The following is a 57,671-nucleotide window of genomic DNA, read 5'->3' as shown; positions in this document are numbered from 1 at the left end:
CCGGGCTGGTCGCGTTCACCGTCGCGTCGGCGTGGAGCGGGCTCGCCTCCTCCGCAGGCGAGCTGATCGCCGCCCGCGCGCTACAGGGCCTCGGCGCGGCGCTCATGACACCGCAGACGCTGTCGTTCATCACCCGCCTGTTCCCGCCGGAGAAGCGCGGTGTCCCGATCTCCGTGTGGGGCGCGGTCGCCGGTGTCGCGACGCTCGCGGGTCCCGTGCTCGGCGGCCTGCTGGTCGAGCACGTCGGCTGGCAGTGGATCTTCCTGATCAACCTGCCGATCGGCGTGGTGAGCCTGGTGATCGCGCTGGTCGCCCTGCCGAACTGGCAGCCGCGCCGAGGGCTGCGCTTCGACCCGATCGGCACATTGCTGTGCGCGGCCGGGCTCCTCGCGCTGGTGTACGGCGTGCAGAATGCCCAGCACTACCACTGGGGCACGGTCGCGGGCCCGGTCACGATCGTCCACATCCTCATCGCGGGTGTGGCGCTGCTCGCCGCGTTCGTCTACCGGCAGGTCACGGTCCGCACCCGCGAACCGCTGGTGCCCAACGAGCTGTTCCGCAACTCGACGTTCACCTACGCCAACCTCGCGCACGCGGCCATGGGGTTCGCGATGACCGGCATGTTCCTGCCGCTCGTCCTCTTCCTGCAGACGGTCCTCGGCCTGACCGCGCTCGAGTCCAGCGCGCTCGCCCTGCCCATGGCGCTGACCGCGGCATGCGCTGCCGGGCTGTCCGGCGCGCTGTGGCACCGCATCGGCGCCCGCAACCTGATCATCGCGGGGTTCGGCACGCTCGCCGTGGCCGTCGGCGCCCTCGTCTACCAGGCGGCACCGGACACCGACCCGGCCACGCTCATCCCCGGTCTCGCGCTCGCGGGCCTCGGCATCGGTTTCGTGTTCTCGCCGCTGACGACCGTCGCGACCACGGGCATGCCGCCAGAGCTGGCCGGCGCCGCGTCCGGTGTGTTCAACACGGCACGCCAGGTCGGCGGCGTGCTGGGCAGCGCGGCGACCGGCCTGGTGTTGCAGCTCGGGGTGGCGTTCGCCGTGCCGGACGCGGCCCGCCGGTACTCGGAACGACTGCCCGTGCGGTACCGGGAGGAGTTCGTCGACCGGATCACCGAGGCCGCGAACACGGCGAGCCAGTTCGACTCGTCACGCCCGCCCGTGCCCGACGACCTGGACCCGGCCGTGGCCGACATCGTGCGCCGCATCGTCACCGGCGTGTTCCACGACGGCTTCACGGTCGCCACGAAGGCGAGCCTGATGCTGCCGATCGCGGTGCTGCTGCTGGGCATCGTGGCCGCGACGGGCATCAGACCGCCGCGCAGGAACCCGGAAGTGCCGATCCCGGCCCAGCCACAGTCCGGGCAGCGGGCGGATGGTGCCTGAGCACCATCACGTTCCCCTGAGGTTCCGTTGGTGAGCACGCGCCCTAGTGTCCCGAACCGGAAATCTGGCACGTAATTCGGCGGCCCAGCTTCCTTCTGGCGGCGTTGCCGATCCACCCAAATACAACCCGGTACGAGAGAGGATCGGCGCCTTGCCAGCAGAAACCTGGATCCACCGACTCACGCACCGCATTCCCGGTTCGGAACACTAGTGTTCCCGGCGTGCAGTTCGTTCTCGCATCCCAGTCGCCCGCCCGCCTGATGGTCCTGCGTGCCGCGGGCATCGAACCCGTCGTCCAGGTCTCCGGGGTCGACGAAGACGCCATCGCCGCCGCACTGCCACCGGACGCGCCGCACGAACACGTGGTCGTCACCCTCGCCGAGGCCAAGGCCCGCGAGGTCGCGCAGGGGCACACCGACGCGGTGATCATCGGCTGCGACTCGATGCTGTCCCACGACGGCGAGCTGGTCGGCAAACCGGGCACGCCAGAACGCGCCCGTGAGCGGTGGAAGCGCATGGCGGGCGGCGAGGGCAGGCTGATGACCGGCCACGCCGTGCTGCGCGTCCGCGACGGCGTGGTCGACGCGGTCGCCACGGGCACCGTCGCCACCACGATCCGGTTCGGTTCGCCTGCCGAGGACGAGATCGAGGCGTACATCGGGACAGGAGAGCCACTGTCGGTCGCGGGTGGGTTCACACTCGACGGGTTCGGCGGCTGGTTCGTCGACGGCGTCGACGGCGACCCGTCCAGCGTGATCGGCATCAGCCTGCCGCTGACCCGCAGGCTCCTTGGCGAGGTGGGTGTGCGGGTGGTCGACCTGTGGGCTACGGGCAGGCCCTGAGCGTCTGGGACAGGTCCACAGGGATCGACTCGAGCCGCGCGTAGTTGCGGGTACAGCCGAGCAGTTCGCTCTTCATCGTGAAGACCTGCACATAGACCGGGGTGCCGGAGCAGTCCGTCGTCGTCGCGGGGTCGCACCGGTGCTGTGCGACGAGCACCTCCGGCCCGATCTGCAGCCCGGAGATGTCCTGGACCGCGACGAACCCCGCGCCGGACGCGAACGGCCTGTCCACCGAGGCCCACTTCTCGGACCGGCCGACCACGACCTGACCAAGCATCCCGTCCGCGTTGGGGCCGCGCACCACACAGGCGGACAGCGGGCCGCCCGAGCACTGCAGCGCGTCGGGCCCGAGTACCGCGCCGTGCCGGGTGATGGTCACCTCGATCACATAGCTCGCGCCACCGCCACCGATCTGTAATCGGCCGGACCGCCCTTCCGCGTCCGCCACCAGCTGCACCTTGGTGTCGCCGATCACGACCGGCCCGTGCACCACGCACGGCCTGGCCAGACACCCGTCGGCGCCCACCCCCGACGAGGTCGTCGTCGGTGTCGTGGTCTCGCGCGGGGCGGCCGAACTCTCCCGCCCGTGCCGCACAACACCGGCCGTGACCACCGCGCCGACCGCGACCAGCGCGCACACCACGATGGTGACGACCACAGCCCACGGCTTGTCCGAGCGTGTCACCCGTCACCTCACCCTCGTGACCTTGCTCTCGCCCCATGCCCGCACAAGGTCCGTAAACTCCCCCACCAGTAACAAGTGTGCCGCCTCGTCGATGAGGGAGTAAGGGCGTGCCCCAGCTCAGCAAGATCCTGATCGCCAACCGCGGTGAGATCGCCGTCCGAGTCATCCGCGCGTGCAGGGATGCTGACCTGCCGAGTGTTGCGGTGTACGCCGACCCCGACCGGGACGCGATGTTCGTCCGGTTGGCGGACGAGGCGTTCGCCCTCGGGGGCGCGACGGCGGCCGACAGCTACCTGAACATCGACAAGCTGCTGGACGTGGCCGCCCGGTCCGGCGCGGACGCGGTGCATCCCGGCTACGGGTTCCTGTCGGAGAACGCGGAGTTCGCACAGGCCGTGATCGACGCGGGTCTGACCTGGATCGGCCCGGCTCCGCAGGCCATCCGCGACCTCGGTGACAAGGTGACCGCCCGGCACATCGCGACCAGGGCGGGCGCGCCGCTGGTGCCGGGCACGAAGGAGCCGGTCGGCGGGCCGGAGGAGATCGTGGCGTTCGCCGAGGAACACGGGCTGCCGGTGGCGATCAAGGCCGCGTTCGGCGGCGGCGGGCGCGGGTTGAAGGTGGCGCGGACGCTGGAGGAGATCCCCGAGCTGTTCGACTCGGCGGTGCGGGAGGCGGTCGCGGCGTTCGGGCGTGGCGAGTGTTTCGTTGAGCGCTACCTCGACCAGCCACGGCACGTCGAGGCGCAGGTCATCGCCGACCAGCACGGCAACGTGGTCGTGGTCGGCACCCGGGACTGCTCGTTGCAGCGGCGGCACCAGAAGCTGGTGGAGGAGGCGCCTGCCCCGTTCCTCACCGACGCCCAGCGGGCGGAGATCCACTCGTCGGCGAAGGCGATCTGCCGGGAAGCGGGCTACTCCGGGGCGGGCACGGTCGAGTATCTGGTCGGCAAGGACGGCACGATCTCGTTCCTGGAGGTCAACACCCGCCTGCAGGTCGAGCACCCGGTGTCCGAGGAGACCGCCGGGGTCGACCTGGTGCGTGAGCAGTTCCGCATCGCGGCGGGCGAGAAGCTGCGGTTCACCGAGGATCCCGAGCCGCGCGGCCACTCCATCGAGTTCCGCATCAACGGCGAGGACGCGGGCCGCAACTTCCTGCCCGCGCCGGGCGTGGTGACCAGGTTCGTGCCGCCGGACGGCCCCGGGGTGCGGGTGGACACCGGCGTGGAGTCCGGGACGGTGATCGGCGGCCAGTTCGACTCGCTGCTGGCGAAGGTGATCGTGACGGGCGCGACCCGCGACGAGGCCCTGGAGCGGTCGCGGCGCGCACTGGACGAGATGGTCGTCGAGGGCATGGCGACGGTGCTGCCGTTCCACCGGGTGATCGTCCGCGACCCGGCGTACGTGGGTGACGGGAAGTCGTTCTCGGTGCACACCCGCTGGATCGAGACGGAGTTCGACAACAGGATCGAACCGTTCGTGGCCACCGAGGAGCTGCCGGAGCAGGGTGAGCGGCAGACGGTGGTGGTCGAGGTCGGCGGCCGCCGCCTCGAGGTGTCCCTGCCGGAAGGTTTCGCCACCACCACCGCGGCAGCGGGCCAGAAGGCCGCGAAGCCCCGCAAGCGCGCGGGCGCGAAGACCGCGGCGGCCTCAGGGGACTCGGTGGCGGCACCGATGCAGGGCACGATCGTGAAGATCGCGGTCGAGGACGGCCAGACCGTCGAGTCCGGCGACCTGATCGTGGTGCTGGAGGCCATGAAGATGGAAAACCCGGTCACCGCCCACAAGGCAGGCACGGTGACGGGCCTGTCCGTGTCGACGGGCGAGACGGTCACGCAGGGCAGCGTGCTCTGCGAGCTGACGGACTGACGGACGGACTGCGGCCCTCGGCCCCCCGAACACCAGCGTACCGACGAGGACCGACAGGCCGGGCCCGCGAACACCGAGTTGTCCACAGCCGCACCAGTTGTCCACAAGTAGGCCGTCAACCCCCTGAACTGTCGGTATACCCCGGTAGACTGGCAAGGCGGGATGCCCCCGGGACAGGGTGGGGGTTGGGCACGGTTGGGGTTGGGCACCGGCCGGTTGGCTGAGAGGACCCTCAGGTCACGGCAATCGTCACGGCTGATTACTCGATTACAGACGTACGATCGAGGAGTGAGCGAGTTCGAGCCGTCGGACATCCGGGTGAGTGACGCCGAGCGCGAGGAGGCCCTCGCGAAGCTTGGCGAGCACATGACCGCTGGCCGGCTGGACATCGACGAGTACGGGGACCGGTCCGCGCGGGTCGCGACCGCCAAGACCCGTGGTGAGCTGCTCGACCTCTTCGGGGACCTGCCAGAACCCAAGCCCGCCTTCGGCCGGCCGAAGGGCACCGTCGCGCCGCGTGAGCGCGGGTTCGTCGAGAAACTGGCTCCCGTCGCGATCCCCGTGGCGGCGATCCTCGCCGTCGGCGCGGTCTTGGTCGTGCTCAAGATCGGGTTTTTCCTCCCCCTGCTGTTCTTCTTTCTTTTTGTGAACGGTCGCTGGCAGGGCCAAGGCCGGGGACGTGACCAGCGGCGCAGGATGCGGCACAGGCGCGGCTACTGACACCCGCCGAAGGTCGCGAGCCAATCGGCGGATTGCCGGAGGCCGACCGGATTGCCAGACTCCTGAAAAAGATCTGACTAATTACGGATGAACCGTCGAATCCGATCATCCGTGTTGGATAGGGTTGATCGACCACAGGGGATCTGGGTTGGGAGGGCAACCGAGTGCCAGGTAAGCACGGGGGTGGGGGCACCCAGAACGAAGACGTCGTCAAGGTCGACCCGGACGCGGTGCCAGGACTGCGTTCGGCGTTCGCCGATGCGCTCGACAGGGTCGATCGGCAACTCGAGCTGGCGGAGGCCGAGTTGCGGGTCACCTCATGGGCGAAAGACCCGGTCAGCCAGGGCGCGACCGTTCTCTTCAACGACCGGTCCGTCGAGTCGGACCGGTCAGCGGTGGACACACTGCGGTCCTACCGCGAGCAGCTGGACGCGGCGATCCAGAACCTGGACAAGACCGCTCAGCAGTACGAGAAGACGGACGGCGAGAACGTCCGCGGCGCCGGCAATAACGAGGGCTGAGGGCGACATGACCGACACCGTCACGCCGCCGGAGGGCACTCCGGCGGCCAGTACCCCACCCGTGACCACCCCGACCACCACACCGCCCGCCGAGGAGACCCCCGCAGGCAGCGACCCCGGCGAGGGCGCACGCTGGCGCGGGTACACCCACAAGGAGCTGTACCTGATGCTCCACGACGGGCCGGGCGCTGGCGCGTCCGCGTCACCGTCGCGTCGCTGGGCCGAGATCTCCACGACCCTCACCGAGATCGGCCAGGACCTGCAGAAGGCCCTCGAACTGACCAGCTCCGGCTGGCAGGGCAGGGCCGCCGGTGCCGCCTACGAACGGCTGGCGACCACGGCGACGTGGGCAAACGAAACGGGCGCCGGCGCGGGGATCATGCGCACGGCCGTCGAGGACCAGGGCGACCACATCGCCAAGGCACGGGCCGACATGCCCGCGCCGGAAGATGTGACGCCCGCGCAGGCCGACCCGACGGTCGCGCCCGCCGTGCAGGTGCTCCAGACCCAGGTCGACGCCGAGCCCGCCGAGGCGGCCGCGTCGTCGGCGGAGGAGCGCGCCGTCGAGGTGATGGTCGTGTACGAGACCAACACCAAGACGACCACGTCCGCGCTCGCCAGCTTCGACGTGCCGCAGAAGGTGCTGCCGAACACCGACATGCACCAGGGGCAAGGTGGCGGGCTGAACGGCATCCTGCCGACGAACTCCGCGGGGCTGGCAGGCCCCGGTCCCTCTGGGCACCACGACCACCACCACAACGACTGGCGTGGTAACCGCGACAGCTGGCACTCGCCGTCGACGGGTGGCTCGTCGTCGCACTGGGAGGACTCGCGGCGGCCGGGAGGTCCGAGCATGCCGGCACCCGGCAAGACGATGGGTGTGTCCGGCGACCCGCTCCTCGCCGGATCTCGCATGTCGGGCGGGGGTTCGCAGGAACGGGCGTCGGGCCGCGGCAGCAACGGCGGCAACGCGGGTAGCGGTGGCAGCGGTGGCAACGCCGGAAGCGGTGGAAGCGGTGGCGGCAACGCGCCCGCGGCTGGTTCGAGCAGCGGGAACGGTGCCGTGTCGCCGAAGTCGGGTCCGTCGAACATGGGCCTGCCGCCGAGCGAACTGCAGCACGCCGCGGCAGCGAGCCAGGCCGCGGCCAGCGCTCACCCGGCCGCGGGTGCGCCCATCGCGCCGGCGACCGGTCCGGTGAACGGCGGCCAGGAGAAGATCCCGCTGCGCCGGTTCGGCATGGACGCGATCGGTTCCAGCCAGTGGTTCGGCGACAACGACGATCCCGTGGTCGGCGAGAGCCCGAGGCGCCGGTTCGACCTGCGGGAGTCCGCCGAGGTCACCGAGGCGGTCTCGATCCTGGACGAGGAACACAAGCTGCCGCCTACGGTGATCGGCGAGGGCGGCCGATAATCACGGCATGACGATCGGCGCTGTCGAGACCGACCCGGTGGAGATCAGCACGCTCGAGTTCGACGTGCTGTGGGAGCACTACCACGGTGTGGACCAGATGCCGCTGGTTCTGCGGGTCCCGTCGCCCGGCCGCACGGACGAGGAGCGCAAGCACATCGTCCGTGGGGTCTGGGACGGGCTCGCGAGCCGCGGCCTCGGCTCGCCCGTCGACGCGCACCCGAGGCTCACTCACCTGTTATCGCTGCTGCGCAAACCGGACCGGGAGATCGACGGCAGGCTATGGCTGGGCAGTGAGGTCCGGCTGCTGGCGGCGACGACCGGGGACGCGGCCGTACTGGCGGTGCTGGCGAACGGGCGGCTGACGCTGCGTCCCGCGGACGTGACCGGTCTCCCACGCTTCGCGCTGTCCGTGCTGCCGGACACGCAGGCCGGGCCGGGTCAGTCGATCACGCTGCCGACGGCCGACTTCGAGGCGGCGGCCAAGGAGGCCACCAAGCAGGAGGAGCTGGCGGGCGCGCTGCGCGAGCGAGGGGTGCGCGCGGCCGACGCACAGACGCTGGCCGACATGATCGGCGACGTCGTCAACCGAGGCCAGTACGGCAGCGCGTCCCGCGACCGCTGGGGCCGTCGCGTCCGCGCGGGCCGGGTGATCAGCTTCTTCGACACGGCGGACGGCCGCTACCTGCAGATACGCCGCGAGTCCCCGGAAAACGAACCGTGGACGACGATCTCCCCGGCCAACCCCCGCCGCCTACTGCAACACCTGACCGAACTACACGAAGAACCCCCCGACGGTTAGTCGAGGTCGTCGTGGCGGATCAGGCGGCGGGCCGCTTCGGTGATCGAGCCGGACAGCGACGGGTAGACCGAGAACGTGTGGGTCAGGTGTTCGACCGTCAGCTGGTTCTGGACGGCCAGGGCGATCGGGAGGATCAGTTCGCTCGCTGCCGGGGCCACCACCACCCCGCCAACGACCACCCCTGTCGCGGGGCGGCAGAACAGCTTCACGAAGCCCCTGTGCAGGCCCTCCATCTTCGCGCGGGCGTTCGTCGCCAGCGGGAGCATGATCGTGCGGGCCGGGACCTCGCCGGAGTCGATCGACTGCTGGGAGATGCCCACCGTCGCGATCTCCGGGTGCGTGAACACGTTCGCGGCCACGGTCTTGAGCTTGATCGGCGCCACGCCCTCGCCCAGCGCGTGCCACATCGCGATCCGGCCCTGCATCGCCGCCACCGACGCGAGCATCAGCAGCCCGGTGCAGTCACCGGCCGCGTACACCCCCGGCACGCTGGTCCGCGACACCCGGTCCACGGACACGAACCCACCCGGCCCCGTCGCCAGACCGACCTTCTCCAGCCCGAGGTTCTCTGTGTTGGGCACCGACCCGACCGTCATCAGCGCGTGGGAGGCCTCGACCGTCCCGCCCGACTCCAGGTGCACCACCACACCCTTGGCGGTCCGCTCCACCCGCGACGCCCGCGCGTGCTTGACCACCTCGGTGCCCCGCGCGGCGTACACGTCCTCCAGCACGGCGGCCGCGTCGGCGTCCTCGTGCGGCAGCACCCGGTCACGGCTGGAGATCAGCGTGACCCGCACCCCCATCTCGGTGTACGCGGACACGAACTCGGCACCCGTGACCCCGGACCCGACCACCACGAGGTGCTCCGGCAGCTCCGGCAGGTCGTAGATCTGCCGCCAGTCGAGGATCCGCTCCCCGTCCGGCTCCGCGCCGGGCAACACGCGCGGGGTGGCACCGGTCGCGATGAGCACGACATCCGCGTCGAGCACCTCCGTCGTGCCGTCGGATGACTCCGCCACGACCCGGTGCGCGGCGAGCCCCAGCTCGTCGTCGCAGAAGCGGGCGATGCCGTTGATGACCCGCACGCCCTCGCGCTGCACGCGGTTGCGCACGTCAGCGGACTGGGCGAGCGCGAGCCCCCTGACGCGCCCGTGCACGACCGGCAGCTCGACACCAGGCAGCTCGCTGTCGACGCGAATGCCCAGCTCATCGGCGTTGTGGAAGGCCGACCGGGCACCCGCGGACGCGATGAAGGTCTTGGATGGCACGCAGTCGTACAGCACGCACGCGCCGCCGAGCCCGTCCCGTTCGACGATCGTGACGTCGGCGCCGTGCTGGGCGGCGACGAGCGCCGCCTCGTACCCCGCCGGGCCGCCGCCCATGATCACGATCCGCGTCACCCGCGGCTCCCCTCTGCTCATGTGAGGCCTTCCGGGACAAACGGTACGCGGCGCGGCGCGGCCAGGTGACAGCGCATGATCCGGGGTATCGCTACGCTGTCGTCGTGCCGCTCTACGCCGCGTACGGGTCCAACATGGATCCCGCCCAGATGATGGAGCGAGCGCCGCATTCGCCGATGGCGGGTACCGGCTGGCTCGTTGGTTGGCGTTTGACCTTTGGCGGGGAGGACATCGGCTGGGAGGGCGCGCTCGCAACGATCGTCGAGGACCCGACGTCGCAGGTGTTCGTGGTGCTCTACGACGTGACCCAGGAGGACGAGACACGCCTCGACCGGTGGGAGGGCTCCGAACTGGGCCTGCACTCGAAGATCAGGCTGAGAGTGCAGACGCTCGAGGGTTCGGTGCTCGCCTGGCTGTATGTCCTGGACGCCTACGAGGGCGGCCTGCCGTCGGCGCGCTACCTCGGGGTGGTGTCCGACGCGGCCGAGTCCGCGGGCGCACCCGCGGACTACGTGTCCGACCTGCGCACCAGACCGTGCCGGGGCATCGGCCCGTAGGCCCTCACATCTGATTCACAGCGTCGCCGCAGCGACCGCACAGCCGCTGCCCCGAGGCTCTCCGACGTGCCCGAGGGGCGGCCCCGCAGGGTGGGATGCCCCTGCTCACCTCGCGTGGTGAGCAGGGGCGGGGGCTCAGTCGTCCGCGTCCACCCAGTCGAAGGTCCTCGTCACGGCCTTCTTCCACTGTCCGAAGGTCTTCTCGCGGGCCGCGTCGTCCATCGACGGGGTCCACTCCTTGTCCTTCGCCCAGTTGTTGCGGATGTCGTCCTCGGTCTCCCAGAACCCGACCGCGAGTCCCGCCGCGTACGCCGCGCCGAGCGCGGTCGTCTCCGCGACCACGGGCCGGATCACCGGCACGCCGAGGATGTCGGCCTGGAACTGCATCAGCAGCTCGTTCTGGACCATCCCGCCGTCGACCTTCAGCGCCGTCAGCGGCACCCCGGAGTCCGCGTTCATCGCGTCGATCACCTCGCGCGACTGGAACGCCGTCGCCTCCAGCACGGCCCGCGCCAGGTGTCCCTTGTTGACAAACCGGGTCAGGCCGACGATCGCACCACGCGCGTCCGACCGCCAGTACGGCGCGAACAGGCCCGAGAACGCGGGCACGAAGTAGCAGCCGCCGTTGTCGTCGACCGCCGTGGCCATGCTCTCGATCTCCGACGCCGACCCGATGATGCCCAGGTTGTCCCGCAGCCACTGCACGAGCGACCCGGTCACCGCGATCGAACCCTCGAGCGCGTAGATCGGGTCGTTCGAACCGATCTTGTAGCAGACCGTCGTGAGCAGCCCGTTCTGCGACATCACCTTCTCCGTGCCGGTGTTGAGCAGCACGAAGTTGCCGGTGCCGTAGGTGTTCTTGGCCTCGCCGGGCGACAGGCACGCCTGCCCGAAGGTCGCCGCCTGCTGGTCACCGAGGATGCCGGCGATCGGCACCCCGGACAGCGCGCCGCGTTCCCTGACCTTGCCGTACTCCTCCGACGACGACCTGATCTCGGGCAGCATCGACAGCGGCACCTTCATGTCCGCCGCGATCGACTCGTCCCAGGCCAAGGTGGACAGATCCATGAGCAGCGTGCGGGACGCGTTCGTCGGGTCGGTGACATGAACGCCGCCGTCCGGGCCCCCGGTCATGTTCCACAGGACCCAGGTGTCCATGTTGCCGAACAGCAGGTCGCCAGCCTCGGCCCGTTCCCGCGCACCGTCGACGTTGTCGAGGATCCAGCGGATCTTCGGCCCGGAGAAGTACGTCGCGAGCGGCAGCCCGGTCTTCGCCTTGTACCGGTCCTGCCCGCCGCCGAGTCCCTCGAGCGCAGCGCAGATCTTGTCCGTCCTGGTGTCCTGCCAGACGATCGCGTTGTACACCGGCTTGCCGGTCGACCTGTCCCACACCACCGCGGTCTCGCGCTGGTTGGTGATGCCGACCGCGACGATGTCCTTCGACTGCAGGTCCGCCTTCGCCAGCGCACCCGCCGCCACCTCACGCGCGTTGAGCCAGATCTCCTCCGGGTCGTGCTCGACCCAGCCTGCCTTCGGGAAGATCTGCTCGTGCTCCTTCTGGGCCACCGCCACGACCTCACCCGCGTGGCTGAAGATCATGCAGCGGGTGGACGTGGTGCCCTGGTCGATCGCGGCCACATAGCTCGTCATTGCAAAAGCCTCTCTGGGTCAGGCGGTCGCCGGCAGGATCTGGTACAGGAGGCCTGCGAGGACACCACCGACGATGGGGCCGACCACCGGCACCCACGAGTAGTTCCACTCCGCGCTGCCCTTGCCCTTGATGGGCAGCACCGCGTACGCGATGCGCGGCGCGAGGTCACGCGCCGGGTTGATGGCGTACCCCGTCGGGCCACCGAGCGAGGCACCGACCGAGATGACGACGAACGCGACGGCCGCGTAACCGAGCGCCCCGTTGCCGAACACCGGCACCCCGTCGTCGCCGACCGACGCGCCGGGGCTGAGCAGGATCCAGAAGACCAGCACGAAGGTGCCGATGACCTCGGTGACGACGTTCCACGCGTAGCTCGGCACGGTCGGACCGGTGCAGAAGATGCCTCGGGTGTTCTCCGGCTCGTCGTGGGTGTCGAACTGAAGCTTGTAGGTCAGCCAGGCGAGGACCGCACCGATGAAGGCGCCGACCATCTGACCGGCGAGATATGCGGGCACGTCGGACCATTCGGTCTTGTCCGCGGCGGCCAGCCCCAGCGTGACCGCCGGGTTGAGGTGCGCGCCGCTCGGGTTGGCGATGCTCGCGCCGACGAACACCGCGAAACCCCAGCCGATGTTGATGAGGAGCCAGCCGCCACCCGTGCCGAGTGTCTTTTTGAGCACGACATTCGCGACCACGCCGGCGCCGAGCAGAATCAGCCCGGCCGTACCCAGCATTTCCCAGAGGAATATCTCGCCGAAGTTCAGATCCACGACCACTCCTTCGCACTGAGTGGTAGGCGTCCGTCGGCCTGAAGGGTGGGGCGCCGGTGCCTACCCTGAGCCAGCCCGACGCTAGGCCCACAAGGTCAACTTGTCCAGATATCGGGAGGCTCGTTAGGCCGGTAGCGTGGTTCTCGTCCGGAACGTATAGGACGAGGAGGCGCCGTGACAGCGGATACCACGGGCGGTCAGCTGGGTACAGCTGAGCGTGAGGAAACCTGGCGGCGGCTGGGTTCGGAGACGTTCGATCTGGTCGTCATCGGCGGTGGCGTGGTCGGCGCCGGCACGGCGCTGGACGCCGCGACCCGTGGCCTGCGTGTCGCGCTCGTGGAGGCGCGTGACCTCGCGTCCGGCACCTCCAGCAGGTCCTCGAAGCTGTTTCACGGCGGTTTGCGGTACCTGGAGCAGCTCGAGTTCGGGCTCGTGCGGGAGGCGCTGCGCGAACGCGAGTTGATGCTCACCCGCTTGGCGCCCCATCTGGTGAAGCCGGTGAGTTTCCTTTACCCGCTGACACATCGCATCTGGGAACGCCCGTACACGGCGGCAGGCCTGTTCTTATACGACTCGATGGGCGGCGCGCGGTCCGTGCCGGGCCAGAAACACCTGAGCCGTGCCGGTGCGCTGCGGCTGGTGCCCGCGCTGAAGCGGTCGGCGCTGATCGGCGGCATCCGGTACTTCGACGCGCAGGCCGACGACGCGCGGCACACGATGACCGTCGCGAGGACCGCTGCGCACTACGGTGCCGTGATCCGGACGTCCACACAGGTCGTGGGCGTCATCCGGGAAGCGGACCGGGTGTCGGGTGTGCGGATCCACGACGTCGAGGACGGCCGAGGCCTCGAGGTGCAGGCGAACGCGGTGATCAACTGCACCGGCGTGTGGACCGACGACCTGCAACGGCTTTCCGGCTCGCGCGGCCGGTTCCGGGTGCGCGCGTCGAAGGGCGTGCACATCGTCGTGCCACGCGACCGGATCGTGGCCGAATCCGGACTGATTCTGCGGACAGAGAAATCGGTGCTTTTCGTCATTCCGTGGAGAAACCACTGGATCGTGGGGACCACCGATACGGACTGGAACCTCGACCTGGCCCACCCGGCTGCGACGAAGCACGACATCGACTACATCCTGGAGCACGTGAACTCGGTGCTCGCGACGCCGTTGACACACGACGACATCGAGGGCGTGTACGCGGGGCTGCGGCCGCTGCTGGCCGGGGAGAGCGAAGAGACCTCGAAGCTGACGCGTGAGCACGCGGTCGCACGGGTGGCACCGGGCCTGGTCGCGATCGCGGGCGGCAAGTACACCACCTATCGGGTGATGGCCGCTGACGCGGTGAACGCGGCGTCGGCCGACCTGCCGGGCAGGCTCCAGCCGTCGATCACGGACAAGGTGCCGCTCCTGGGCGCCGACGGATACCACGCGCTCGTGAACCAGGTGGACCAGCTTGGCGCACGGCACGGCCTGCACCCGTACCGCGTGCGGCACCTGCTGGACCGGTACGGGTCGCTGGTGCACGAGGTGCTGACGCTGGCGGAAGGCAGGCCGGAACTGCTGAAGCCGCTGACCGCCGCGCCGGACTACCTGCAGGTGGAGATCGTGTACGCGGCGTCGCACGAGGGCGCGCTGCACCTGGACGACACCCTCGCGCGGCGGACCCGCATCTCGATCGAGTACCCGCACCGGGGCGTCGACTGCGCGCAGCAGGTGGCGGAACTGATGGCCGGCGTGCTCGGCTGGCCGGAGGAGACGACGAGCCGCGAGGTCAAGATCTACAAGGCCCGAGTGCAAGCCGAACGAGACAGCCAGGACCAACCGGACGACCAGGCCGCGGACGCCATCCGGGCGGCGGCCCCGGAAGCCCGGCCGGAACTGGAACAAGAACCGGAACCGGCCTGACGGTCCCGGACTCGCGAGCCCGGCATCGCCGGCGTCGCGAGTCCGGCTCGATGCCCGAAACCGGGATCAGACCAGGATCAGCTCGACACGCCTGCCTCGTCGTGGTCCTCGTTCGTCGGGTTGTTCTTCTGCGGCTTGCCGTTGCGGCGGCGCGCGGTCTGGCGCGGCAGCGTGGCGGGCGGGCGCGGTGGCTGGGCGCCGCCACCCATCATCAGCTCCGCGAACGTGGCCATGGCCTCGTCCAGGTGCCCGCCGATGCGGCGCTCCGACTCCTCGTTGCTCTTCTTCACCAGCGACACGACCGACTCGGTGTCCGGCTGCTTGGTGACCACGCCCTCGACCGTCGAAAGGCTCTTGGCCAGCGTCTTGCCCATGTCGGCGATCTTGTCGGTGAAGCCGTCCTCGACCGCGTCGAGTCTGGTGGTCATGCTGTCCAGGCGGCCGGTCACCTGCTCGAGGCGCACCGCCAGCTCCTCGAGCCGCTCGGTGCCGTCGACCGTCGTCTTCGTCTCGTCGATCGAGTCCTGCAGCGTCTTGCGGGACGCCTCGACCTTGGCCGACAGCGAGGTCGACTTCTGGTCGACGTTCGCGTGCAGGCCCTCGACCGCCTCGGCCAGCTTGCCCTGCACCGTCTCCGACGCGTCGACGACCGACTGGCGGACGGTGTCGCGGGTCGAGTCGAGCTGGCCGCGCAGGGCGCCGTCGACCTCGTCGATCCGCACGCGCAGAGTGTTCTCGGCGCCTTCCACGCGCTCGCGCAGCGTGTTCGTGGCCGCGTCGACGCGCTCGCGCACCGGGCCGGTCACGTTGCCAGGCAGCGCGTCGAGCTTCGCGTCCTGCTTGTCCAGGTGCTTGTCGATGTTCGCGTCGAGCTCGTCGATGCGGCGGTGGATGTTCGCGAGCTTGTCCTCAAGCCCGTCCATCCGGCCGGCGACACCCTCGAAGCGCCCCGCCACCCCGTCGAGACGGCCGTCCAGCTGCGCGAACGGCGTGGCCAGCTTGTCCACGATGCCCTCGACGGCACGGGTCAGCGCGGCCAGCGCGGTGTTCTGGGACTCGAGCTTGGCCATCGCGTCGTCGACCCGCGACGTCAACGCCGTGACATCCGTGCGGTCCGGGAGCTCGGACAGCCGCTTGCGCACCGCCCCGATGGACTCCAGCGGCGAGAGCCTGGCGTGGATCTCGTCCAGCGTGTCGAAGATCTGCTGCTGTTCGCTCTCACGGATCTCGGCCGCGCGCACCAACATGTTGCGCATCCGGTCGAACGGCACCGTCGAGTTGTTGTTCTCGTTCACGGAGGTGACCTTCGTCGTGGGGATGGGGCAGGGCCGACGTTGAAAGCCTAGCCACTCCTGGAACGCGCCAATACACCACCCGTTAGTTGCTTGCAGGCTCAAACACGCATAGTTACGCCGATCGGAGCTTGACCGTGGCGCGAATGCCACCGTCGAACATCACCTTGCGTGGTGCTACGATTACCGGATCGGATGACGGCGCCCTCCGAGTACCGTTGCACCATGTCGAGCATGAACCTCGTTCCGGTGACCCCGGAGGCTGTCAGAACCGCACCCAAAGTTCTCCTTCACGACCACCTGGATGGTGGCCTCCGGCCCGCCACGGTGATCGAACTGGCCGACGCGTGCGGCTACCGCGAACTCCCCACCAGCGACGTCGACGAACTCGGCCACTGGTTCACGGAGTCGGCCGACTCGGGCTCGCTCGTGCGGTACCTCGAGACGTTCGCGCACACGTGCGGTGTCATGCAGACGACCGACGCGCTGGTGCGGGTCGCAGCCGAGTGCGCGGAGGACCTCGCCGCTGACGGTGTCGTGTACGCGGAGGTGCGTTACGCACCGGAGCTGTTCTGTGAGAACGGGCTCGATCTCGACACGATCGTGGAAGCGGTGCAGGAAGGTTTCCGCGTCGGCACCGCACGCGCGCTGGAGGCGGGCCACCGGATCCGGATCGGCACGCTCCTGTGCGCCATGCGGCAGAACGCGCGTTCGCTGGAGATCGCCGAACTGGCGGTGCGGCACCGCGACACCGGCGTGGTCGGCTTCGACATCGCGGGCCCGGAGGCGGGTTTCCCTCCCACGCGCAACCTGGACGCGTTCGAGTACCTGCGGCAGCAGAACGCGCACTTCACGATCCACGCCGGTGAGGCGTTCGGTCTCCCGTCGATCTGGGAGGCCCTCCAGCACTGCGGAGCGGAGCGGCTGGGGCACGGTGTGCGGATCGTCGACGACATCAAGGTCGACGACGACGGCACCGTGCAGCTGGGCAGGCTCGCGAGCTATGTCCGCGACCGCCGCATCCCGCTCGAGATGTGCCCGTCGTCCAACGTGCAGACCGGTGCGGCGACGTCGATCGCCGACCACCCGATCGGACTACTCACCAAGCTGCGCTTCCGGGTGACCGTCAACACCGACAACCGGCTGATGTCGGGTTGTTCGATGTCGTCGGAGATGTCCACGCTGGTGGACCAGTTCGGCTACGACTGGGCGGACCTGCGGTGGTTCACGATCAACGCGATGAAGTCCGCGTTCATCGGGTTCGACGAGCGCCTCGCCATCATCGACACGGTGATCAAGCCGGGTTACGCCGCGCTGACGGGCTGACACGGGAAAGGGCCCCGTCGAAGGACGGGGCCCTTTCCGCTGGTCACTTGATGTCGAGGCGTTCCTCGAAGTCGCTCACCAGGGCGCGCCACGACTCGACCTCCGCGTCGAACGGCGCGCTCGGCGCCAGGCGCGTCGGGTCGGGTCGCAGCACGAACGAGACCAGCCAGCCAAGGCTCTCGGACTGGGCCAGCCCCTCGGACACGCTCTTGTCGCCCGCCCAGTCGGCGGCGTCGTTCAGCAACTCCACTGCCAGGTCGAGCTGGACCGGGTCGACCGCGTCCGGGCCTTCCTCGATGTCGTCGGCGAGCCCGTTCAGCACGTAGGTGTTGTCGGTCTCGACCTCGATCTCGAGGCTGCCGTCGGTCGCCTTGGTCGCGACGTCGTCCCACGTGGAGACCTCGGACAGGTCGTTGTCCTCGTTCACGGACTGCGCGATGTGCTTGGCCAGCGCCCGAGGGGACTTGGTGACCGCGATCTTGCCCTTCGAGCCGAGGAAGATCGGCTCGTCATCGAGGTAGCAGCGGAGGGTGTAGTACTCCGCCTCCGCCGTGATGATCTTGATGGGGTCGATGCCCACCTCGGCCCAGAAGCCGACCGGCTCCGGCTCGGCCTCTTCTTCCTCTTCTTCCTCGTCGTCGGCGTCCTCGTCCGCGTCCTCCGCGTCGTCCTTTTTGGACTCGTCCTCGACGACGTCGTCGGCGTCCTCGGTGTCCAGCGCGCTCTCCGCCTCCGCGGACTCGGCCTGGAACGCCGCCAGCTCGTCAGTGGTCTCGTCCAGCGTCGCCTTGTCGACATCCGGGACCACGACGACGTCATCGATCGCGTCGAGGATCTCGTCCCACCGCTCTGCGATGGTCTCGGCGAGGTCGGTCCAGAGCTTCTCGCCCTCGCGGCCGGTGAACGGGAACGTGCCCTGCTCCAGCACGGAGAACCCGGCGGCCGAGTTCAGCACCTCGTGCACCTCGTCCAGCTCGCACACGTCGGCGAGCGACCGGACGATCGTGATGATGTCGGCGAGCTCGCCGATCGTCCACGTGTCCGGTTCCTCGGCTGCCAGCTCGGGCACGCCGACGAGGTCGTAGGTATGCGCCTCGTCGGGCAGCAGCTCCGGCACGGACAGCTCGGGCACGACATCCCATGCCGGGTGGTCGGCGAGGTCGTGCTCGTCGACGGTGCGGACGAACGCGGCGAGGTGGGCGGCGTCCGGGAACGCGTACAGGTCGTCCTCGTGGCCGAGGAAGGCCTCCCACTCCTCGCCGTCCTCCCGCCAGCGCGGCGCCCACAGTGTGACGACATCGCCCTGGGGCAGGCCGAGCTCGATCGAGACGATGTCCTGGGACATTGCTGGACCTCCAGGTCAGGCAATCCGTCGGGCACTCAGAACGACGGGAAGCCTACGTGGTCGGGGAAACATGGTGGATCACCGGTCGGACCGTAGCGATGACGGGTCGAACGAGTCGAGTTCATCGGATGAATCGGGGGACTCTCCCGTGACCCGTTTGTCGCGCCGCGCCTGGAACTCCTCGGCCGTGATGCCGTCGCCGCCGGGCGTCCGAGCAGGGGCCGACCGGCCGGACAGCTGCTCCAAAGCGTAGGTCAGGTTGTCACCGAGCAGTAGCGCGACCTTGTTGTAGCCGGTCTGGGTCGCGTCGTCCATGGCGACCTCGGCGACCTTCACGATCAGCCGCGCGAGCCCGTCGGGCCCGTAGCGCGCGGCCTCCTGCGCCAGCCGCAGGCGCACGAGCTTCCCCCGGCCGTCGACGGTCACCTCGATGGTGCTGTTGCGATCGTGCGCGGTGCCGGTGACCGTGGCCAGGATTTCGTCCACTTTGGACAATGCCTCCTGGCGGGCCCTGCCGTCCTCGATCATCTGCCGCGTGCTGCGGTTGATCGGCTCGCGTTCGATCACCGACGGCCACCGCGGTGCTTGAGCGGGTCGGAGAAGTCGACGTCCGCGGCGTCCTCCTCGTCGTCCACCGGCACGTAACCCAGCGACTCCAGGTGTTTCTCGCCGCGCTCACCGAGGACCGGCGACAGCGTCTTGTACATGTTGCTGCCCGCCCGGCGCGTCGCCCGGTCGGCGAGCGAGGTGATGTTGCGGGCCAGCGTCTCCATGTCACCCGACACCGCGGCAGGCGAGAGCCGCAGCGCGGTCAGCAGCCCGCCCGGCGCCACCACGACCTCGATGCCACCGTCCGGCGACCTGGCCTTGCCGGTGACCCGGCCGACGCGCGCGACCTGCGCCTGCGCCTGTTCGTCGGCGTGGGCGACCTTGCGGTCCAATGCCGCCATCTCGTGGTCGATGTCGATCTCCACGACCCCTCCTGATCCCCGGTACCGCACAAGTGTGCCCGAAAGGTCCGACAAGCGCGCCAGTCCGCCGCAAGTCGTGACCCGTGCCGTCCGTTGGGAGGGTGGGGCGGTCATCCAGTCGGACGGTAGAAGCCAACGAACGGCATCCCCGAGTTCGTCGTGCGTAGTGGACCGACCTGGACCGGATCGCCGGCCTCGACGATCTGGCCGTTGCCGATGTACATGGCCACGTGGCCCTCCCAGCAGACCAGGTCGCCGGGCAGCAGCTGGTCCGCCGACGGGACCTCCGCGCCGATGTCCTGTTCGCGGGAGGTGCGCGGGATGTCCAGGCCGCCCTCGCCGTACGCGTACTGGGTCAGGCCGCTGCAGTCGAGACCGACACCGGGTGCGGTGCCGCCCCACACATACGGGACGCCAAGCTGGCCGAGCGCGGCGCGGACAGCCTTCGCCGCGGTCTCGTTCGGGGCCATGACCGTGCTGCCGTCGGGCAGGTTCACCGCGACGCCCGTGCCAGGCTGCGGCGGGATCGCGACCGGGAGGCGTTTCTTGGTGACGACACCGCCGCCTCCCCCGCCGCCACCGCCGCCGTCTCCACCACCGCCGCCGCCGCCGCCACCGCTGTTGTAGGCGGCGGGCGGGCTGTTGGACTCGGCGCTGGACGGGGTCGTGGCGCCGCCGCCGTTGAGGCGGTCGACCACGCCCGTCAGCTGCGTCATGACCGCTTCGAGGTTCGTGCTGCTCTCGCCGCTGACCTGTGCGCCGAGGCGGATCAGCTCGGAGATCTTGGCCTGCGCGCCTGCGTGGTCACCAGCCGCACGCAGCGCAGCCGCGGCCGACAGCAGCTCGGCCGCCTTGTCCATGAAGTTGTCGATGAGCTGCTGGTTGGTGCCCTGACCGACCTTGAGGACGCCCGCCGCGTCGCGCACCGCGGACTGGACCTCGGCGCTGTACTCGCTGATGTCCTTGGTCGCGGTGCTCATCGTGGTGGCGTCGGCGGCCTGGCGGTCGGCGGAGCCACCCTCCCAGCCGCTCTGCAGCGTGCGGACCTGGCTGCCCGCGTCCGTGTCGTAGGTGTACAGCGCGTTCTGGACGTCGCCGTGCGCCTGGCCGACGCCCTCGATCGCGCCGTCGTCGGTCGCCAGCTGGCGCTGCGCGTCGGCGGCGGGCTGGACGAGCGGCATGACAAGGGGAACCGTTGTCGGACTCACGAAATCTCCCCGATCGCCCGCCGCATCCGCTGGTCACCCTCGTCCTCGATGTCGACGTAGTTCGTCCACGTCCTGCCGACCGCGTCCGCCATCGAGGTGGTGTTGCCCGACAGCCCGTTCACGCGATCGAGCTGGCTCCGCGTCGCGTTGCGGATGGCGTCGGCGAGCCCCACCTCGTTGCCGACCCGTGAGAACGCGTTGCCGTCCATTGCCGCGTGCGCGCCGAGGTTGTTGCCCGTCGCCCGGTTCAGGTCGTCGGCCAGCGGCCGGTACCCACTGGCGAAGCTCGCGAAGGCACCCTCCTCCGCGTCGTAACCAGGCGGCGGTGGCAACGGCTCGTCGTGGTTCGTCATCTGTCCCCTCCTGACGGGTCTGACGCACACCAGCCCCCGGTGGCTCCCCGTCCCAAGATTAGGTCAACTCGGCCACGACATATGGGTGAATCCGCCGATCAGACTCCCATCGGATGCCACACCGTCTTCGTCTCGACGAACGAGCGCAGCCGGGCGATGTCCGGTTGCGCGGTCCAGTCCGGCTCGGTGGCCTTGGCCCGCAGCACCCGCTTGACCGTATCGGCCGCGGCGCCCTCCAGCTCGGCCCGCATCGACTCCGGCGCGCCCGCCAGGTCCAGCGCGTTGACATCGGCGTGCGAGGCGAGCCACGGCGCCAGCTCCGCGGTCCGGCCGGTGACGATGTTGACCACCCCGCCCGGCACGTCGGACGTGGCGAGCACCTCGGACAGGGTGATCGCGGGCAGCGGCCGGTCCTGCGAGGTGACCACGACGGCGGTGTTGCCGGTGGCGATCACCGGCGCGACCACACTGATGAGCCCCAGCAGCGACGAGGACTGCGGCGCGAGCACGCCGACGACCCCCGTCGGCTCCGGCACGGAGAACGAGAAGTACGGCCCCGCGACCGGGTTCGACGCGCCGAGGACGGTCGCGATCTTGTCGGTCCAGCCCGCGTACCAGACCCACCTGTCGATCGCGGCGTCCACAGTGGACTGTGCCTTCTTGGTGGCGACGCCTTCGCTGGCGGCGGTTTCGGCGATGAACTGCTCCCGCCTGCCCTCCAGCAGCTCCGCCACCCGGTACAGCACCTGGCCCCGGTTGTAGGCGGTGGCACCGGACCAGCCGCCGAACGCCTTGCGGGCGGCCACCACCGCTTCGCGGACGTCCTTGCGGGAGCCCTGGGCGGCGTTCGCGAGGAACCCGCCCTTGCTGTCCCGCACCGGGTAGGAGCGGCCGGACTCGGAACGCGGGAACGCGCCGCCGATGTAGAGCTTGTACGTCTTGGCGACAGACAGACGGTCAGACATCGAGATATGCCTCCAGTCCCGTGCGGCCACCCTCGCGGCCGAACCCGGACTCCTGGTAGCCGCCGAACGGCGCGGTCGGGTCGAAGCGGTTGAACGTGTTGGCCCACACCACACCGGCACGGAGCTTGTTCGCCATCCAGAGGATGCGCGAGCCCTTGTCCGTCCAGATGCCCGCGGACAGCCCGTATGGCGTGTTGTTGGCCTTCGCGACGGCCTCGTCCGGGGTGCGGAACGTCAGCACCGAAAGCACGGGGCCGAAGATCTCCTCGCGGGCGATCCGCATGGCCTGGCTGACACCGGAGAACACGGTCGGCGCGAAGAAGAAACCCTTCTCCGGCAACGGACACGGGCTCACCCACTTGTCCGCGCCCTCGCTCTCGCCGGACTCGACCAGCTCGGTGATCCTCGTGAGCTGTTCGCGTGAGTTGATCGCGCCGACGTCGGTGTTCTTGTCGAGCGGGTCGCCGATCCGCAACGTCGAGACCCTGGCGTGCAGCTTCTCGATCAGCTCGTCGGCGACCGACTCCTGCACCAGCAGCCGCGAGCCCGCGCAGCAGACGTGGCCCTGGTTGAAGAAGATGCCGTTGACGATGCCCTCGACGGCCTGGTCGAGCGGCGCGTCGTCGAACACCACGTTGGCCGCCTTGCCGCCCAGCTCGAGCGTGACCTTCTTGCCCTTGCCCGCGAGCGAGCGCTGGATGAGCTTGCCGACGTCGGTGGAGCCGGTGAACGCGACCTTGTCGACCCCGGCGTGGGTGACCAGCTCGGCGCCGACGTCACCGGCGCCGGGCAGAATGTTGACCACGCCAGGCGGCAGCTCCGCCTGCTGGATGATCTCGGCGAGCACGAGCGCGGTCAGCGGCGTGGTCTCCGCGGGCTTGAGCACGACGGTGTTGCCGCAGGCCAGCGCGGGTGCGATCTTCCACGCGGCCATCAGCAGCGGGAAGTTCCACGGGATGACCTGCCCCGCGACGCCCAGCGGCTTCGGGTCGGGCCCCAGCCCCGCGTAGCCGAGCTTGTCCGCCCAGCCCGCGTGGTAGAAGAAGTGCGCGGACGCGGTCGGCACGTCGACGTCCCGCGACTCCTTGATCGGCTTGCCGTTGTCGAGGCTCTCCAGCACGGCCAGCTCACGCGCGCGCTCCGCGATCATGCGGGCGATCCGGTAGATGTACTTGGCGCGCTCGGCGCCCGGCATCTTCCCCCACACGCGGTCGTAGGCGCGGCGGGCGGCCTTGACCGCGCGGTCCACGTCGTTCTTGTCGGCGGTGCCGACCTCGGCCAGCACCTCCTCGGTGGCCGGGTTGATCGTCTTCAGCGGCTCACCGGCGCCGTCGACGAACTCGCCGTCGAGGAACATCCGGTAGCTGGGCTTGAGGTTCGCGATGTCCCGGTTCTCGGGAGCCGGCGCGTATTCCCACATGTCAGTCCACCGTCACGTAGTCAGGGCCGCTGTAGTGGCCTTCGAGCTGGGCACGCCGCTGCATCAGCAGGTCGTTGAGCAGGCTGGACGCACCGAAGCGGAACAGCTTCGAGGTGAGCCAGTCCGGGCCGGCGACCTCGTTGACCGCGACCAGGTAGCGGATCGCGTCCTTGGTGTTGCGGATGCCGCCCGCCGGTTTCACGCCGCGGTGCTCGCCGGTCTGGGTGTGCCAGTCGCGGACGGCCTGCAGCATCACGTGAGTGACGGGCAGCGTCGCGGCGGGGCTGACCTTGCCGGTGGAGGTCTTGATGAAGTCGCCGCCCGCCAGCATGGCCAGCCAGGAGGCACGGCGCACGTTGTCGTAGGTGACGAGCTCACCGGTCTCGAGGATGACCTTGAGGTGCGCGGGGCCCGCCGCGTCCTTGACGGCGACGATCTCGTCGAACACGCGGCCGTACTGCCCGGACAGGAACGCGCCCCGGTCGATCACCATGTCGACCTCGGTGGCACCGCACTCGACCGCGAACCGGGTATCGGCGAGCTTGATGTCCAGCGTCGACCGCCCGGAGGGAAACGCGGTCGCGACGCTGGCGACGTCGACACCCGTGCCCCGGGTCTCCTTCGCCGCGGTCGCCACCATGTCGGGGTAGACACACACCGCCGCGACTCTGGGCACGTCAGGACGGTCCGGGTCGGGCCTGCGTGCCTTCGCACACAGCGAGCGAACCTTGCCCACCGTGTCGGCGCCTTCGAGGGTGGTCAGGTCGACCATGCCGATCGCGGTGTCGATGGCCTGCAGTTTCGAGGCCTTCTTGATGCTGCGGGTGGCGAGCCCCGCCGCCCGCTGCTCGACGCCGACCTGGTCCACACCGGGTAGCCCGTGGAGGAACCGCCGCAGGGACATCTCGTCCCGAGTCGCGTCGGCAAGTGCGGGCGGTAACCCGGTGCTCGCCGTTGAGGGTGCTGCCATGGGCCCGAGTCTAGGCGGCACACCCGACCCCGCCCGCCCGGTCGGGCCAGGTTGTCCACAGGTCGATGAGTTGTCCACAGGAGACCCGCGAACCCCCGGTCCTGTCACCCCCAACCGGTAAACTGGCATGGCGGGACGCCCCCGGGAACGGGTGGGGGTTGGCATTCGGCGGCCGCGCGTCTTTGCCCAGGTCAGGCCGACGCGGCGTTACTCCTCGAGCTGGCGCTGGTCCTTCTTGTCGCGCTTCTTGCGCTTGACCTCGACGCCACCCCAGAAGGCGAGGCCGTTGATCTTCACGAGCGGTGCGCCAGGGCGGGGCTGCCCGGGCTCCTGAACGCTGTTCTCGAACGCGCCCATGAACCCGACGCCGTTGACCTGCACCACGACGTCCTCCGGCACGAAGATCTCGATGCCGCCCATGAGCGCGAACGCCTGGATCGTGGTCTCCGCGTCCTCGAACCGCGCGTCGGTCAGGTCGATCTGGACGCCGCCCATCAGCGCGAACGACGTGAAGGTCGGCGGCACCGTCCACGCGCCCTTGCGCACCGTGCCGGACATGATCGCGACCGCCGCGCTCGACGTGCCGCAGCCGCCGACCCGGTTGGACGCCACCGGCGGGGATGCCGCGGCGGCGGGCACCGGCAGCTGCGGCGACTGGCCGCTGACCGGCAGGTCCCGGACCAGCGGTTCCAGGTCGCGGAAGATCTTCGCCGCGTAGACCTTGTCGAGCCGCTCCTCGAGTTCCCCGACGGTCAGCCTGCCCTCGGCCATGGCATCGTGCAGCACCCGGGCTATGCGCTCGCGGTCGTCGTTGGACACCCGCATCTCCCGCGGGTCCGGCACGGCTGGCGGTTCACTCACGCGGGTGAGGTTATCGTGCGCACATGCCCGATGGTGCCCGGCGCGGTCTTTTCCACGCCGACGAGATCTCGCCCACTGACCTGGCAAAGCAGATCGCCGCACTGGATCAGCAGTCACGGCTGCCCGGAATCCCCCGCCTGCGAGCCTGGACCATCTCGGCACTCGGCCTGAAGCCCGGTGACCGGGTGGTCGACATCGGGTCCGGCACCGGTGAGGAGGCCCGCCTCCTCGCGGAGACCGTCGGCGAGGGCGGCGAGGTCATCGGCGTCGACCCGAACCCCGGCATGCGCACGGAGGCGGAGCGGCGCGCGCCCCGCGCACGGTTCGTCGACGGCAACGCCTACGCGCTGCCGTTGCCCGGCGAGTCAGTGGACGCGGTCACCTGCGAGCGCGTGTTCCAGCACCTCGACCACCCTGAGCAGGCGGCGGCGGAGATCGCCCGCGTGCTGCGGCCCGGCGGACGCGTCGTGGTCACCGACGTCGACTGGGCGACAGCTGTCATCCATCCCGGTGAGCCCGGCATCGTCCGGGTGATGACGGAGTCGATGCACGGCGGCGTCGTGAACCCCTACGCGGCGCGGCGGCTGCCCGGCCAGCTCGCCGGCGCGGGCCTGACCGTCGACGACACCGGTTCGCAGGCGCTCGTGCAGTCTCCCGCCGCGGCGACCGGGCCGCTGGTGGCGATGATCGCCAGGATGGCCGTCGACCGCGGCGTCCTCGACGCCGCGCAGAGCGAGCGGTTCCTCGCCGACCTCGCGGCAGGCGCGCAGAACGGCGACTTCCACATGTCGGTGACCATGTTCGCCGTGCTGGCGCACCGATGACCTCGGTCATACTCAGCGGGGCGAACCCCGGAGTGCGGCTCACCGACGGTGATGTCGTGACGGCGTTCGCGTCGGTGTGGACGGTGGACTGGTCGGTGCGTGGTGCCGGTGCCGCTCTGGTGCTGTGGCACGGCGACCGGGTGCGTGCCGTGGGCAGCGACCCGGTGCTCGCGGAGTGGCTCGCGCAGTACTTCGTGCGGCACTTCCCCGAGGTGGACGGGCTGCCGTGGACCACACCGGAGGTCGAGACCGCGCCGGTGACGGTCGACCTGGACCTGGCAGAGGGACTGACGGCGCGCGGCGCGGGCATCGAGGTGACCATGTCGGAGGTGCTGGGGCGCCGCACGTTCACCACGGACAGCTTCGCGCTCGACGGTGTCCCGCACTCGTTGCAACTGCTGCTCGCGCCGGTCGCGGACGCGGCGATCACGGTCGACGGGCTCCTGGTGCCCGGCGAGGTGACCGTCGGCGGCACCGAGCTACGGCCGTCGTCGTCGGCTTTTCTCGCCACCGCCGAGGTGTGGTCGGTCTGAGCTAACGTGTCGCGTCATGGATGTGCTCACCGTCGATCACCCGCTGGCCAAGGCGCGGTTGACCGTCATGCGGGACGCCCGCACCGACAACGCCGTGTTCCGCTCGGCGCTGCACGAGCTGACCGTCATGCTGATCTACGAGGCGATGCGCGAGGCGCCGGTGCGGACCGAGCGCATCCACACCCCGGTCGCCCGCACCGAAGGTGTCTGGCTCGCGAACCCGCCGCTCCTGGTGCCGGTGCTGCGCGCCGGGCTCGGCATGGCCGACCAGGCGCACAAGCTGATCCCCGAGGCGCAGATGGGTTTCGTCGGCCTCGCACGCAACGAGGAGACGCTCGAGCCGACCCCGTACATGGAGTCGCTGCCCGCGAACCTCGCGGGACGGCCGGTGTTCGTGCTCGACCCGATGCTCGCGACCGGCGGTTCCATGGAGTACACGATCCGGCTGCTGACCGACCGCGGCGCCACCGACGTCACGGCCGTCTGCGCGCTGGCCGCGCCGGAGGGCATCAAGCACCTGTCCGAGGCGAAGCTGCCGGTGCGGCTGGTCACGGCGAGTATCGACGAGCGGCTCAACGACTCCGGCTACATCGTGCCAGGGCTCGGCGACGCCGGGGACCGGCAGTACGGCACGGTCTAGCGCGATTTTGGTATCACGGTGGTACCGTCGAAAGCATGGCGATGACTGTGAGGCTGACGGACGAGGAGAACGCCCACCTCGCCCAGCTTGCCGAAGCCGAGGGGCGGTCGAAGCAGGACATACTGCGGTTGGCGCTGGCCGACCGCTGGTCACGGCTGCAGAAGGAACAGCAGCTTGGCGAGGTCCTGAGTCGCGTCCTGCCGCGCTACAAGGGTTTGCTGGACCGCATCGGAACAGCCTAAAACTGTCGGTGGTCTCTGACATGATCGTTAGGTGATCATGTACTTGGACGCCAGCGACCTGCTCGTGCTGGCCGCCGCCGTCACCGGTGGTGATCTGGTCGTGCGCGACCTCGGGCTGCTCGACGCCGCCGCGCACCGGCCCCGCGCCACCGTGCTCGGCGTGCAGGCGTACGACACGCTGTGGCTCAAGGCAGCCGCCCTGCTCGACTCGGTCGTGTGCACGCGTCCCCTGGTCGAGGGCAACTGGCGGCTCGGCTGGGTCGCGGCCGTGACCATCTGCGACATGAACGGCTGGTGGATCGACGCCGACGAGGACGAGGCACTCGACCTGGTCCGCGAGGTCGGCCGAGGGAACGTCTCCGTACAGCAGATGGCGGCGCGGCTCGAGGAGTGGGCCCACCCGAAGGAAAGCGACTTATGAGCTTGACCTGGAGCGCACTCCAGCTCTTACGGTCGAAGCCGTGACTTACGCGATCGCCGAGGCGGCCCACCGCAGTGGGTTGTCGATCGACACACTTCGTTACTACGAACGCATCCAACTGATCGACCCGCCCGCCCGCGACTCGGGTGGCCGCCGGGCCTACAACGACGACGACCTGGTGTGGCTCGAGTTCCTGACCAAACTGCGCACGACCGGCATGCCGATCCGGATGATGCGCGAGTACGCGAAGCTGCGGCACCAGGGCATGTCCAGCGCGGGGCGGCGCAAGCAGATCCTCGTCGAGCAGCGGACCGAGGTGCTGAGCCGGATCGCCGAGCTCAACCTGTGCCTGGACGTGCTCAACTACAAGATCGCCAACTACGAGAAGTGCGAGAGCGCGGTGGTGACCGAGCCGCACGCCGCCTCGGCCTAGACCTAGGCCATCAGCCCGGCCGCGACCGTGGCGCCCAGTTCCCAGCAGGCCTGGAGGTCGGCCTTGCCGGGTTCTCCGGTGACGCTGACCACGGGTGCGACCTTCTCCCAGCCGAGGCCCGTGGTGATCGACTCGATGCCGAGGACGGCGCCGGTGGTGTCGTTGTTGCCGTGCACGTACAGGCCGAACGGCCGGCCTCGGGTCGCGTCGAGGCACGGGTAGTAGGCGAGGTCGAAGAACACCTTGAGGGCGCCGGACATCATGCCGAGGTTCGCTGGCGTGCCGAGGAGGTAGCCGTCGGCCTCGAGTGCGTCGGGCACGGTCGCCGCGAGCGCGGGCCGCCGAACGACCTCGACCCCCTCGATCTCGTCGGTGCTCGCCCCGGCCACCACGGCCTCGAACATCGCCTGCATGGACGGCGACGGCGTGTGATGCACGATCAACAACCTGGCCATGTCAGTCCTTCAGCAGTGCCGTCACCTCGTCGCGCAGTGTGGCGAGGCGGGTGGTCGCCTTGGTGCGGGCGTCGGCAAGGGAACCCGTCACCTTGGCCACGACCTCCAGATACGCCTTGACCTTCGGCTCCGTGCCCGACGGGCGCACGATCACCCGCACGCCGTCGCCACACAGGCGGACGATGTCCTGCGCCGGGCCGTCCTCGGTGACCGGCACGCCGCACAACCGCTCCGGCGGCGATGACCGCAGGGCCGCCACCAGGCGTGGCATCGCGGCCACGTCGTCGAAGCGCAGGGAGATCTGGTCCGTCAGGTGCACGCCGTGCGCGGTGTACAGGTCGTCGAGCACGTCCAGCAGCGTGCGACCGGCCGCCTTCAGCGTGGCGGCCAGGTCGCACGCCACCACCGCGGCCGAGATGCCGTCCTTGTCCCGCACGAAGTCCGGGTCCACCGACAGGCCAAGCGCCTCCTCGTACGCGAACACCAGCCCGTCACCCGCGCGCATCAGCCACTTGAACCCGGTCAGCGTCTCCGCGTGCCGGGCCCCGTGCGCGGCGGCGATGTGCGACAACATCGACGACGACACGATCGTCGACGCCACCAACGGATCCGGACGGTCCACTGTGGACAACACGTGGGAACCCAGCAGCACACCGGTCTCGTCGCCGCGCAGCATGCGCCAGCCGTCCTTGTCGCGGACGCCAAGTGCGCAGCGGTCCGCGTCCGGGTCCAGCGCGATCGCGAGGTCGGCGTCCACATCGGACGCGAAGCCGAGCAGCAGGTCCGCGGCACCCGGCTCCTCCGGGTTCGGGAACGCGACCGTCGGGAACTCCGGGTCCGGCGCGGCCTGCGCCTCGACCAGCCGGACATCCGTGAAACCCGCTGCCAGCAAGGCTTCCAGCGCGGTCTCGCCGCCGACACCGTGCATCGGTGTGAGCACGACACGCAGGTCGCGGGCGGTGCCGCGGGGCAGGGTGGCGATCCTGGCGACGTACCCCGACACGTCCGCCAGCGCCTCCGCTCCCGGCGCGACCGGCACCGAAACGGCGGGCGGCGCCTCACGAATGCCGGTCTCGATCAGCTTGTCGTCCGGCGGCACGATCTGCGCGCCGTCGTCCGTGTAGACCTTGTACCCGTTGTCGGCGGGCGGGTTGTGCGACGCGGTGATCTGGATGCCCGCCACCGCACCGAGAGCACGCACGTGGAACGCCGTCATCGGCGTCGGGAGCGGGCCGGGCATGGTGCGCACCACGAAACCTGCCGCGACCAGCACCGACGCCGCGGCCTCCTCGAACTCCGCCGAGCCGTGCCGGGCGTCGCGGCCGACGATCACCGTGCCGCCGGAGTGCCCCTTGTACGTCAGCCACGCCGCGACACCGTGGGTGGCACGCAGCACGACCGCCTTGTTCATGCCATTGGAGCCCGCGCGCACCGGGCCGCGCAGGCCAGCGGTCCCGAACGCGAGGGTCCCGTTCATGCGGTCGGTCAGCTCGTCGACCGAGGACTCGGCACCGCCCATGGCACGGGCCGCGACCTGCTGCAGCTCGGTGCGGGACGCGGGGTCGGGATCGTCGGCGATCCAGCGGAACGCCCGGTCCCGCAGCTCCGACGGCAGACTCACGACCGCTCCACCAGCGATTTCAGCAGCTCGCCCATGCGGGTGGCCGACGCGCGGCCCGCCTCAAGGACCTCTTCGTGGTTGAGCGGCTCGCCCGTGACGCCGGCGGCCAGGTTCGTCACCAGCGACAGCCCGAACACCTCGACCCCGGCGGCGCGTGCGGCGATGGCCTCGAGGACGGTCGACATGCCGACCAGGTCCGCGCCCATGGTCCGCAGCATGCGGATCTCGGCCGGGGTCTCGAAGTGCGGCCCCGGCAGCCCCGCGTACACGCCATCGACGAGCGTCGGGTCGATCTCCTTCGCCAGGGTGCGCAGGCGCGGCGAGTACAGGTCGGTCAGGTCCACGAACTGAGCACCGACCAGCGGGGAGGTGGCCGTCAGGTTCAGGTGGTCGCTGATCAGGACCGGCTGGCCGACCGCGACACCGTCGCGCAGGCAGCCCGCCGCGTTGGTCAGCACGACCGTGCGGCACCCGGCCGCGGCGACAGTCCGCACACCGTGCACCACGGGACCGACGCCGCGGCCCTCGTACAGGTGGGTGCGGCCGAGCAGGACCAGCACACGCTTGTCGCCGACCCGCAGCGAACGCAGCGTGCCGCCGTGGCCCGCGACGGTGGGGGCGGCGAAGCCGGGCAGGTCGCCGATGGGCACCTCGGCGTCGGGTGCGCCGAGCACGTCGGCGGCTGGTCGCCAGCCGGAGCCGAGCACGACCGCGACGTCATGGGTGTCGACGCCGGTGAGCTTGGCGAGCGTCTCGGCGGCCTCGGCGGAGTCCTGGATGTCGGTCACCCGGGGAGGATAGGCCACGCTCAGCCGGTGACCGTGAAGTCCTTCGCGATGCTGGCGAACAGGGCGCGGCCGGGGTCCTCCTGATCGATGATCACGGTCAGCGACAGCACCCACAGGTCGCGCGAGTAGGGCAGCAACCTGGCGAAGGTGCCCTGGTGCAGGTCATGGGTGTTCGGGTCGCCGGGCGCCAGCTCCGCGGCGCTGGTGATGGCGTGATAGGTCAGTTCCCGCGCGGCTTCCCGGGACACGACGCCGTCCGGTTCGATGCCTTTGACCGGCCGAGGCGTGAGGTCGCCGGAGACCACCACCTCGGGGGCGCGATCGTCCAGTTCGTCGATGTAGTCCTGGATCTCGTAGTCCGGGTAGAAGTTGATGATCCGCTCGACGGTCAGCAGCTGGGCGCCGTCGGGCGACACGTAGTAGAAGCGGGTGCTGTTGGGCAGATCCTCGGCGCGGTAGTCCTCGGCGAACTCGACCCAGTCGCTCGGCACAGGCAGCCGGAAACCCCCGCCCTGGGCGGGGGTGGTGCTGGAGGCGGTGCCGGCCCTGACCTCGAGTGCGCCCGCGTCGTCCTCGGCGGGGACCGTGGTCTGGGTCGTGGGGGTCTGCTGGGTCGTCGGCGGCATGACCGCCTTGCCGCCGACGTACCGGGAGAGCGCGAAGCCTCCTGCCGCCGCGGCGAAGAAGAACAGGACGGAGAAGAACGCGACGAGTGCGGAGATGACGGAGCCGCGTTCGCGGCGGACCTGTTCGCGGACGGTGACGTCGAAGGGCAGCGGCCCCGGCGCGGCGGCGAGCCCTGGTGCCGAACCCGGCTGAGCAGGCACGTCAGCGGCGTCGTCCGCACCGTCGGCGGCTGTGGAACCACCATCGGAATCGCCGTCAGGCGCGTCGGAAACGTCGTCCTCGCGCGCGTTGCCCAACCCCCACCCGTTCCCGGGGGCGCCCCGCCTTGCCATCTTATCGGCTGGGGGTGACGTTTCGGGGTCGTCGTCCTCTGCCTGTGGATAACTCGGCGGCTGTGGATTGTTCGCCGCCTCCTTGAGCAGTTCCAGGTCCTCGTCGGTCAGCAGCGGCGTGCTCGGCGGCGGCAGCAGCGGGTGCAGGCGGTTGCGCAGTTCGCGCAGCGTGATCCGCTCCTCCGGCTCCTTCACCATCAGCGCGGCGACCACCTCGCCGAGCGGGCCCTCCGTCGAGGGACGGGGGATCTCGCCGTGCACGACCTGGTTGACGGTGTCCAGCACGGCTCCGTCCACGTCGTACGGCGGCCTGCCCTCGATCATCGCGAACAGCGTCGCGCCGAGGCCCCACAGGTCGGCCGCCGGTGTCACCTCGCGGCCGGCGGCGACCTCCGGCGAGATGTACGCGGGTGAGCCCAGCATGATCCCGGTGCTCGTGAGCGTCTGCTCGGACACGTTGCGGGCGATGCCGAAGTCGGTCAGTTTCACCTGACCGTCCACCCCGATGAGTACGTTCCCGGGCTTGATGTCACGGTGTGTGATGCCCGCCTGGTGCGCGGCGGCCAGCCCGGCGGCCACCGCGTCCGCGATCGCGGCGGCCTTCCGCTCCGGCAGCGGGCCGAGGACGTTGATCAACGTCGCCAGGCTGTGCGCGAGCAGGTACTCCGTCACCACGAACGGCTCGCCGTCCTCGCGGGCGACGTCGTGCAGCGTGATCACGTTCGGGTGGGACAGCGCGGCGATGGCACGCGCCTCGCGCAGCGTACGTTCCCGCAGCTCAGCGGCCTGCGCTTCGGGCAGACCAGGCGGGAGAAGGACTTCCTTCACCGACACGGTGCGGTGGAGGACCTCGTCGTACGCCTCCCACACGGTGCCCATGGCGCCCTGGCCGAGCTGCCTGCGCAACCGGTAGCGCCCGGCGACGACCCGCTCCCCAGTGCTGGACACGCACGCCATTGTGCCGGTACTCACCAGGTCCCCGGCGATCAGCCTCACACTCGCGTGCCCTGGCGTTCCCGGGTCGCGTCCGTAGCATTGCGGGGTATGACCTCGGCGGACCAGTTGCGGCTGGCATCGGAGTTCGACCCGGCGACCAGGGACCAGTGGCAGGCCATGGTCGACAAGGTTCTGCGCAGGTCAGGCGTGGACGTCGACGGTCACGACGGCCCGGTGGAAGACCTCCTCGCGAGCGCGACCTACGACGGGTTCGCGATCCAGCCCCTCTACACCGCCGACGACGCGGCCCCCGACGCCGGCTTCCCCGGCCTCCCCCCGTTCACCAGGGGCAGCAGGCCCGACGGCACGGTCGCCACCGGCTGGGACGTCCGCCAGCGCCACGCCGACCCGGACGTCGACGCGACCCGCCGCGCGGTGCTCGCCGACCTGGAGAACGGGGTCACGTCGCTGTGGCTCGTGGTCGGTGCCGCTGGAGTGTCGCCCGACGCGCTGCCGGACGTGCTCGCCGACGTCTACCTCGACCTCGCGCCCGTCACGCTGGACGCGGGCGCGGACTTCGCGGCCGCCGCCGACGCACTGCTGGCGGTGCACGACGACAAGGGTGTCCAGGCCAGCGAGGTGCGCGGCAACCTCGGCGCCGACCCGCTCGGCCACCGCGCGCGGACCGGCACGCCCTCGGATCTCGACGGCGCCGCCGCGCTGGCGACACGGATCGTCGAGCGGTACGAGAACCTGCGGTCAGTGGTCGTCGACGCGCTGCCGTACCACGAAGCGGGCTCGTCCGACGGGCAGGAGCTGGGCTGTGCGCTGGCGACCTCGGTCGCGTACCTGCGTGCGCTGACCGGCGCGGGGCTTTCGGTCGAGCAGGCCGCCCGGCAGCTGGAGTTCCGGTTCGCCGCGACCGCCGACCAGTTCGGCACCATCGCGAAGCTGCGGGCCGCGCGCAGGCTCTGGGCGCGGGTCGCGGAGGTCTGCGGCGCACCCGGCGCCGGGTCCCCGCAGCACGCCGTGACCTCATCGACCATGACGACCCGCCGCGACCCGTGGAACAACATGCTGCGCACGACCCTCGCCTGCTTCGCCGCGGGCGTCGGCGGCGCGGACGCGGTGACCGTGCAGCCGTTCGACGCGGCCATCGGCCTGCCGGACGGGTTCGCACGCCGCATCGCACGCAACACCCAGTCGATCCTGCTGGAGGAGTCGAAGGTCGCCGGGGTGATCGACCCCGCAGGCGGCTCCTGGTACGTGGAGCGGCACACCGACCAGCTGGCGCACGCGGGCTGGGCCGTGTTCCAGGAGATCGAGAAGGCCGGTGGCATCGCCGCGGCGCTCGACTCCGGGCTGGTCGAGGAGCGGATCGCGGCCACCCGTGACGCCAGGACCGCGCGACTCGACGCGGGCGAGGAGGCGATCACCGGCGTGACCGTGTTCCCGAACAAGGACGAGAAACCACTGACACGCCGACCGGAACCAGCCGTGCCGTCGGGTGGCGGGTTGCCAAGAGTGCGATACGCGGAACCGTTCGAGGCGGCGCTGGAGGCCCGGTCATGAGGATCCCCGACTTCTCCGACATCGCGCTCGGTGAGCCGGACGCCGGCTCGGCCGCCGAATGGCAGGCCGCGGTGCAGGACGCCACCGGCAAGGGCGCGGACGCGCTGATGTGGGAGACACCGGAGGGCATCGGCGTGAAACCCCTGTACACCGGGGAAGACACGGCCGGGCTGGACTTCCTGTCGACCTATCCGGGCATCGTGCCCTTCCTGCGCGGGCCGTACCCGACGATGTATGTCAACCAGCCGTGGACCATCCGCCAGTACGCGGGTTTCTCCACCGCGGAGGAGTCGAACGCCTTCTACCGCCGCAACATCGCGGCTGGGCAGAAGGGCCTTTCGGTCGCGTTCGACCTCGCGACGCACCGAGGCTACGACTCCGACCACCCACGCGTCGCCGGTGACGTCGGCATGGCCGGGGTCGCGATCGACTCGATCTACGACATGCGGCAGCTGTTCGACGGCATCCCGCTCGACAAGATGTCGGTGTCGATGACCATGAACGGCGCCGTCCTGCCGATCCTCGCGCTCTACGTGGTGGCGGCGGAAGAACAGGGTGTGCCGCAGAGCCAGCTCACCGGGACCATCCAGAACGACATTCTCAAGGAGTTCATGGTCCGCAACACCTACATCTACCCGCCGCAGCCGTCGATGCGGATCATCTCCGACATCTTCTCGCACACCAGCCGGCACATGCCGAAGTTCAACTCGATCTCCATTTCCGGCTACCACATGCAGGAAGCGGGTGCGACGGCCGATCTGGAGCTGGCGTACACGCTGGCCGACGGGGTCGAGTACATCAGGGCGGGTGTCGACGCCGGTTTGAGCGTGGACTCGTTCGCGCCCAGGCTGTCGTTCTTCTGGGCCATCGGCATGAACTTCTTCATGGAGGTCGCCAAGCTGCGGGCCGCGCGGCTGCTGTGGGCGAAGCTCGTGAAGCAGTTCGAGCCGTCCTCGGACAAGTCGCTGTCGCTGCGCACGCACTGCCAGACCTCCGGCTGGTCGCTGACCGCGCAGGACGTCTACAACAACGTGATCCGCACCTGCGTCGAGGCGATGGCCGCCACCCAGGGGCACACGCAGTCGCTGCACACCAACGCGCTCGACGAGGCACTCGCGCTGCCGACCGACTTCTCCGCCCGCATCGCGCGGAACACGCAACTGTTGCTGCAGAAGGAGTCCGGCACCACCCGCGTCATCGACCCGTGGGGCGGCAGCGCGTTCGTCGAGCGGCTCACCCACGACCTGGCACGCAAGGCATGGGGGCACATCCAGGAGGTCGAGTCCGCGGGCGGCATGGCACGCGCGATCGACGCCGGTATCCCGAAGCTGCGCATCGAGGAGGCGGCCGCACGCACGCAGGCCCGCATCGACTCGGGCCGCCAGCCGGTGATCGGCATCAACAAGTACCGGCTCGCGGACGCCGACGAGCAGATCGACGTGCTGAAGGTCGACAACGCCGGGGTGCGGGCGCAGCAGCTGGAGAAGCTGCGGCGGCTGCGTTCCGAACGCGATCAGTCCACCGTGGATCGAACGCTCGACGCGCTGACGGCCGCCGCCGACCGCGACGGCAACCTACTCGCGCTGGCGATCGACGCGGCACGCGCGAAGGCGACCGTCGGCGAGATCTCCGAGGCGCTCGGCAAGGTGTGGGGACGGCACTCGGCGCAGATCCGTACGATCTCCGGCGTCTACTCCGAGGAGGTCGGCGGCATGTCCAATGTGGAGGAGGCGCGCCGGGTCGTCGACGAGTTCGCCGACGCCGAGGGCAGGCGGCCGCGCATCCTGGTCGCGAAGATGGGCCAGGACGGCCACGACCGCGGCCAGAAGGTGATCGCGACCGCGTTCGCCGACCTCGGCTTCGACGTCGACGTCGGCCCGCTGTTCCAGACCCCGGCGGAGGTGGCGCGGCAGGCCGTCGAGGCGGACGTGCACATCGTCGGCGTCAACTCGCTCGCCGCCGGTCACCTCACGCTGGTGCCCGCGCTGCGCGACGAACTGGCCGCGCTCGGCCGCGAAGAGATCATGATCGTCGTCGGCGGTGTGATCCCGCCGCAGGACTACGACGAGCTGCACTCATCGGGTGCGGCCGCGATCTTCGGGCCCGGCACGGTGATCGCCGACGCGGCCACCGACCTGCTGCGGAAGCTCATCGATGCCGCGGGACATTGACGTAGAGGCCTATGCCAAGGGGGTGCTGGCGGGCGACCGCGGCACGCTGTCCAAGGCGATCACGCTGGTCGAGTCGCGGCGGCCGGACCACCGGGCGCAGGCACAGCAGCTGCTCGTGGAGTTACTGCCGCACGCGGGCGGCGCGCACCGGGTCGGCATCACCGGGGTGCCCGGCGCGGGCAAGTCGACGTTCATCGACGCCCTCGGCACGCGGCTCACCGGCGCCGGTGAGCGGGTCGCGGTGCTGGCGGTGGACCCGTCCTCGTCCCGCACGGGCGGCTCGATCCTCGGCGACAAGACCAGGATGTCGAAGCTGTCGGTGGACCCGTCCGCGTTCATCCGCCCCTCGCCGACGTCCGGCACGCTCGGCGGCGTCACCCGCGCGACGCGCGAGACGATCGTGCTGATGGAGGCGGCGGGCTACGACGTGGTGCTGGTCGAGACCGTCGGCGTCGGCCAGTCGGAGATCTCGGTCGCCAACATGGTCGACTGTTTTCTCCTGCTGACGCTGGCCCGCACCGGCGACCAGCTACAGGGCATCAAGAAGGGCGTTCTCGAGCTGGCGGACGTGATCGCGGTGAACAAGGCCGACGGCGACCACGAGCTCCCGGCCCGCAAGGCGGCACGCGAGCTGTCGGGCGCGCTGCGGCTGCTGCAGGCCTCGTCGGACGGGTGGACGCCGCCGGTGCTGACGTGCAGCGGCATGACCGGTGCGGGGCTGGATACCCTGTGGGAACAGGTGAAACGCCATCACGACACGCTGTCGGAGTCGGGTGCGCTGACGGACAAGCGGCAGCGCCAGCAGGTCGACTGGACGTGGACGATGGTGAAGGACACGCTGCTGACCAGGCTGTCCGAGCACCCGGGGGTACGCGCGCTCGCGCCGTCGCTCGAGCAGCAGGTCGCGGACGGCACGCTCACCCCGACCCTGGCCGCGGAACGCATCCTCGAGGAGTTCGCGAACTGACCGTGTCGCGAATGGGGTGCATCAATACCCGCCCGGCCGCTGATCGTTGGTTCCCAGTGTCGATAAGCTTGTGGCATGCGCAGCGCCGTCCGACTACTCGTCGTCACCCATGTGGGGCTTGTTCTGGCGCTGCTTCCGGTTCACGCGGTCGCCGAGTCGCATCACTCCGGCCGTGAGTACAGCTTCGTCGCCGGGCAACAGCCGGCGCCGCCGCCCACCGGGCCGTCCACCGCACCGAGCGCGCCCACCATGGAACTCGAACCCGCCGAGACGGAAGCGGACCGAGCGGAGTCGAAGCGCAAGATTGTCATGGGCGTCGTCTCCGTGTTGCTGATCGGCATCGTGGTCTGGGGCCGCAGCATCCGGCGCAAGAGAGCCAAGGCCAAGGGCTGACCGCTGGCCGACAGTGATCGTTTAGCGAGGCTGAACCCGTCCCGCCGCTCGGCGCTAGGGCAGTACCGGCAGTCGGCGGACCAGGAAACCTCGTGCGATCCACCACCACTGATGGTGCAGGATTGACAAATCATGAATCACTCACGGGACCTTGGGAGGATCGCGTGACCATGCTCGACTCGCGATCCGACAGGGATGGCGGCTCAGCCGCCGCGAACGGGGTCGGCGTGCTGATCACCGACGAGGGCGTCAGTATGCCCATTGTGGATGACCTCGGAGCCGGTCGCGGGCCGGCATGGCTCGATGACTGGCTGTCACGCAACGCGCATGACGTGCTTGCCTGGTACCGGCACATCCACGCCAACCCCGAGCTGTCCAGACGCGAGTACAACACCACAGAACTGGTCGCCCGCCTCCTTTCGGCAGCCGGACTGCGCCCGAAGTTGTTCGACGCAGGCACCGGACTGATCTGCGACATCGGCGTCGGCGACCGGTGTGTCGCCCTCCGCGCCGACATGGACGCGCTGCCGCTCACCGAGCTGACCGGGCTGCCGTTCACCTCCACCGTGCCCGGCGCCGCACACGCCTGCGGGCACGACGGGCACACGTCGATGCTGCTCGGCGCGGGTCTCGCGCTCGCGTCCGCACCCGAGCTGCCCGGCCGGGTCCGGCTCGTGTTCCAGCCCGCGGAGGAGGTCATGCCCGGCGGGGCGCTGGACGTCATCGCCGCGGGCGGACTTGACGGAGTCGACGCGATCTTCGGGCTGCACTGTGACCCTCGGCTGCAGGTGGGCAGTGTCGGCACGCGCGTCGGTGCCATCACCTCGGCCACCGACCTGCTAGAGCTGCGGCTGACCTCGCCGGGTGGGCACACGTCGCGGCCGCACCTGACGGCCGATCTCGTGCACGCACTCGGGACCGTCATCACCGGGCTGCCCGCGCTGCTGTCGCGCCGCATCGACCCTCGGTCCGGGACCGTGCTGGTCTGGGGCGCCGTGCACGCGGGCGAGGCCCCCAACGCCGTGCCCCAGGACGGGGTGCTGCGTGGCACGCTGCGCACCGGTGACCACGAGGTCTGGGCCGATCTCGAGCCGCTGGTGGCGGGGCTGGTGCAGTCGCTGCTCGCACCGACCGGTGTCGGGTTCGAGCTGGAGCACCGGCGCGGTGTCCCTCCCGTCGTGAACGACGTGGAGTCCGAGGCAGTGCTCCGGGCCGGGGTCGAGGCCGCACTCGGTGAGCAGGCCGTGACCGGGACGAGGCAGTCCTCCGGTGGCGAGGACTTCGGGTGGTACCTGGAGAACGTGCCCGGATCGTTCGCCCGGCTGGGTGTGTGGTCCGGCGCGGGGACCCCGCCCGACCTGCACCAGCCGACGTTCGTGCTCGACCAGCGGGCCCTGCTGACCGGGGTTCGCGTGCTGACGCACACAGCGCTGGCCGCGCTGGCCTGATCTCGCCGAGCAGCCGCCCTGTCTACAGGGCGGCTGCCGCCCTAGCCTCTAGCCTCGGATCGTCTCCAGTACCAGGCCGTGTCGCGTCGGCGGGTCGTCGCCGATCTCGTACGCGTCCGCCAGCGCGGCCAGCGCACCGTCCACCGCGTCCGGGGTGTCCGTGTGCAGCTCCAGTAGCGGCTCGCCGGCCGTCACCGGGTCGCCCGGCTTCGCCAGGCACAGCACTCCCGCGCCCGCCTGTACCGTGTCTTCCTTGCGCGCCCGGCCCGCGCCGAGGCGCCACGCCGCCACCCCGACACCCAGCGCGTCCAGCCTGGTCAGCACGCCGTCGCGTGGCGCGGTCACCACCCGCACGTGCTTCGGCTTCGGCAGTTCCGCGTCCGGGTCGCCGCCCTGCGCCGCGATCATCCTGCGCCACGTCTCGTACGCCGCGCCCGACGCCAGCACCTCCGAGGGGTCCACCGAAACCCCCGCCAGTGCCACCATCTCCGTCGCCAGTGCCACCGTCAGGTCCACCACGTCCGACGGGCCGCCACCGCGCAGGACCTCGACCGCCTCCGCGACCTCGACCGCGTTGCCGACCGCGCGGCCCAGCGGCACCGACATGTCCGTCAGCAGCGCCGACACCTTCTGGCCGTGCGCAGTGCCGATGGCCACCAGCGCGGACGCCAGCTCACGTGCGTCGTCGAGTGACCGCATGAACGCGCCCGACCCGACCTTCACGTCCAGCACCAGCGCACCCGCGCCCTCGGCGATCTTCTTCGACATGATCGACGACGCGATCAGCGGCACGCACTCGACCGTCGCCGTGACGTCCCGCAACGCGTACAGCTTGCGGTCCGCGGGTGCCAGACCGGACGTGGGCGCGCACACCACCGCGCCGACCGTCGCCAGCTGCTCCCGGATCTCCTCCGTCGACAACTGCGCACGCCAGCCCGGGATCGACTCCAGCTTGTCGAGCGTGCCGCCCGTGTGCCCGAGGCCCCGGCCCGACAGCTGCGGCACCGCGACGCCGCACGTCGCGACCAGCGGCGCCAGCGGCAACGTGATCTTGTCGCCGACGCCGCCCGTCGAGTGCTTGTCGACCGTCGGCACCGGCCACGAAAGGCGTTCGCCAGAGTCGATCATCGCCTGGGTCCAGCGGGAGGTCTCCTCGAACGTCATGCCGTTCAGGAACACCGCCATGGCCAGGGCCGACATCTGCTCGTCGGCGACCTCGCCCCTGGTGTACGCGTCGATCACCCAGTCGATCTGGGCGTCCGACAGGACATCCCCGTCGCGCTTGGTCCTGATGACGTCGACCGCGGTGTGCTTCACGCTGTCACGGTAGATCGGCCGGGCCGAACGCGTGTGGCAGGACCTCCGACATGGGCGCGGGCCCGACCGGTGTGTCCATCATGCAGTCCGGGCCACCGAACTCGTACAGGATCTGCCTGCACCGGCCGCACGGCATCAGCAGGTCGCCCTTGCCCGACCGGCACGCCACCGCCACCAGCCGGCCGCCACCGGTCAGGCGCAGCTGGCCCGCCATCGTGCACTCCGCGCACAGGCCGACGCCGTACGACGCGTTCTCGACGTTGCAGCCGGTCACGATCCGGCCGTCGTCCACCACCGCGGCCACACCGACCTGCAGTCCGGAGTACGGGCAGTACGCACTTTGGGCCGCCTCAACAGCCGTGGCCCGCAGCTTCTCCCAGTCAGTCACGATGTTCGCTCCGCAAGCTGCGCTCAGTCATGATGTTTCGCTCCGCAAGCTGCGCTCGGTCATGATGTTTCGCTCCGCAAGCTGCGCTCAGTCATGATGTTCTCCGCACTACGCCTAGTCACCCTCGCCTCGCCTGTACGGAATTCCGTCCGCTGCCGGTGGCCGCAGTCGTTGCGCGGCCAAGGCCAGCACCACCAGCGTGATGATGTGCGGCGTGTACGGCAGGAACTCCGTCGGCAGCTCGTCCGTCGCGTAGTAGAGCGCGTACACCACGACCGCGCCGACCGCGGCGATCCCGGCCGTCGTCCACTTGCGGCGGAACAGCTGCCAGATCACCAGCAGACCGGCGCAGATCACCGCCGCGTACAGCAGCGCGTGCACGGTCTCCGGGCCCGACGACAGCCGCAGGCCGTCCGCGTAGCCGAACAGGGCGGCACCCGCGAGCGTGCCGCCCGGCCGCCAGTTGCCGAAGATCATCGCGGCGAGGCCGATGAAGCCGCGGTTCGCGGTCTGGCCCTCCGAGTAGATCGACGGGCTGGAACCGAGCACCAGCGCGGCGCCACCGATGCCGGCGAGCGCGCCGGACGCGATGACCGCGATGTACTTGTGCAGGTACACGTTCACGCCGAGCGACTCGGCCGCCACCGGGTTCTCGCCGCACGACCGCAGTCGCAGGCCGAACCTGGTGTGCCACAGCACGAGGTAGGTCGCGAGCACCAGCAGCATGCCGATGATCAGCATCGGCGACACCCGCGTCACCAGTCCGCGCAGCATGCCCGCGACGTCCGAGATCAGCACGCGTTGCTGGTCCTCCAGGTCACCGAGCCACTCGCCGAGACCGGGTGTGGAGAACGTGTCGAACCGCTCGATCGGCGGCGAGTCCCTCGGGTTGTCCGACAGCGGCGCGAAGATCAGCGTCGACAGGTACTTCGCGACACCGGCGCCGAGCAGGTTGATGGCCACACCGGACACGATGTGGTTGACGCCGAACGACACCGTCGCGACCGCGTGCAGCGCACCGCCGAGCGCACCGAAGAACGCGCCGAACAGCACGGAGCCGTACGGGCCGAGCCCCAGCACACCGGCCCACGCCGCGCCCCACGTGCCGAGGATCATCATGCCCTCGAGCCCGATGTTGATCATGCCCGCGCGTTCGGCCCAGATGCCGCCGAGACCGCAAAGGAGGATCGGCAGACCCAGCGTGACCGTGTTCTGCATCGTCGACGAGGACGTCAGCGTCGGCTGGCCGGTCAGGAACGAGGTGGTGGCCAGCACGCCGACCACCGCGACGACGCCGATCGAGAACGCGACCCAGCCGGGCAGCACCCGCTTCTGCGGGGGCGGCGCCATCGTCATGCCAGAAGGAGATGTGTGCTGCACTTCGACCATGCTCATTTGGCAGCCCCCTCCGGCTCGACCACGGTGCCCGTGGCCTGGCCGACGCGCCGTTGCTCGGCGGCCAGCTCCATCCGCTTCACGATCTCGTACGCGACGACCACCGACAGCACGATCGTGCCCTGCATGATCGTCGCGATCTCCCTTGGCACGCCCTCGTTGTCGAGCGCGCCCTTCGCCTTGTCCAGGAACGCCCACAGCAGCGAGCCGAACGCGATGCCGACCGGATGGTTGCGGCCGAGCAGCGCGATGCCGATGCCCGCGAAGCCGTAGCCGGACGCGAAGTTCAGCGTGTACGCGTGGTCGCGGCCAAGGATCTCCGGCATGCCGACCAACCCGGCGACCGCGCCAGAGGTCAGCAGTGCCACCACGATCATCCGCTTGGCGTTCACACCGCCCGCCGCGGCGGCGGTCGGCGACAGGCCCGACGCCTTCAGCTCGAAGCCGAACCGGGTCCTGGTCATCATCACGCCGTACACCGCGGCCGCCATGACCGAGAGGAACACGAGGCCGAAGACGACGCCGTTGATGCCGATGTTGAGGCCGAAGATGTTGAGGTTGATGTGCACCTCGATGCCGGGCACCTGGCCGGACTCGGCGATCGGCTCGGTCGACACGTTGTTGCCGATCAGGATGCCGAACTGGTCCCTGCGGATCAGGTACGCGGCGAGACCGAACGCGATCGCGTTCATCATGATCGTGGAGAGCACCTCGTGCACCCCGCGCGTGACCTTCAGGATCGCGGGCAGAGTCGCCCACGCGGCACCCGCCGCGGCCGCCACCAGCAGGATGACCAGCCAGTGCAGCACCGGTGGCAGCACGATCGCGCTGCCCACGATCGCCGCGACCAGCGCGCCGACCCGGTACTGCCCCTCGATGCCGATGTTCAGCAGGTTCATCTGGAAGCCGATGGCGGCGGCGATCGCGGCCAGCATGTAGATGGCCGTCGAGTTGACGATGTCGACCGAGATGGTGCCCTCGTTGAGCTGGCCGAACATCGCACCGAGCGCACTCACGGGGTTGGCGCCCGAGAAGAGCAGCACGACCGCGCACAGCAGGGCGGAGAAGATCACCGCCACCAGGGGTGCCAGCAGCGACGAGCGCAGCCGGGCGTTCATGCGTTACCTCCAGTTTCCGTCACCAGCGCGCCCGACTCGTCGACCACGGCGGCGCCGGTCATGGCGGACCCGAGGTCCTCCGGCGTCACGGTCGCGGGGTCGGCGTCGGCGACGAACTTCCCACGCAGCATGACCTTGATCGAGTCGGACAGACCGATCAGCTCATCGAGGTCGGCCGACACGAGCAGCACGGCGAGGCCCGCGGCGCGGGCGTTGCGAATGTGGTCCCAGATCGCGGCCTGTGCGCCGACGTCGACGCCGCGGGTCGGGTGCGAGGCGATCAGCAGCACCGGGTCGCCGGACAGCTCCCGGCCGATCACCAGTTTCTGCTGGTTGCCGCCGGACAGCGAGGCGGCCGCGACCTCGATGCCGGGGGTACGGACGTCGAAGGCCTCGACGATCCGCTTCGTGTCCCGGCGCGCGCCCGCGATGTCCAGGAAGGCGCCGTGCGAGGTGGGGCGTCTGGTCTGGTAGCCGAGGATCCGGTTCTTCCACAGCGGCTCGGTGAGCAGCAGGCCGTGGCGGGTGCGGTCCTCCGGGATGTAGCCGATGCCTGCCTCGCGGCGGGCGAGCGTGCCCGCGCGGGTCAGGTTGCGGCCGTTCAGGAGCACCCGTCCGCCCGCGGACTTGCGGATGCCCATGAGCGTCTCGACCAGCTCGGTCTGCCCGTTGCCCTCGACACCCGCGATGCCGAGCACCTCGCCGGAACGGACCACGAGGTCCAGGTCGTCGAGGATGCGGCGGCCGTCGGGGGTCTCCAGCACGAGGCCCTCGACCCGCAGGACCTCCTCGTCGGTGACCGTGGAGGTGCGGGTCTCCGGGCTGGGCAGCTCCGAGCCGACCATCATCTCGGCGAGCTGGCGGGAGGTGACCGTCTTCGGGTCGACCGTGCCGACGGTGGTGCCGCGGCGGATCACGGTGATCGAGTCCGCGATGGCGCGGACCTCGTCGAGCTTGTGGGAGATGAAGAGGAACGTGTAGCCGTCCGCCCGCATCGTCCGCAGGGTGTCGAACAGCTCGTCGACCTCCTGAGGGACGAGCACGGCGGTCGGCTCGTCGAGGATGACGATCCGCGCGCCGCGGTAGAGGACCTTGAGGATCTCCACGCGCTGCCGGTCGGCCACGCCCAAGCGCTCGACCAGCGTCGAAGGGTCCTGCTCGAGACCGACCGCACCGGCCAGCTCGCGGACTCTCGCTCTGGCCTTCTTGCCGATCCCGTACATGTTCTCGGCGCCGAGCGCCACGTTCTCGAGCACGGTCAGGTTGTCGGCCAGCATGAAGTGCTGGTGGACCATCCCGATGCCGACCGCGATCGCTTCCGACGGGGACTTGAACCGGACCTGCCTGTCGTTCACCGTGATGGTGCCCTCGTCCGGGGACTGCATCCCGTACAGGATCTTCATCAGGGTGGACTTGCCCGCGCCGTTCTCGCCGCAGAGCGCGTGCACCTCGCCCGCTCTCACGGTCAGGTCGACGTCGCTGTTGGCGACGACGCCAGGGAACCGCTTCGTGATGCCGGCGAGCACGACAGCGGGCACGGGTTTCGCGTCCGTGTCGACCTCGGTGTCGGTCATGGAGACCCTTCCTCACCCTCACAGGAAAGACCCGTGGGTGTGCGGCTGCTCACCACACACCCACGGGCGTCACACTTACTCGGGGTTCTTCAGCTGCTACGGAGTGTCCGAGACCTTGATCTTGCCCTCGATGATCTGCTGCTTGTACGCCTCGACCCAGCTCTTGGTCTCGTCGTCGATCTTGCCGCCGGACGTCGAGTAGCCGACGCCGTCCACCTTCAGGTCGAAGACCTGGGGCAGGCTTCCGAGGTCGGTCGCGGCGACCGCGGAAATGTAGTCGAAGACGGCGACGTCGACGCGCTTGAGCATGGACGTGATGATGATGTCCTTGTACTCGGCGACGACCGTCTGGTTGTACTGGTCCGAGTCCACGCCGATGGCCTGGACGTTCGCCTCCTTGGCGGCGGCGAACACACCCTTACCGGAGGCGCCCGCGGCGTGGTAGACGACGTCCGCGCCCCGGTCGATCAGGCCCTTCGCGGCGACCTGGCCCTTGGCCGGGTCAGCGAAGCCGGTGAGGTCGCCCGCCTCGGTGATGTACTTCGAGACGATCTTGGCGTCCGGCGCGACGGTCTCCACACCCTGCTCGAAGCCCGCCTGGAACTTCTGGATCAGCGGCACGTTCACGCCACCGACGAAGCCGATCGTGCAGTCCTTGCTCTTCAGCGCGGCGATGACGCCGACGAGGAACGAGCCTTCATGCTCCGCGAAGCCCAGGAACGTGACGTTCTTCGGCGCGTTCTCGACGAAACCGTCGACCACGGCGAACTGCACGTTCGGGAACTCGGCGGCGATCTTGGCGGTGGCGTCGGAGTACGCGAAGCCCACGCTCACGATCGGGTTGTGGCCCTCCTGCGCCAGCTGGCGAAGACGCGTCAGCTTCGCGTCCTCGCTCTCCTGGTCGGTGGCGGTGAGCTCCTTGGTGTTCTCCTTCTTCACGCCGATCTCGGCGATGGCCTTGTCCAGGCCGGCCGCTGCCGAGTCGTTGAACGACGCGTCGCCGCGGCCGCCGATGTCGAAGGCCAGACCGACTTTGAGCGCACTGCCGTCCGCCTTGGTCGCGGCCTCGGTGGTCGACGCCCCTCCGGACGCCGCCGCCGGCTTGTCCACGGTCTTGCAGCCCGCGGCGTTGTCGCCACCCGATGGGCTGTTCGAAGATCCCGAGTCCTTCGCACATCCGACCACGGACAGCACACTGGTCAGCGCGATCGCGGCGACCGCGACTCCCCGTTTGAAGCGCAAGGCTTTCTCCCTCCGGCTTCACATGACACGTCCGACAAGCGCCGGACGCCGACTTATTGGCGAGACCGTACTCTGCGGTTGCTCATGTGCTACCGCCGCGTAGACCCGCGTGACCCAATCGTTCTTCGAGCGCGCGAAGACTAGTACCGAATGTGATCGCGCGCGTGCGGTGTGGTCATTTGTGACGTCTTTGTTTCTTGATCCGCGGCCCGGTTCGTCCGATTCGGGCATACGCGTCCGCCACCGCGACCAGCCCTTCCTCCGCGATTCGCAGCGCGAGCAGGAAGTCCTCTTCGGTTTTCGCCCTGGCCAGGGTGGCCCCCGTGGTGTTGTAACGCTCATGAGCCGTTCGCAGCAACGCCATGGCCTTTTCGTCGTCGAGTCGTTCGACGCCATCCTCGACGTAGTGGCCGAGCTGGTGGTACCGCGAACGCGCGGCGACCGCCTCGTCGTTGCTCCGCAGCCGGTGGTCGCGACCGGACAGCACCGGCACGAGCGCCCCCGCCGCCACCAGCACCACGGCGATCCCGATCCACACCCAGAGCACCTGGCCGCCTCCTTCTCCGGTTCCGTCAGCCGCGCCGCAGCCTCTCACGCCCCTACCAGGCACCACCGACAGTTCGCCGGATCACGTCCGGCCGAACGGGCGGGTTGTCCACAGGTGACCAGGTTGTCCACAGATCGAGGTCATGCGCCGCCGTAGGTCGTGCCCACCGGGCACGATCGACGGCATGAACGCGACTACTCCACGACCCGGAACGTCAGCCCGGCCCGCACCAGCCGGTCGATCAGCTTGTCCCCCATGGCGACGGCCGTCGTCACCTGCCCGCAGGACTTCGGCAGGTTGTCGAAGGCGAGGCAGAGCGCCGACTCCGCGAGCATCTTGGCGGTCTCCCCGTAGCCGGGGTCGCCCCCGGACACCTCGGTGACCACCCGGCGGCCACCACCCGTGCCGACGAACCGCGCACGGAACCAGGCCTTGTCGCGGCGTTCCCGTGTTGGCCCGTCCCCGGAGGTCATGCGCGACAGCATCCACTTCCGGGTGGGCGCCAGCTGGGCGAGCGCGACCGCGACCCCGACCGCACCGACGATCCCGACCGCGACGGGCAGCTTCTTGATCGCGATGTAGTGCCCGTAGCTGAACGAGGGCCCGTACCGCTCCAGCGCACGCGCGGACCGCAACACGACGAGCGGGTCGATGGTCGGCGCGGGAAGGACCCACGCGTCGGCGGCCTTCTCGAACCGGGGCCGCCCTTTGGCCCCGCGCACGGCCCGCCCGTCGGAATGGTCCTCGGCCTGCCTGCGCCGCTTGGCGACGGCCGCCATCTCCCGCAACCGGGAGAACGCGGTGATGGCGGAGTGGTAGGTCCCGGCGGAGAAGGTCGCGGAGGCGGACACGTACCCCTGAACGTCAACCGGCACCCCCTCGGGCAACTGTTCGACGGTGAACAGGACCCCGAGGTCGTAAGGAATGGAGTCGAACCCGGCGGAGTGCACGATCCGCGCTCCACTCGCGACAGCGGCGTCGTGGTGGTCGAGGTACATCCGGTCGACGAACTCGGGCTCACCGGTGAGGTCGAGATAGTCGGTCCCGGTCTCCGCGCAGACGGCGACAAGTGGTTCCCCGTAACGGAGATAGGGCCCGACGGTGGTGACGACCACCCGGCCTCGCGAGACGACGGCCCGCAGCGCCTCACGGTCGGTCACGTCGGCGACGAGCAACTCGAGATCGGCACACGAGGGGTTGATTTCGGCGAGGCGCTCCCGCACCGCAACGAGCTTCTCCCGCGACCGACCGGCGATCGCCCAGCGACAGCCGTTGGGCGCATGCGCCGCCAGGTACTCGGCCGTGAGTCCCCCGGTGAACCCAGTGGCCCCAAAGAGCACGACGTCGAACTCCCGCCCCACCGACATGCGCAAACACCCTCCGCCAGCCCCAGAACCTACCGACGAGTAACGACCCTACCGACAGAAACCTGAACAAGCCCGACCACGCCACCCCAAAGTTAGGAGCACATCGACGAACTCGAACGGCACAACCGGAGGTTCGAGGCGTACGACGAGCGGTTTGCCGCGCAGGATCGGCGGTTCGACGCCCTCGACGGGCAGATGGCCGAGGTGCTCGGGATCCTGCGCGGCTCGTCCGCGTAACGGGTCAGGTCCAGAAGACCGCGATGCCCACGTTCACGACCACCAGCCCGACCAGCGTCGGCGGCAGCCACTTCGGGGCGGGCACGCGACGGATCACGTACACGAGCGCGAGGGCGCCGATCACCAGCAGGATCAGCATCTTGATGCCGAGCTTCATCGCGTTGTAGTCCTGGTCCGTGGCCGGGGCCAGGAGTTGCAGCGCGAGCCCGGTGATCAGTTGCAGCGCGGCGACGTGCAGCCAGCCCTTGTTGAGCGGCGCATCCGCCGCTGCCCTGCGCTGAACCAGGAACATGCCCACCAGCAGCGCCATGCCCAGCAGATGCAGGAACACCAGAAGGAGGCGGACGAACTCCACGAGAACAACTCCCTTGGGTCGGCCAGGCCGCGGGTCAGCCCGTTGGTACGAGCAGTTCTAGCAGGCGCGATATGTCCGGCTCAGGCCGGGCGGTCCACGAACTTGTCCCGGGCCTCCGCGTAGCGCTCGCGCAGACCCGGCGTCGGGTCGCCTTCGATGCGTTGAGTCGCGCCCAGCCGCCAGCTGGGTGGGGCGTTGCCGCCGGCCAGCGTCCACGCCGCCTGGCGGGCGGCGCCGTCGGCCACGTACTCGCCCGGCTCGGGCACCAGCACCGGGCGGCCGAGCACGGTCGGGGCGATGCGACGCACGGCGGCGGACCTGGCACCGCCGCCGACCAGCAGCACACGGTCGGTGCGAACTCCTTGTGCCACAAGGGCATCCAGTGCGTCGGCCAGGCCGCACAGCATGCCCTCGACGGCCGCGCGGGCCTGGTGGGCCGGGGTCGCGTTCGCCAGGCGCAGGCCGTGCAACGCACCGGTGGCGGTCGGCAGGTTCGGGGTGCGCTCGCCCTCCAGGTACGGGACGAGCGTCAGGCCGTCGGCGCCGGGTGGGCCGGACAGAGCGAGTTCGGAGAAGCGGTCGTGGTCGACACCCAGCATGCGGGCCACCGCGTCCAGCACGCGGGCCGCGTTCAGTGTGCACACCAGAGGTAAGAAGCGGCCGGTGGCGTCGGCGAAACCGGCGACCAGGCCTGCCGCGTCGGCGCACGGCTTGTCGGCGACCGCGAACGCGGTGCCGGACGTGCCGATGGAGACGACGACGTCACCAGGTTCGGCGCCAACGCCGAGCGCGGCGGCCATGTTGTCGCCGGTGCCCGCGCCCAGCAGTGCGCCTGCCGGGGTGCGGCCCGAGTCGTCCGACGGGCCGAGCACCTTCGGCAGCGCCGGGGTCTTGCCCAACGCGAGTTCGAGGAGGTCGGTGCGATAGGTGCCGGTAGCGGCGGAGAAGTACGCGGTGCCCGACGCGTCGCCGCGGTCGGTGGTCAGGCGGTCCAGACCACCACCGGACAGGCGCCACGTCAGGTAGTCGTGCGGCAGGCACACCGCCTCGGTGCGGGTCACCGACTCCGGCTCGTGGTCGCGGAGCCAGCGCAACTTGCTCGCCGTCATCGACGCGACCGGGACCACGCCGACCGCGTCGGCCCACGCCGCACCGCCGCCCAAATCGTCGACGAGACTCGCCGCGGCCTCGGCGGAGCGGGTGTCGTTCCACAGCAGCGCGGGCCGGACCACCTCGCCGGACTCGGTGAGGCACACCATGCCGTGCTGCTGGCCGGCGACCGACACGGCGGCGACATCGTCGATGCCACCCGCCTGGTCGATCGCCGACCGCAGCGCCGTCCACCATGCCGCCGGATCCACTTCGGTCCCGTCTGGGTGCGGTGCGGAGCCACTGCGCACGAGGGCGCCGGACTCCGCGTCACGCACCACCACCTTGCAGGACTGGGTCGACGAATCGACCCCGGCCACCAGCGGCATGGTCAACACCTCCGAGATCGATTCTATGCGGGTTCTTCCGGTGCGGGGCCGGCCGAATCCGGCGGCTAGAACCGCAGGTTGGCGAGGTAGTTGTAACCGGTCTCGGCGCACTTCAGCGCGTCGACCGGCTGGTCGTTCTCGACGATGTACTCCTCGACCTCGAGTGGCCGGTTCGCACGGAAGATCCGCCGGAAGTCGATGGTGCCCTCGCCGAGGTCGGCGAAACCGCCGTCCGGCGCTCGGTCCTTCACGTGATACTGCTTCACGCGACCCGCGATCCGGTAGAACTCCCGCACCGGATCGGCACCACCGGTCACGACCCAGTACAGGTCCATCTCGAAGCTGACGTTCCTTCGCGAGGTCCGGCCGGTCAGCACGTCGAACGGCCGGACACCGTCGACGGCCACGAACTCCTGGTTGTGGTTGTGATAGCCGAACCCGATGCCGGCCCGCCGGTACGCCTTGCCCGCGGCCTCGAGCTGGTCTGCGAACGCCCGCCACTCGTCGATCGTCCCGAAGTTCGCCCACGGCACGTTGCTGCGCCGGTTGCCGAGGATCCTCGCGTCGGCGATGGCCTGGTCGATGTCGCCGTCGATGCCGACGTGCGTCGACGTCGCCTTGATGCGCCGCGCGTCGAGGAGCTTGCGGAACTCCGTGGCGCTGCGGCCGTAGGTGCCCGCGAGCTCGACCTTGCGGTACCCGATGTCGGCGAGGGCGTCGAGGGTCCCCTCGAGATCGGTCTCGAGGATCGACCGCAGGGTGTACAGCTGGATGCTGATCTTGTCCTTGGGCACCCGCAGGCCCCAGTGCCCACCGCGGTCGGCCCCCTCGGCCGACGCGAAACCGGGCAGAGCGCCGGCCGCACCTACCGCGAGTGCGGCACCGGCGGCGCCACGAAGCATGGACCTTCTCGAAACAGCCACGACAGATCCCTCCATTGGGACGGTGGAGTTGGTTGAGAACAGGGAAAGGAACACGCGAGAGAGTGGTCGAAATCTGTGGACAACCGCCGGTTCGGCCGCCGGAACCGTCGGTGGGGTGACCTAGGCTCGAAACCGGGGGCCGGAGGCCAGCGGGTTGGTGAGGCGGCCACGGCCGCCTCACCAACACCTCATCAGTCCTTCGTGGAGAACGCAGCGTCGAAGGCGGCCTCCGGCTTGTCGAACAGGTGGGCGCGGATGAAGGTCACCGCTTCCTCGGCACCGCGGAGGCGGTCCATGCCCGCGTCCTCCCACTCGACCGAGATCGGGCCGGTGTAGCCGATCGCGTTGAGTGCCCGGAAGGACTCCTCCCACGGCACGTCACCGTGGCCGGTCGACACGAAGTCCCAGCCTCGGCGCGGGTCGGCCCACGCCAGATGGCTGCCCATGCGGCCGTTGCGGCCATCGAACCGCTTCTTCGTGTCCTTGCAGTCCACGTGGTAGATCCGGTCCGAGAAGTCCAGGATGAAGCCCACCGGGTCAAGGTCCTGCCAGATGAAGTGGCTGGGGTCCCAGTTCAGGCCGAACGCCGCGCGGTTGCCGACAGCGTCGAGGGTCTTCTTCGTGGTCCAGTAGTCGTACGCGATCTCCGACGGGTGGACCTCGTGCGCGAAGCGGACGCCGACCTCGTCGAAGACGTCCAGGATCGGGTTCCAGCGGCGGGCGAAGTCGGCGTAGCCGTCGTCGATGACGTCCTGGCCGACCGGAGGGAACATCGCGACGTACTTCCAGATCTTCGATCCCGTGAAGCCGATGACCGTGTCCACGCCCAGCTTCGCCGCGGCGCGGGCGGTGTCCTTCATCTCCTCGGCGGCCCGCTGGCGGACACCTTCCGGGTCGCCGTCGCCCCAGATGCGGGACGGGACGATGTTCTTGTGGCGCTCGTCGATCGGGTCGTCGCACACCGCCTGGCCGACCAGGTGGTTGGAGATGGCCCAGACCTTCAGGCCGTGCGAAGCCAGCTGGTCCAGCTTCTTCTGGACGTAGTCGTCCTCGGCGATGGCCCGGTCGACCTCGAAGTGGTCACCGGAACAAGCGATCTCCAGCCCGTCGTAACCCCACTGCGCGGCGAGCTTGCACACCTCCTCAAAGGGAAGGTCGGCCCACTGGCCGGTGAACAACGTAACTGGTCGACTCATCGTCGAACTCCCTCCGGAATTCCCTGCAACTGCAACAAAAGATCACGTACCCCGGTGGCGGGCACGGCGCCGCCTGGCTCCGCGTCCGGCACCGAGCACAGCAGGACGGGGCCTTCGTCGGCCGAGATCGGCAGCCTGCCGTGCGAACCGAGGACCGGCGCCGGGTCGAGCGGCACCACCTGCATCGCGTACCGCAGGCCGGCCTTCTTCTTCACCAGGTTCAACCCCGCCTTGGCCTTCGCCAGCTTGTCCTCGGGGTTGAAGAACAGCTCCGCCGGGTCGTAGCCGGGCTTGCGGTGGATCTCCACGCCCCGCGCGAAGTCCGGCGCCCGGTCGTCGTCGAGCCAGTAGTAGTAGGTGAACCACGCGTCCGGGTCCGCCACCACGACCAGCTCACCCGACCGTTCGTGGTCGATCCCGTACTTGGCCTGTTCTGACCGGTCCAGCACCTCGTCGACACCGGCCAGTTCCGACAGCATGGCGCGCACCCGGGGCAGGTCGGCGGGATCGGCGACGTACACGTGTGCCACCTGGTGGTCGGCGACCGCGAACGCACGCGACACCCACGGGTCCAGGTACTCCATGCCGGCCTGCGTGTACACCTCGAGCAGGCCCTCGCGGCGCAGTAACCGGTTGATGTCGACCGGCCGCCGCACGTCGGTGATGCCGTACTCGGACAGCGCGACCACGGTCGCACCGGCGTCGCGCGCGTCGTCGAGCAGCGGCTTCAGCGCGGTGTCGATCTCGCGGGCGGCGCGCGTGGCCCTCGGCGAGTCCGGGCCGAAACGCTGCAGGTCGTAGTCGAGGTGTGGCACGTACGCCAGCAGCATGTCCGGGTGGTGTTCGCGGAGGATCTTCCGCGACGCGCCGATGATCCACTCGCTCGACGCCAGCGCCGCCGTCGGGCCCCAGTACTGGAACAGCGGGAACTCACCCAGCGCGCCGGTCAGCTCGTCGTGCAGCGCGGGCGGCCGCACGTACGCGTCCGGCGACTTGCGCCCGTCGGCGTGGTAGATCGGCCGTGGCGTCACCGTGATGTCGGTGGTCGCGCCCATCGCGTACCACCAGCACACGTTCGCGACCTGGAAGTCCGGGTTGGCGGCACGCGCGGTCTCCCACACCTTCTCGCCCAGCACCAGCTTGTTGTGCTGGCGCCACAGGTGTACCTCGCCGACGTCGCGGAAGTACCAGCCGTTGCCGACGATCCCGTGGTCGCGCGGCATGGTGCCGGTCAGGAACGTCGACTGCGCGCTGCACGTGACCGCGGGTAGCACCGTGCCCAGTTCGGCCTGCCATCCCGTGTGCGCCAGCGCCGACAGGTTCGGCATGTGCCGCAACAGTTTCGGCGTCAGGCCGACCACGTCCACGACGACCAGCTGTGTCATCGAACTCCTTCCGGTTCCAACAGGTTCGCCACGGCCCAGCGCAGCTCCGCGGCGATTCCCCTGATCACTGCCGTGTCACCGCCGTTCCCGGCGGTCTCGGGCAGCACGCTCCACGTGTAGGTCTCGACCTCCACATGCGGCAGCGCACCGTCCGCAGTGGACCTCAGGGCGGCGATGGTGGTACGCAGCACGTCCGTGGTCGCCGACAGCGGTGCGGCGGGGCGGGCGTGCAGCGGCACGTGGAAGTGCACCCGCCAGGGGTTGCGGCCGGGCAGTTCGGACAGGGCCTGCGGCAGGTCGTCGGCCGCGAGCACGTCGCCGGACGAGGTGCGCTCGCGCACCTGGTGCAGGTAGCGGGGCTCGGTGAAGTCGGCGAGCGCGAGCCGCGCGGGACCGGTGTCCGGGTCCTCGACCTGCAACGCGGCCGAGGCCTGCACCTTCACGACCTCGAGCCCCGACCGGTGGATCTCCGCGACCGCCTCCGCCGGGTCGGCGAAGGACACCGCGAGGTGGCAGGTGTCCAGGCACAGCCCAATGTAACGGGGGTCGACGCGCGGCGCGAGCCAGGAGACGGCGTCGGTGACGGTGTCGAGCACGCAGCCCGGCTCCGGTTCCACGGCCAGCCGGATGGGCCGCCCGTGCGCGGACGCCATCTCGTCCAGGGTCCCGGTGAGCGACACGAGTGCCGCGGTCGCGGTGGCATCGTCCTCCGCCGACCACGGCGTGCGCCACGCCAGTGGCAGCGTCGAGATCGAGCCGTAGACCGCGGAGTCCGGCAGCAGGTCGGCCAGCACGGTGGCGCAGTCGACCGTGTACCGCAGCCGGGCCTCGTCCGTCCACTCCGGACGATAGACGGAGTGTTTGACCACGTCGTCGTGGAAACCGCCGTACGGGAAGGCGTTCAGCGTGTACACCTCGAGCCCTCGGGCGTCCAGCGCGGCCCGCAGCCTGGCGCGCAGCTCTGGTGCGGCGGCCAGCTCACGGGCCAGGGCGGCGGGCAGCCACAGGCCCAGCCCCAGCACGTCCACGCCGACGAGTCTTCGCACCGGTTCGGCGTAGCGGTCCAGCTGCGCCAGCACACCCGCCAGGTCCTCGGCCGGGTGCACGTTGGTGCAGTACGACAGGGGCGTCATGTGTTCCCGCCGCCACGGAGCACAGAGTTGCCCGCGAACGTGTCAGTCGACGGCGCGAAACCGGGCAGCTCGTCGAGCACGAGCCGGTCCGACTGCCCGTAGAACTCGACCGGGTTCTGCCACAGCACCTTGTCGACGTCCGCGTCGGTGAAACCGGCGTCGAGCATCGCGAGCCCTGTCTTGTAGGTCTTCAGCGGGTCAGAGCGGCCCCAGTCGGCGGCCGAGTTCACGATCATCCGGTCGGTGCCGTACCGCTGGAGGATCGCGACCATCCGCTGCTCGTCCATCTTCGTGTCCGGGTAGATGGAGAAGCCCATCCAGCTGCCGGACTCGTGCACGACCCCGACGGTCGGCTCGTTGAGGTGGTCCACGAGCACGCGACCGGGGTCGATGCCGGACTCCTTCACCACGTCCAGGGTCCGCCTGGTGCCCGCGAGCTTGTCGCGGTGCGGGGTGTGGACGAGCGCGGGCAGTTCGTACTCGACGGCCATGGCCAGCTGCCGGGAGAACACCTCGTCCTCCTCCGGCGTCATGGAGTCGTAGCCGACCTCGCCGACCGCGACCACGCCGTCCTTCGCGAGGTAGCGCGGCAGCACGTCGAGCACCTCGCGGCAGCGGGGGTCGTTGGCCTCCTTGGGGTTCAGCGCGATCGTGCAGTGGTGGCGGATGCCGAACTGCGCGGCGCGGAAGCGCTCCCAGCCGATGAGCGAGTCGAAGTAGTCGGTGAACGACGCGACGCTCGTGCGCGGCTGCCCGAGCCAGAACGCGGGCTCGACCAGTGCGCGGACGCCTGCCGAGAACATGGCCTCGTAGTCGTCGGTCGTCCGCGAGGTCATGTGGATGTGCGGGTCGAAGATCCTCACGAGCTGGCCTCCAGCAGTGTCACGGCGTCGGCGGGGACCTCGCGGCCCGCCGCCCTGCGTTCCTCGGCGTAGTCGCCGACCATGCGCAGCAGCTCGTCGTCGGTGCGGCCGTCCAGTTCGGACACTGCGGCGAGCGGCACGCCGACGAACAGGCACTTGAGCACGCCGTGCCGCCAGCTGTGCGCGTCGAGGTGCCGGGCGGAGAAGTCGCCCATGGCGGCGGCGACCAACCGGATGTCGTTGGCGCGCAAGGCGTCCTTGACGAGTTCGACTCCGGCGGGGACGGTGGCGGAGGGCAGTGCGGCGAGGCCGCGGAGCACCCCCCGGCGCTCCGCGTCGTCGCCGTACCGGTAGAGCTGCGCGATCTCGTCGGACAGCTTGCCCGCGTCGAGCACCTCGGCGAGCACGGCGAGAAGCCGGGAGCGGGCGAGGTCGTCGACGGTGCCGTGCACCAGGCCCTGAGGGTCGGCCTCGGGCCGCAGCGGCGCGCGGCCGACCTTGCGGCCGACGGCAGGGAACAGCGCGGCGACCGCACTGGGGTCGCGGCGCACTTTCTGCTCGGCCTCGACGAGCCAGGGATGGTCCACGTTGCTCACCCATTCCGGATCGTGGTCTTCGCGGGGTTCCCCTTCGGTCACCGGGGTCAGCGCGGCATGCAGCGCGACGAGCGCGCGGGCCGCCACCTCCGGCGCCGCGTGGCTGTGCCGTGGCAATTCGACCGCGGCGACGCCGAGGTAGCCGATCTCGGACAGCGCGGACAGCGTGGCGCGGAGATCGAGTTCACCCTCGCCGAACTCGAGGTGTTCGTGCACGCCGGGACGCATGTCGTCGAGCTGGATGTTCACGAGCAGGTCCCCAGCGCGCCGGATGCACGTCGGCGCGTCGACCGGTTCGACGGCGACGCAGTGGCCGACGTCGAGGGTGATGCCGAGCAGCGCGGGCGCGCCGAGCTCCTCACGCAGGCGCAGCGCGTCGGACAGGTGCTGGACGAACATGCCGGGCTCCGGCTCGAGCCCGAGCGGCACGTCCACCTCGGCCGCCGCCTCGAGGACCTCGCTTACCCCGGTCCGCATCCGCCGCCACGCCGTGTCCGGGTCCACTGTGGATGGACGGATGCCGGACCAGAACGACACCGCGTCGGAGCCGAGGCTCTCGGCGATGTTGAGCGCGCGGACGAGGAAGTCGACGCGCTGTTCCGGTTCGTCGCAGACCAGCGTCGGGTGGTGCTTGCGGGTGGGGTCGAGCAGGTAGCGGGCACCGGTCTCGACGACGCTGCGCAGGTCGAGCAGGTCGAGCAGGTTCGCGACGTGGTCGACCTGTTTGGTGAGGTCCTCGGCGTACGGGTCGAGGTGGTGGTGGTCGAGCGTGAGCGCGACGGACGTGTAGCCGAGGTCGGCGATGATCCGCAGCGCGTCGTCGAGGCGGTGGTTCGCGAAACCGTTCGTGCCGTAGCCGAGCCTCATGTCGGACTCACCTTCTTCGCGAGCCGCCGCGCGACCGGCAGCGCGGCGGCGACCAC

The 57,671-nt window shown here is 69.9% G+C and carries 55 protein-coding genes (1 of these 55 running past the window's edge); 21 read left to right on the top strand and 34 right to left on the bottom strand.

Annotated elements, in window-relative coordinates:
- Window positions 1-1,391, top strand: the 3' portion of a protein-coding gene (locus WBA97_RS21125; protein WP_424232599.1) for a DHA2 family efflux MFS transporter permease subunit. The gene continues 226 nt to the left of window position 1, outside the view; 1,391 of the gene's 1,617 nt are visible here — the last part of the coding sequence; the start codon falls outside the window, past its left edge; its stop codon occupies window positions 1,389-1,391.
- 221 nt (window positions 1,392-1,612) lie between these two features.
- Complete coding sequence (locus WBA97_RS21120; RefSeq protein WP_424232598.1) at window positions 1,613-2,233, top strand: Maf family protein; 621 nt, start codon at window positions 1,613-1,615, stop codon at window positions 2,231-2,233.
- Here the strand turns inward: WBA97_RS21120 and WBA97_RS21115 are convergent.
- On the bottom strand, window positions 2,217-2,918 hold the full coding sequence (locus WBA97_RS21115) for a hypothetical protein (protein WP_424232597.1): 702 nt from the start codon (window positions 2,916-2,918) through the stop codon (window positions 2,217-2,219). The two genes, WBA97_RS21120 and WBA97_RS21115, sit on opposite strands and share 17 nt — an antisense overlap.
- Before the next feature lie 107 nt (window positions 2,919-3,025).
- Between WBA97_RS21115 and WBA97_RS21110 the strand changes: the two genes are divergently transcribed.
- The 5 genes from WBA97_RS21110 (at window position 3,026) to WBA97_RS21090 (ending at window position 8,237) form a co-directional block, all read left to right on the top strand.
- Window positions 3,026-4,786: an acetyl/propionyl/methylcrotonyl-CoA carboxylase subunit alpha gene (locus WBA97_RS21110; RefSeq protein WP_424232596.1), complete on the top strand. Its 1,761-nt coding sequence runs from the start codon at window positions 3,026-3,028 to the stop codon at window positions 4,784-4,786.
- 288 nt (window positions 4,787-5,074) lie between these two features.
- A complete protein-coding gene (locus WBA97_RS21105; protein ID WP_424232595.1) occupies window positions 5,075-5,506 on the top strand; it encodes a DUF1707 SHOCT-like domain-containing protein in 432 nt (143 codons plus the stop codon).
- 164 nt (window positions 5,507-5,670) lie between these two features.
- On the top strand, window positions 5,671-6,027 hold the full coding sequence (locus WBA97_RS21100) for a transcriptional regulator (RefSeq protein WP_424232594.1): 357 nt from the start codon (window positions 5,671-5,673) through the stop codon (window positions 6,025-6,027).
- 7 nt (window positions 6,028-6,034) lie between these two features.
- The gene (locus WBA97_RS21095; protein WP_424232593.1) at window positions 6,035-7,438 is read left to right on the top strand and encodes a PPE domain-containing protein; all 1,404 of its coding nucleotides are present in this window, start codon (window positions 6,035-6,037) and stop codon (window positions 7,436-7,438) included.
- A gap of 7 nt (window positions 7,439-7,445) precedes the next feature.
- The gene (locus WBA97_RS21090) at window positions 7,446-8,237 is read left to right on the top strand and encodes an ESX secretion-associated protein EspG (RefSeq protein WP_424232592.1); all 792 of its coding nucleotides are present in this window, start codon (window positions 7,446-7,448) and stop codon (window positions 8,235-8,237) included.
- Here the strand turns inward: WBA97_RS21090 and WBA97_RS21085 are convergent.
- On the bottom strand, window positions 8,234-9,637 hold the full coding sequence (locus WBA97_RS21085; RefSeq protein WP_424232591.1) for an NAD(P)H-quinone dehydrogenase: 1,404 nt from the start codon (window positions 9,635-9,637) through the stop codon (window positions 8,234-8,236). The two genes, WBA97_RS21090 and WBA97_RS21085, sit on opposite strands and share 4 nt — an antisense overlap.
- A 104-nt stretch (window positions 9,638-9,741) precedes the next feature.
- Between WBA97_RS21085 and WBA97_RS21080 the strand changes: the two genes are divergently transcribed.
- Window positions 9,742-10,194 carry a gamma-glutamylcyclotransferase gene (locus tag WBA97_RS21080; protein ID WP_424232590.1) on the top strand — a complete coding sequence of 151 codons (453 nt, stop codon included), beginning with the start codon at window positions 9,742-9,744 and terminating at the stop codon, window positions 10,192-10,194.
- A 135-nt stretch (window positions 10,195-10,329) separates the two neighbouring features.
- Here the strand turns inward: WBA97_RS21080 and glpK are convergent, their stop codons facing one another.
- On the bottom strand, window positions 10,330-11,844 hold the full coding sequence (gene glpK / locus WBA97_RS21075) for a glycerol kinase GlpK (protein WP_424232589.1): 1,515 nt from the start codon (window positions 11,842-11,844) through the stop codon (window positions 10,330-10,332).
- Window positions 11,845-11,862: 18 nt separating this feature from the next.
- Window positions 11,863-12,609: an MIP/aquaporin family protein gene (locus WBA97_RS21070; RefSeq protein WP_424232616.1), complete on the bottom strand. Its 747-nt coding sequence runs from the start codon at window positions 12,607-12,609 to the stop codon at window positions 11,863-11,865.
- A gap of 180 nt (window positions 12,610-12,789) precedes the next feature.
- On the opposite strand from WBA97_RS21070, the gene WBA97_RS21065 reads away from it, so the two are divergent.
- Window positions 12,790-14,520: a glycerol-3-phosphate dehydrogenase/oxidase gene (locus WBA97_RS21065; RefSeq protein WP_424232588.1), complete on the top strand. Its 1,731-nt coding sequence runs from the start codon at window positions 12,790-12,792 to the stop codon at window positions 14,518-14,520.
- A 77-nt stretch (window positions 14,521-14,597) separates the two neighbouring features.
- Here WBA97_RS21065 and WBA97_RS21060 read toward each other — a convergent pair whose 3' ends face one another.
- Window positions 14,598-15,776, bottom strand: coding sequence for a hypothetical protein (locus WBA97_RS21060; RefSeq protein ID WP_424232615.1), 1,179 nt, complete (start codon window positions 15,774-15,776; stop codon window positions 14,598-14,600).
- Between the two features lie 261 nt (window positions 15,777-16,037).
- Between WBA97_RS21060 and WBA97_RS21055 the strand changes: the two genes are divergently transcribed.
- Entirely contained in the window at window positions 16,038-17,138 is a 1,101-nt protein-coding gene (locus WBA97_RS21055; protein WP_424232587.1) for an adenosine deaminase, read from the top strand.
- A gap of 43 nt (window positions 17,139-17,181) precedes the next feature.
- On the opposite strand, the gene WBA97_RS21050 is transcribed toward WBA97_RS21055, so the two are convergent.
- From WBA97_RS21050 to WBA97_RS21010, 9 genes are all read right to left on the bottom strand, one after another.
- Window positions 17,182-18,483 carry a primosomal protein gene (locus WBA97_RS21050; RefSeq protein WP_424232586.1) on the bottom strand — a complete coding sequence of 434 codons (1,302 nt, stop codon included), beginning with the start codon at window positions 18,481-18,483 and terminating at the stop codon, window positions 17,182-17,184.
- A 78-nt stretch (window positions 18,484-18,561) separates the two neighbouring features.
- The gene (locus WBA97_RS21045) at window positions 18,562-19,050 is read right to left on the bottom strand and encodes a YbaB/EbfC family nucleoid-associated protein (RefSeq protein WP_424232585.1); all 489 of its coding nucleotides are present in this window, start codon (window positions 19,048-19,050) and stop codon (window positions 18,562-18,564) included.
- Window positions 19,047-19,457, bottom strand: a complete 411-nt coding sequence (locus WBA97_RS21040) for a YbaB/EbfC family nucleoid-associated protein (protein WP_424232584.1) — start codon at window positions 19,455-19,457, stop codon at window positions 19,047-19,049. Before WBA97_RS21040 ends, WBA97_RS21045 begins: the two co-directional genes overlap by 4 nt.
- Before the next feature lie 107 nt (window positions 19,458-19,564).
- Complete coding sequence (locus tag WBA97_RS21035) at window positions 19,565-20,662, bottom strand: C40 family peptidase (protein WP_424232583.1); 1,098 nt, start codon at window positions 20,660-20,662, stop codon at window positions 19,565-19,567.
- Window positions 20,659-21,015: a hypothetical protein gene (locus WBA97_RS21030; RefSeq protein ID WP_424232582.1), complete on the bottom strand. Its 357-nt coding sequence runs from the start codon at window positions 21,013-21,015 to the stop codon at window positions 20,659-20,661. Before WBA97_RS21030 ends, WBA97_RS21035 begins: the two co-directional genes overlap by 4 nt.
- Before the next feature lie 98 nt (window positions 21,016-21,113).
- Window positions 21,114-21,980, bottom strand: coding sequence for an aldehyde dehydrogenase family protein (locus tag WBA97_RS21025; protein ID WP_424232581.1), 867 nt, complete (start codon window positions 21,978-21,980; stop codon window positions 21,114-21,116).
- Window positions 21,973-23,400 (bottom strand): aldehyde dehydrogenase family protein, encoded by a 1,428-nt coding sequence (locus WBA97_RS21020; RefSeq protein ID WP_424232580.1) that lies wholly within the window; start codon window positions 23,398-23,400, stop codon window positions 21,973-21,975. Before WBA97_RS21020 ends, WBA97_RS21025 begins: the two co-directional genes overlap by 8 nt.
- Window position 23,401: 1 nt before the next feature.
- On the bottom strand, window positions 23,402-24,370 hold the full coding sequence (deoC, locus tag WBA97_RS21015) for a deoxyribose-phosphate aldolase (RefSeq protein ID WP_424232579.1): 969 nt from the start codon (window positions 24,368-24,370) through the stop codon (window positions 23,402-23,404).
- A 207-nt stretch (window positions 24,371-24,577) separates the two neighbouring features.
- A complete protein-coding gene (locus WBA97_RS21010; protein WP_424232578.1) occupies window positions 24,578-25,231 on the bottom strand; it encodes a DUF1707 SHOCT-like domain-containing protein in 654 nt (217 codons plus the stop codon).
- Between the two features lie 23 nt (window positions 25,232-25,254).
- Between WBA97_RS21010 and WBA97_RS21005 the strand changes: the two genes are divergently transcribed.
- The 6 genes from WBA97_RS21005 to WBA97_RS20980 are packed head-to-tail and all read left to right on the top strand — an operon-like array spanning window position 25,255 to window position 28,324.
- On the top strand, window positions 25,255-26,055 hold the full coding sequence (locus WBA97_RS21005; protein WP_424232577.1) for a methyltransferase domain-containing protein: 801 nt from the start codon (window positions 25,255-25,257) through the stop codon (window positions 26,053-26,055).
- The gene (locus WBA97_RS21000) at window positions 26,052-26,588 is read left to right on the top strand and encodes a hypothetical protein (protein ID WP_424232576.1); all 537 of its coding nucleotides are present in this window, start codon (window positions 26,052-26,054) and stop codon (window positions 26,586-26,588) included. The genes WBA97_RS21005 and WBA97_RS21000 overlap by 4 nt, the downstream gene beginning before the upstream one ends.
- A 16-nt stretch (window positions 26,589-26,604) precedes the next feature.
- Window positions 26,605-27,228: a uracil phosphoribosyltransferase gene (gene upp, locus WBA97_RS20995; RefSeq protein WP_424232575.1), complete on the top strand. Its 624-nt coding sequence runs from the start codon at window positions 26,605-26,607 to the stop codon at window positions 27,226-27,228.
- A 35-nt stretch (window positions 27,229-27,263) separates the two neighbouring features.
- The gene (locus WBA97_RS20990; RefSeq protein WP_424232574.1) at window positions 27,264-27,470 is read left to right on the top strand and encodes a ribbon-helix-helix protein, CopG family; all 207 of its coding nucleotides are present in this window, start codon (window positions 27,264-27,266) and stop codon (window positions 27,468-27,470) included.
- 37 nt (window positions 27,471-27,507) lie between these two features.
- The gene (locus tag WBA97_RS20985; protein WP_424232614.1) at window positions 27,508-27,891 is read left to right on the top strand and encodes a type II toxin-antitoxin system death-on-curing family toxin; all 384 of its coding nucleotides are present in this window, start codon (window positions 27,508-27,510) and stop codon (window positions 27,889-27,891) included.
- A 40-nt stretch (window positions 27,892-27,931) separates the two neighbouring features.
- Window positions 27,932-28,324, top strand: a complete 393-nt coding sequence (locus WBA97_RS20980; RefSeq protein ID WP_424232573.1) for a MerR family transcriptional regulator — start codon at window positions 27,932-27,934, stop codon at window positions 28,322-28,324.
- A gap of 2 nt (window positions 28,325-28,326) precedes the next feature.
- Here WBA97_RS20980 and WBA97_RS20975 read toward each other — a convergent pair whose 3' ends face one another.
- From WBA97_RS20975 to WBA97_RS20960, 4 genes are read right to left on the bottom strand one after another with little or no spacing between them, the layout of a single operon-like run.
- On the bottom strand, window positions 28,327-28,779 hold the full coding sequence (locus WBA97_RS20975; RefSeq protein WP_424232572.1) for a flavodoxin family protein: 453 nt from the start codon (window positions 28,777-28,779) through the stop codon (window positions 28,327-28,329).
- Between the two features lies 1 nt (window position 28,780).
- Window positions 28,781-30,400, bottom strand: a complete 1,620-nt coding sequence (locus tag WBA97_RS20970; protein ID WP_424232571.1) for a phospho-sugar mutase — start codon at window positions 30,398-30,400, stop codon at window positions 28,781-28,783.
- Window positions 30,397-31,179, bottom strand: coding sequence for a purine-nucleoside phosphorylase (locus WBA97_RS20965; RefSeq protein WP_424232613.1), 783 nt, complete (start codon window positions 31,177-31,179; stop codon window positions 30,397-30,399). Before WBA97_RS20965 ends, WBA97_RS20970 begins: the two co-directional genes overlap by 4 nt.
- 29 nt (window positions 31,180-31,208) lie before the next feature.
- Complete coding sequence (locus tag WBA97_RS20960; protein ID WP_424232612.1) at window positions 31,209-33,104, bottom strand: serine/threonine-protein kinase; 1,896 nt, start codon at window positions 33,102-33,104, stop codon at window positions 31,209-31,211.
- Window positions 33,105-33,191: 87 nt separating this feature from the next.
- Here WBA97_RS20960 and WBA97_RS20955 point away from each other — a divergent pair, with 87 nt between their 5' ends.
- From WBA97_RS20955 to WBA97_RS20935, 5 genes are all read left to right on the top strand, one after another.
- Entirely contained in the window at window positions 33,192-34,655 is a 1,464-nt protein-coding gene (locus WBA97_RS20955; protein ID WP_424232570.1) for a methylmalonyl-CoA mutase subunit beta, read from the top strand.
- Window positions 34,652-36,826: a methylmalonyl-CoA mutase gene (gene scpA / locus WBA97_RS20950; RefSeq protein WP_424232569.1), complete on the top strand. Its 2,175-nt coding sequence runs from the start codon at window positions 34,652-34,654 to the stop codon at window positions 36,824-36,826. The genes WBA97_RS20955 and scpA overlap by 4 nt, the downstream gene beginning before the upstream one ends.
- The gene (meaB, locus tag WBA97_RS20945; protein ID WP_424232568.1) at window positions 36,810-37,793 is read left to right on the top strand and encodes a methylmalonyl Co-A mutase-associated GTPase MeaB; all 984 of its coding nucleotides are present in this window, start codon (window positions 36,810-36,812) and stop codon (window positions 37,791-37,793) included. Before scpA ends, meaB begins: the two co-directional genes overlap by 17 nt.
- A gap of 75 nt (window positions 37,794-37,868) precedes the next feature.
- Window positions 37,869-38,186 (top strand): hypothetical protein, encoded by a 318-nt coding sequence (locus tag WBA97_RS20940; RefSeq protein WP_424232567.1) that lies wholly within the window; start codon window positions 37,869-37,871, stop codon window positions 38,184-38,186.
- Between the two features lie 164 nt (window positions 38,187-38,350).
- Entirely contained in the window at window positions 38,351-39,634 is a 1,284-nt protein-coding gene (locus tag WBA97_RS20935) for a M20 family metallopeptidase (RefSeq protein ID WP_424232566.1), read from the top strand.
- A gap of 48 nt (window positions 39,635-39,682) precedes the next feature.
- On the opposite strand, the gene WBA97_RS20930 is transcribed toward WBA97_RS20935, so the two are convergent.
- The 16 genes from WBA97_RS20930 to WBA97_RS20855 form a co-directional block, all read right to left on the bottom strand.
- Window positions 39,683-40,951, bottom strand: coding sequence for a thymidine phosphorylase (locus WBA97_RS20930; protein ID WP_424232565.1), 1,269 nt, complete (start codon window positions 40,949-40,951; stop codon window positions 39,683-39,685).
- A gap of 4 nt (window positions 40,952-40,955) precedes the next feature.
- Window positions 40,956-41,342 carry a cytidine deaminase gene (locus tag WBA97_RS20925; protein ID WP_424232611.1) on the bottom strand — a complete coding sequence of 129 codons (387 nt, stop codon included), beginning with the start codon at window positions 41,340-41,342 and terminating at the stop codon, window positions 40,956-40,958.
- Window positions 41,343-41,453: 111 nt separating this feature from the next.
- A complete protein-coding gene (locus WBA97_RS20920; protein WP_424232564.1) occupies window positions 41,454-42,734 on the bottom strand; it encodes an ABC transporter permease in 1,281 nt (426 codons plus the stop codon).
- On the bottom strand, window positions 42,731-43,852 hold the full coding sequence (locus WBA97_RS20915) for an ABC transporter permease (protein WP_424232563.1): 1,122 nt from the start codon (window positions 43,850-43,852) through the stop codon (window positions 42,731-42,733). The genes WBA97_RS20920 and WBA97_RS20915 overlap by 4 nt, the downstream gene beginning before the upstream one ends.
- Window positions 43,849-45,426: an ABC transporter ATP-binding protein gene (locus WBA97_RS20910; protein ID WP_424232562.1), complete on the bottom strand. Its 1,578-nt coding sequence runs from the start codon at window positions 45,424-45,426 to the stop codon at window positions 43,849-43,851. Before WBA97_RS20910 ends, WBA97_RS20915 begins: the two co-directional genes overlap by 4 nt.
- A gap of 96 nt (window positions 45,427-45,522) precedes the next feature.
- Complete coding sequence (locus tag WBA97_RS20905; RefSeq protein WP_424232561.1) at window positions 45,523-46,668, bottom strand: BMP family lipoprotein; 1,146 nt, start codon at window positions 46,666-46,668, stop codon at window positions 45,523-45,525.
- A gap of 175 nt (window positions 46,669-46,843) precedes the next feature.
- Complete coding sequence (locus WBA97_RS20900) at window positions 46,844-47,215, bottom strand: hypothetical protein (RefSeq protein ID WP_424232560.1); 372 nt, start codon at window positions 47,213-47,215, stop codon at window positions 46,844-46,846.
- 194 nt (window positions 47,216-47,409) lie between these two features.
- Window positions 47,410-48,582, bottom strand: coding sequence for a saccharopine dehydrogenase family protein (locus WBA97_RS20895; protein ID WP_424232559.1), 1,173 nt, complete (start codon window positions 48,580-48,582; stop codon window positions 47,410-47,412).
- Between the two features lie 241 nt (window positions 48,583-48,823).
- Window positions 48,824-49,174: a hypothetical protein gene (locus WBA97_RS20890; protein ID WP_424232558.1), complete on the bottom strand. Its 351-nt coding sequence runs from the start codon at window positions 49,172-49,174 to the stop codon at window positions 48,824-48,826.
- Window positions 49,175-49,254: 80 nt separating this feature from the next.
- Window positions 49,255-50,652 carry a xylulokinase gene (gene xylB / locus WBA97_RS20885; protein ID WP_424232557.1) on the bottom strand — a complete coding sequence of 466 codons (1,398 nt, stop codon included), beginning with the start codon at window positions 50,650-50,652 and terminating at the stop codon, window positions 49,255-49,257.
- 65 nt (window positions 50,653-50,717) lie between these two features.
- A complete protein-coding gene (locus WBA97_RS20880) occupies window positions 50,718-51,554 on the bottom strand; it encodes a sugar phosphate isomerase/epimerase family protein (RefSeq protein WP_424232610.1) in 837 nt (278 codons plus the stop codon).
- A 212-nt stretch (window positions 51,555-51,766) separates the two neighbouring features.
- Window positions 51,767-52,771 carry a sugar phosphate isomerase/epimerase family protein gene (locus WBA97_RS20875; protein WP_424232556.1) on the bottom strand — a complete coding sequence of 335 codons (1,005 nt, stop codon included), beginning with the start codon at window positions 52,769-52,771 and terminating at the stop codon, window positions 51,767-51,769.
- On the bottom strand, window positions 52,768-54,156 hold the full coding sequence (locus WBA97_RS20870; RefSeq protein ID WP_424232555.1) for an alkaline phosphatase family protein: 1,389 nt from the start codon (window positions 54,154-54,156) through the stop codon (window positions 52,768-52,770). Before WBA97_RS20870 ends, WBA97_RS20875 begins: the two co-directional genes overlap by 4 nt.
- Window positions 54,153-55,289: a metabolite traffic protein EboE gene (gene eboE / locus WBA97_RS20865; RefSeq protein WP_424232554.1), complete on the bottom strand. Its 1,137-nt coding sequence runs from the start codon at window positions 55,287-55,289 to the stop codon at window positions 54,153-54,155. The genes WBA97_RS20870 and eboE overlap by 4 nt, the downstream gene beginning before the upstream one ends.
- Window positions 55,286-56,152, bottom strand: a complete 867-nt coding sequence (locus tag WBA97_RS20860) for a TatD family hydrolase (RefSeq protein ID WP_424232553.1) — start codon at window positions 56,150-56,152, stop codon at window positions 55,286-55,288. The genes eboE and WBA97_RS20860 overlap by 4 nt, the downstream gene beginning before the upstream one ends.
- Window positions 56,149-57,615: an EboA domain-containing protein gene (locus tag WBA97_RS20855; RefSeq protein ID WP_424232609.1), complete on the bottom strand. Its 1,467-nt coding sequence runs from the start codon at window positions 57,613-57,615 to the stop codon at window positions 56,149-56,151. The genes WBA97_RS20860 and WBA97_RS20855 overlap by 4 nt, the downstream gene beginning before the upstream one ends.
- Between the last annotated feature and the right edge of the window lie 56 nt (window positions 57,616-57,671).

Source organism: Actinophytocola sp. (genome assembly GCF_049647105.1).
Lineage (GTDB): Bacteria > Actinomycetota > Actinomycetes > Mycobacteriales > Pseudonocardiaceae > Actinophytocola.
The sequence above is the reverse complement of the archived record's forward strand: the minus strand, read 5'-3'. Positions and strand labels throughout refer to the sequence as shown.

Coding starts and splice junctions, on each gene's coding strand:
- scpA (WP_424232569.1), top strand. CDS start 34,652: ATGAGGATCCCCGACTTCTCCGACATCGCGCTCGGTGAGCCGGACGCC.
- WBA97_RS21050 (WP_424232586.1), bottom strand. CDS start 18,483: ATGTCCCAGGACATCGTCTCGATCGAGCTCGGCCTGCCCCAGGGCGAT.
- eboE (WP_424232554.1), bottom strand. CDS start 55,289: ATGACGCCCCTGTCGTACTGCACCAACGTGCACCCGGCCGAGGACCTG.
- WBA97_RS20875 (WP_424232556.1), bottom strand. CDS start 52,771: ATGAGTCGACCAGTTACGTTGTTCACCGGCCAGTGGGCCGACCTTCCC.
- WBA97_RS20990 (WP_424232574.1), top strand. CDS start 27,264: ATGGCGATGACTGTGAGGCTGACGGACGAGGAGAACGCCCACCTCGCC.
- WBA97_RS21060 (WP_424232615.1), bottom strand. CDS start 15,776: ATGCGCAACATGTTGGTGCGCGCGGCCGAGATCCGTGAGAGCGAACAG.
- WBA97_RS20915 (WP_424232563.1), bottom strand. CDS start 43,852: ATGAACGCCCGGCTGCGCTCGTCGCTGCTGGCACCCCTGGTGGCGGTG.
- WBA97_RS20895 (WP_424232559.1), bottom strand. CDS start 48,582: ATGTCGGTGGGGCGGGAGTTCGACGTCGTGCTCTTTGGGGCCACTGGG.
- WBA97_RS20960 (WP_424232612.1), bottom strand. CDS start 33,104: ATGGCGTGCGTGTCCAGCACTGGGGAGCGGGTCGTCGCCGGGCGCTAC.
- upp (WP_424232575.1), top strand. CDS start 26,605: ATGGATGTGCTCACCGTCGATCACCCGCTGGCCAAGGCGCGGTTGACC.
- WBA97_RS21000 (WP_424232576.1), top strand. CDS start 26,052: ATGACCTCGGTCATACTCAGCGGGGCGAACCCCGGAGTGCGGCTCACC.
- WBA97_RS21055 (WP_424232587.1), top strand. CDS start 16,038: ATGTCGAGCATGAACCTCGTTCCGGTGACCCCGGAGGCTGTCAGAACC.
- WBA97_RS20975 (WP_424232572.1), bottom strand. CDS start 28,779: ATGGCCAGGTTGTTGATCGTGCATCACACGCCGTCGCCGTCCATGCAG.
- WBA97_RS20920 (WP_424232564.1), bottom strand. CDS start 42,734: ATGAGCATGGTCGAAGTGCAGCACACATCTCCTTCTGGCATGACGATG.
- WBA97_RS20940 (WP_424232567.1), top strand. CDS start 37,869: ATGCGCAGCGCCGTCCGACTACTCGTCGTCACCCATGTGGGGCTTGTT.
- WBA97_RS21095 (WP_424232593.1), top strand. CDS start 6,035: ATGACCGACACCGTCACGCCGCCGGAGGGCACTCCGGCGGCCAGTACC.
- WBA97_RS21090 (WP_424232592.1), top strand. CDS start 7,446: ATGACGATCGGCGCTGTCGAGACCGACCCGGTGGAGATCAGCACGCTC.
- glpK (WP_424232589.1), bottom strand. CDS start 11,844: ATGACGAGCTATGTGGCCGCGATCGACCAGGGCACCACGTCCACCCGC.
- WBA97_RS21030 (WP_424232582.1), bottom strand. CDS start 21,015: ATGACGAACCACGACGAGCCGTTGCCACCGCCGCCTGGTTACGACGCG.
- meaB (WP_424232568.1), top strand. CDS start 36,810: ATGCCGCGGGACATTGACGTAGAGGCCTATGCCAAGGGGGTGCTGGCG.
- WBA97_RS21020 (WP_424232580.1), bottom strand. CDS start 23,400: ATGTGGGAATACGCGCCGGCTCCCGAGAACCGGGACATCGCGAACCTC.
- WBA97_RS20910 (WP_424232562.1), bottom strand. CDS start 45,426: ATGACCGACACCGAGGTCGACACGGACGCGAAACCCGTGCCCGCTGTC.
- WBA97_RS20955 (WP_424232570.1), top strand. CDS start 33,192: ATGACCTCGGCGGACCAGTTGCGGCTGGCATCGGAGTTCGACCCGGCG.
- xylB (WP_424232557.1), bottom strand. CDS start 50,652: ATGCCGCTGGTGGCCGGGGTCGATTCGTCGACCCAGTCCTGCAAGGTG.
- deoC (WP_424232579.1), bottom strand. CDS start 24,370: ATGGCAGCACCCTCAACGGCGAGCACCGGGTTACCGCCCGCACTTGCC.
- WBA97_RS20870 (WP_424232555.1), bottom strand. CDS start 54,156: ATGACACAGCTGGTCGTCGTGGACGTGGTCGGCCTGACGCCGAAACTG.
- WBA97_RS21005 (WP_424232577.1), top strand. CDS start 25,255: ATGCCCGATGGTGCCCGGCGCGGTCTTTTCCACGCCGACGAGATCTCG.
- WBA97_RS21025 (WP_424232581.1), bottom strand. CDS start 21,980: ATGTCTGACCGTCTGTCTGTCGCCAAGACGTACAAGCTCTACATCGGC.
- WBA97_RS20985 (WP_424232614.1), top strand. CDS start 27,508: ATGTACTTGGACGCCAGCGACCTGCTCGTGCTGGCCGCCGCCGTCACC.
- WBA97_RS20880 (WP_424232610.1), bottom strand. CDS start 51,554: ATGCTTCGTGGCGCCGCCGGTGCCGCACTCGCGGTAGGTGCGGCCGGC.
- WBA97_RS20855 (WP_424232609.1), bottom strand. CDS start 57,615: ATGAGGCTCGGCTACGGCACGAACGGTTTCGCGAACCACCGCCTCGAC.